Below are 57671 nucleotides of genomic sequence, written 5' to 3' on the forward strand. Positions count from 1 at the left end.
CAGACGAACATCGCCGCCCATACCGGAATGGCGGCGAGGTAAATGTAGAAAACGCCGTTCCACTGGATCGTGCTCGCCAGGCCCACGCTCAGCCCGACGATTCCGCCGAATAGCGGGCCGACGAGACTTTGCAGGAACAGCCAGTTCTTGCGCCCCTTGTCATCCCAATAGTCGGCGATCAGCGTGTTCGTGACCGTGAGGATGCCCGCTTCGGAGATACCCAGCAAAAGGCGCGATACGTAAATCTGATCGAGGCTATCGAGGAACAGCGGGGCCGCCCCGAACACGGCGTAGAAGGCTGTCGCCACCAGCAACAATCGCCTGCGACCGAACCGGTCCACCAGCAACCCGCTGAAGGGCGCCAGAATGGCCATGGTCAGGCCTGGCGCGCCGATCAACGCCGGCACCTGCGCGCGGGCGTCCGGATCGTTTGCGAAATGCGCGATCAGTGTCGGCACCGCGGGGCCCATGGCGACGATCGCGATCATCGGCAGGAACCCGGCGAGGATGACCACGATGCCCTGCGGCTTCAGCGAAAGTCCGCGCCAATAGGCCTTCAACGACGGCATTCCACGGCCTCTCCGGATTGAATTTGCCGAGGCTTAGAGAATTAGAACCGTCACTTCAATCCGTGATGCGCGCGGCGACGTCTCCCCTCCATTTTCCACCGGTCCAGGGCTGGGGTCACCCTGTGACACGCGCAAAGTTCGGTTGACAAAAATAAGAACGTTCATACTAATTTGGAGATGAAGGGCCTTGGTTACGGTTCGTCGAAGCCGGCCATCGTTGACCGGAGATGCTGGAGAGGAGGGGCAAACCGAGTTTCCGTGCGGCGGAAACAACGCCGAGCATCGATGCCCAGCGAGCAACTCAGCCGATGCGTCGATCTTCACTGCCTGAAGCGGTGACCGCCGCCGCAGGGCAGGAAGTTCGACCATGCCGGACCCGTTGCGCGCCGCCGCTTCAATCCCGGCGCGGGGCCGAAAGCTGAAGCGAAACGATATCAGTGGAGTGAGACGAGATGGCTGCCAGAGTGAAACGGGGCGTCAGCCTGTACAGCTTCCAGGAAGAGATGTTCCTCGGACAGATGAACATCGAGGATTGCGTCGCGTTCGCCGCGTCGATCGGTGCCAAGGGGATCGAAATCCTACCCGAGCAGAACATGCCCAGCTTCCCGAACATCGACGACCGCCAGGTCGCGTGGTGGAAGGACCTGATGGCCAAACACAGGACCGAACTCACCTGCTACGACATGTTCCTCGATACCAAGGTCCGCAAGGATCGGTTGATGACGGACGACGAGCAGGTCGCCTCGATCCGTCGCGATCTCGTGCTCTGCAATCGTCTGGGCATCCGCAACATGCGCGTGCTGGTGTTCGTGCGGCCCGACATCCTTGAGCGCTGCGTGCCCTACGCGGAGGAGCTCGACGTGCACATGGGCGTGGAAGTTCACGCGCCTTGGCACATGGAACACGCATGGATCCTGCGCACTGTCGAGGTCGCGGACCGGCTGGGCACGAAACATCTCGGGCTGCTTCCCGACATGGGCATCTTCATGAAGCACTATCCGCCGGTCTACCGCGACCGGTTCATTCGCCAGGGCGCGCGCCCGGAGGTCGCGCAGTTCATCGTCGACCAGCACGAGCAGAAGATCATGGCCGAGTACACGATCTATGAGGTAGCGGTGAAGATGAAGGGCAATCCGGCCGAAGTGCGCATGGCCGAGATCCTGCGCCACCAGCCCTATGCCAACCCGAAGCGGATTCGCGACTACATCCCCTATTTCCGGCACATCCAGGCCAAGTTCTACGAGATGACCGAAGACGACCGCGACCCCACCCACGCGTACGATGAAGTCATCCCCGAGCTGGTCGCGGGCGGATGGGATGGCTACCTCTCGAGCGAATATGAAGGCAATCGCTGGATTCAGGACGTCCAGGCGGTCGACAGCCGGGAGCAGGTGCGCCGGCAGCATCGCATGTTCGAAAAACTGATCGCGCGAGCCGAGGGAGCCCGCTGATGTTCGACAAGTATCTGATCGTGGATGGCAGCCTGCGCAATGTCGGCCCGGCGGACGCGCCGAGCGGCTTCGCGTTCGACGCGAAGCTTGGCTATTATCGCGGCCTTGGCCTTTCGATGGTGGAAGCATTGGACGTTACCGTCGACGGTGCGGCGGTACCGCGCGAAGCGATCCGCTTCGACGAGGGCAATGGACCACTCAGCCTGGACGAAATGGAAACGGCGTTTGACCGGCGCTGGCCGTTCGGCGCGTCGGCGACGATCACGATCGAGCGGAGTGGTGGACTGAAGCCCGGGGAGCACCAGCTGGAATTCTCGCAGCGGCTGCGGATTTCCTATATGCCGTTCCCGTCGATCAACTCGGACGCCAAAATCCTCACGATCGCATGATTGAAGGCGGCAGAGGGGTGCCGCCTTCATGTTCGTGCGCAGGGATGCGGCGGTCAGTCTGGCCCGATCCGGGTCAGCTGAGCTGGCTCGTGCCGGGGTAGCCGGCGCGAACACGGCCCTGCATCCGGGTGCACGCGCCGGCGCCGGCTGAAAGCGGTCGCTTTTACGACGGCGTGCGCGTGATTTCGATGAGTTCCACGCCGGGCGCCGCAAGGCTGCCTTGAAGGGTAAAGGATGCGCCTTCGCCCTGCTGCGAGGCGAGCACTTCTCCTTTGTGCTCCCCGTCTGCGCGATAGCGAACAACGGTGTAGCGATCTTCGCCCCAGGGCAAGTTGCTGAGTTCGAGCGCGTAGCCGGTATAGCCGGCGCTTCTGGCGCCGATGCGCCGAGGGGGGACGTTCAGGGACATGTTCACGCGCTCGGCGCCGATCGGCACCTGAAATTCGAACACATCGCGATCACGGGCGGTCAGGTAGGACTCCGGGATCGCATAGTTGGAAATCAAGATCCGAACGACGTCATCGTCCGGGGCGCGGCCGGCCAGCACTGCAAATCCGTTCTCGTCTCCCCCGGTGACCGCAAGGCGTTCGGACATGGCCAATGTCTGCCCGACGAGACGGAACGCGCTCGTTCTCGCATTCTCGCTCCCGTCCGGTTCAAAGATCCCGGCAGGATCCCTGAATTTATAGTGGAAATCAGTGCCGGTGTCGGCGCGGAAGAAAATTGCTTCGTCCACCGCCGAATCCTGCATGTAGACCGCCGCAGCCGCGATGAACGCGGCGTTGTCGGCGTCTTCGAACTGCGCCGTCGGAATGCCGGTCATGCTCCAGTAGGAGAGCAGAAGCCTGGTATCGCTGAAGCCATGCTTGTCGGCGACCGCGCGGACCTCTGCCGCGATCGTGCGAAAGTCCATCGGATCGCGTGAGTTGTCGCCGTACCACATCCAGGACAGGAAATCCAAAGGCAGCGACTGCTCCCTGATGAATTCCAGCAATCCCTCGCGGAACGGACCTTCATTCAACGGGAACGCGATACAGGGGCCGCCGAACTTCAGATCCGCGTCGACGCGCTTCACCGCGCGCGCGGCGGCCGCGTACATGCGATAGAATTGATCGGGCGTGCCGGAGAAGTGCAGGTTGCCGAAATCGGGCTGATCGCCGAATTCCCAATGGGTGACGGCACCTTCGAACCCGTCGGCCCAGCCACGGACATAATGGCGTACGATATGCTCTACGACCTGCTCGTACTTCGCCAGATCACGGACCGGCTGCTTGTTCGCCGGAATCTCGCTGGCCAGCGTGAACAGGATATCGGACCCTAGCGCCCGGGTTTGCCGGACCCACGCATCGGTTGCGGCAAAATTGTAACTCGCAGGATCACTGGGATCTGCCGACCAGTCGGGGAACAGGCTGGTCGGATTGTCGACCGTATCCAGCCTCGAAACCCAGTCGTAGGACCGCACAAGCGTCACATGCGCGGCCTTCCACACGCCCAGAATGTCGGGGACGCTGTCGGTGCCGGGGGCCGGTGCGGGTATGCCCGACGTACCGTGAAGCTTCCGCATGTCGCCGATCGAAGCGCCCGCATTGACGGACAGCTTCGCGATACGGTCTGTGGCCATCAGTAATCACTTTCCAGAACGCGGTTGATGTAATCAATTGCCGCCGGCTCTTCGTTGACGAGATAGTGGAGGCGCCGGTCGAGCGCTTCGGGCGTCGCGGAATCGAATTCCTCGTGCATCATCTTCAGCGACCAGTCCCACACGGTCTTCACCCGCGGGTAGCGCCTGGCCATGAACTTGGTTTGCACGTCATAGAGCGAGTCGTCGCTCTGGAGCAGCTTGGCAAAGACCACGCCGTCTTCGATGGCCATCGCCGCCCCCGAACCGAGATACGGTGTGGTGGCGTGCGCGGCGTCGCCCATGATCATGACCCGCCCCCGATGCCAGGGATAAGGAACCAGGACCGTATCGAGCGGCGTGTAGGCGACATTCGTGGCGGTACGCAGCGAGTCGATCTCCGCCGACATGAAATCGGAATCGCCCATCATCTCGCGCGCGACTCGATGCATGGTCTCTGCGAACGCCGCGGGATCGTGACGCGGCCGGCCCGGCTCGTGATGCGTGACAATCACGTACATCATGCCGCCAGCCAGCGGCACGAACCCCACCTTTCCGCCGAACCCGTGGCAGAATATCGCGCCCTTGAGCGTATCCGGGGCGCGAATCGGCGCACGCCAGGCCACGCCGCCACTGCGAACGGGGACGTACTTCTCGCCGAACAGGTATCGCCGGATACTCGAGTTGATGCCGTCAAAGCCGATGACGAGGTCATATCGGCGCGACGATCCGTCGCTCAGTTCTACCGTTGCGCCGTCGCTGTCCTGCTCGATGTCGACCGCCGTCGTCGACATCTGGATCGTGCATCCGGCCTCCAACGCGCGTGCGCTCGCCATCTCCAGGAACCCCAGGCGCGGAAGCTGGACGTTGTTGGGCATGCCATCGAACTGCCGCCCATAGGAAATATCGACGACGTGATGTCCGTTTCGATCGAAATAGGTAAGCGGCGGCGTCGGAAAGCCGATCGCGAGGGTCGGTTCGAGCAGCCCGATTTCGCGCAACGCGCGCAGTCCGTTGGTCCGTAGGCCCCATCCGACGCCAGGCACCGAATTGTCGGGCTTGATGTCGATGACGTCGACCTCGACCCCGATCCGGGCGAGTGCGGTCGCTGCGCACAGGCCACCGATGCCCGCTCCGACGATAAGAACCTTGTTCGGCCTCGGCATTTCGACCCCTCCGGAAGTTTGCAGGCGATGGACGACAAGACGCCTGCCGTTGCTCGTGATATATCACAGTTCGCATGGAAGCAATTTTCCGTCAAGGGTTGTAATTCCGCCTTCAGTCCTCGACGAAGGCATCGGTCGCCTAGGGACGGCGCTGAGCTGGAGTGAGCCGATGGCAGAGCGCGATGAGCAAAAGCAGACGCTGGCCGATCAGGTCTATGCGCTTCTGCGGCAGCGGATCGTAACGTTGAAAATGCCGCCTCGCATGCGCTTTACCGAGCGTGAAATATCAGCGGAGATCGGATTCGGGGCGATGCCGGTGCGTGAGGCGTTGGATCGCCTGAACCATGATGGCCTCGTCGAAACGATTCCGCGCCGCGGTTATCGCGTCGCCGGGCTGACATTGAAGTCGGTGGACGACTTCTTCACGGTCTGGAGCGCGGTGTCGCCGTTGATCATCGAGCTGGCCCGGGAGCGCATGACCCCCGAGCAAGCCGAAGCTCTGGAGGTCATCCAGCGAGAGCATTCGCGGGCGGTCAAAAGGACCAGGCTCAATCCGGAGGACTGGATACGACTGTCGCGGCAACGCTTCGATCTGCTTGCGGAGGCCACGCGCAATCCGCAGCTCCAATCAATCTATCGCAACCTGTCCGCGGAAATGGACCGGATTTTTCATTCCATCAGCTGTCACGGCGAAGACATCCGCACGATCTTCGAACTCGCAACGCGGTTCGATAGCGCGATCCCAACCGTCGAGGACGCGAAGGAGTTCATCAAGATCAGCCGAGAGAAAATTGCGGAGATCATAATCCAGAAGGGTTTCGACTATTCGCAAGCCAGTTGATCGCTTCGGTAATGCGATCGCAGCTCGCGACTGCGCCAGCGTGTCTTGCAGCTGCCGACCTTCCATCTGCCATCATTTCAGGCAAATTGGGGAGACGCACACGCTTTATCGGCGCTGGCGTTCGTCGAACATCGTTACGGATCGGGATCTGGCGGAGCGGGAGGAAGTTTAGATTATCAGGTAAAGCATTGAGATACTTCTAATAATCGTCGACATGGTAACTCCGACCTACCACTTTTCCTACCACTTTGTTCGCGATATTCTGGCCCGACGTGGCGCATCTTGCGACCGCTAAGCTCCCCGTATTCGCCGTTCACGTTGCTTCAGGCGGAGCTCGAAAGCTGCCCTTCGGTTGAGGGCCGCGAACGTGCTCAAACCCCCGCGCGATCTACGGTGTAGATGCGGAGCTGCGGCTCGCGCTAATCCTGCCTCTAGGTCAGTGCAGATCCGGGTGATTTCCGTCGCGGGGTATATCAAGGCGGAGTCGGTTTCGCTGGCGGGCACTCGAAGGAGGTTTATGTGGGGAAATCGATCTATCGCGTCTCGATCGTGAGGCGGGGCGATGAAGAAAAGTGGGACGACTTCTGGGCCACTTCACCGAGCAAAGGCGAGGATCCCGCTCGCCATATCCACAAGGAAGCTCGCAATCTCGAGGAAGCAATCCGCTTGGTGCAGGCTGAGAACCCTGGCTTCACCGTTATTCGCAAGGGTTCCGGGAAGATCGGCGGCTAACGGGGAGGGGGGTGGATGGCGGACGACGTGCCGTCGTGGCGTGAAATCGAGAAGGCTTCCCGTGCCCTGACTGCGCGGTTTCCGGGAGACCGGTTCCTGAAAACCGTCCTTCGTGGCTGTATCAAGGTCGGGAAGCAGAAGAGCAACCCGATCCGCGGCAACTTCGTGGCGGCGGGGCTCCGCGAAGCGGTGAACCATATCATTCACAAGCTCGCGCCCGACGACGAGGTCCGTGGGTGCGTTTGGTTCGTCCCGGCGGAAGATACGGACACCGTCACGCGAAAGCAGCGCGCGATCTACATCATCAAGGGCGGCCTTCCCGATGAGTTCGTGAAAGAGGAGCTGCAGATTGAAGTGGCTCCTGATGCGAAGGCGCTTTCGGACATGATCAACGGCCTGAACAGGTCGACCCACGTTAGGCCGAATACGATCTTGGCCGAGGGGGCACCGGTCAGGCGACTGTTCCACAACGTCCTCGACGCCGTCGACGCACTTCTTGATGCGGCGGAGGACAGCCGGAGTGCCGTTCGGGAGGCGGTGGCATCGGCGCTGCACAACAGGGTGTTCGAACGGCTGATTTCGGAGACGATCCAGGAGCTGGACGAGCTGTCGACGCACACCACCGTAGATCACCACTGGATCGATGCCATTGAGGTCGAGGACATCAATTCAGAGACAATCAGGTACGAGGTGGCTGGCACCGTAGCCGTCGAGCTGCAGTTCGGATCGAACTCTGACGTCAGGGCCGACATCGGCTTTCGAACGACAGACTCCTATCCCTACGAGGCGACGGTCACCTGCGCCGTCGCGGATCCCCTGGGCGTTGATCCCGGAGGCATCGAGCTCAAGATCGACAACAGCAGCTTCTTCGAGTGAGGTTCTCCCGATGGTGACGCTTGTGGACCGGCTCAGACACCTCTCGGAGGTTGGCACGGTTATCGCTTGCCCGGAGATGACGCTCCTCGCTGGTGATCACGACCCGCCTATCGTTGTCGGTGCGGGCGAAATCACGGTGCTGACGCCGATGTCTTTCGGTTACACGCTTCGTGGAACGCCTTCTGACTTCGGACACGCCCTTCGCTCCCTGCGGCGGATTGATCGCGACCCTTATGACGGAACCCAGCGCGAGCGGCTGACGGTGAAGACTTCCGATGGGGCGGACCTCATGGCCGGCTGGACGATCCCGAAGGTTCACGTGCCTGAGAGCGGAGCATGGATATTCACTGGTGAGGTCGAAGCCCTGTCGTTCCACGAGAATGGCGACTTCGATCCGGGAACCGAGGTCGCATATCTGCTGCCCCAGCAGCATCGCGCTCGCGTCATCCTGCGACGTTTCTTTCCTCCTGCTTTGGGCGACGGGATGCCAACCAAGTCGTTGCGCGTGCTCGGCAGCGAGGTGGTTCTGACCTTGGACGATGATGCAGATCTGCTCATCGTGCGGGCGCCCGCGTCCAATGTGCTGATACCGTGCTACGCGGAGAACTGGTTGGGAGAGCCGCTCCGTATTCTGTTTGGCCAGCTGATCTATCCCAGGTTTGTCCTTCGTCAGTCGGATAAGTGGGCCATGGGCTGGGTACGCCCGTCGCCCCGATGGATGCGTGACTCGGACGCGTGCTCGCTTTGGCAGGGTGACGACGAGCTAGTAGATGCCGATGGGTTCTGGGAGAGCTTCCGGCGACTGCTAGCCTACGTGGCTGGAGCACGGGACGAGCGCGGCGATCTCAACTTCGAGGCGAACAAGCTCACGGAACTGTACGTCGAGGTGATCCAGGCAGCGCGTGGGTCGCGGTGGGTGTGGGCTCTGACCTACGCGAGCGCTGTTGAGGCGCTCGTTAAGCTGCTTGGGCTGGAAGGGCGCGCTCGCACGGACATGGACGCGAAGGCCCTGAAGGAGCTCACGTTGGCCGTGGACTCCTTCCACGCTTACATCGATGCGTGGGAGGGAGATCCTCGTCCGAAGGAGCCGGCGAAGCGGGCGGCTGGCCGACTGCTTAGGACCTCGTCTGTACAGGCGCTCCGGCAGCTCGTAGCCGATGGATGGGTCGCCAAAGACGAGTTCGATGCTTGGGATCGGCTCCGCAATCGCGTCATGCACGGGAGCTTGGTATCGCTTTATTCCACCGCTGAGGAGGACAAGCTGCTGCTCGACCTTTCGAGGCTTTTCCACTCTCTCACTCGTCGTCTTCTCCAAAATGTCGATCCCGATCGGGAAGGCGGCGTCTCGAACAGTGAGGCGGAGTAGCTGGCTGCGCGGGTCGGTCCGCCGGAAATCCTCAATCGCTTGAGCTACGATCCGAGCAGAAGCGGGGAGAGGCAGTTGTCGATCTTTTCAACGCTACGCGTTTCACATTCCCAGATGACGACAACAGACCAACTAGCGCGTTGAAGCAACTCGATGGCAGCACTGTCTCGCGCCTTGTTTCTTTCGATCTTAGCGCTCCAGAACTCGCCGTTTGTTTGAGGCAGCCTGCCTCTGGGGCAATCGGAACGCCCATGCCAGAAACAACCATGCACGAAGACGACGGTTCGCCTGCGTGGGAAGACTAAGTCCGGCGTCCCTAGCAAGTCGCGGCGATGTAGTCGGAATCTAAGTCCGATTGCATGAGCCCGCTTTCGGACCAGCAATTCGGGTTTCGTGTTTCGCACCCGAACAGCCTGCATCGCTCGACGGCGGTCCACAGGAGACAGATTGTCCATCTCAGTTTGGCGGTAGGCTCACAAAATCCAAGCCCACACGCGACAAATGTTGGCCGGCAGATTGGAGGGCGCGAATGGCGTTGACGCCGCGCAATTGGCCCACAACCTCAAATTCTTGTTCGACTAACCCACGACTGCCATCTTCAAGCGGCATCAGCCTCGAAGCTGTAAATACCGTTCTATCGCCATCCAGCCTGACACGGCCTTCGTTGTGAGCGAAGAAGATCTCGTAGCTCGGCTGGGAAACTGCATTCACCAACTTCAGCGCGGTAGGAGTGCCGTCTAGCTCGAAGAAAACATGATTTCCCTTAGTAGCCTCGGTTAGAGCGCTGGGCAGTTCTCCCCCGCTGTGGAGTTTGATCGCAACTAGGGCGGTCATCGGATGGATCGCATGCGACCAAGCCTGATCCACGCCAGGCTGACGAGCCACAAGGTCGCACGCCGGTGACGTCGCAGCCCAGATCTCGTCGCCATGGCGGAAAACTGTTCCGGTGCTCAAATGAGCGCGACGAAATCGCTCGGTGGACAAAAAGCTGTTCAGCCGGAAGGCTACAGCCTTCGGGTCTACCTTGCCGGCCCTCGTTAGCTCCCCGGCCTTTTTGATGAGAGCGACCCGCTTTGAATCCGGCCAAGTATCAGGCTTCATCCCGGCGTCTCGCAACTCGCCTCGCATAGCGTTGCCAGCGAGTTCCAGCAGGGCCTGATCTGATGAGAGGCGATGCCGGATTCCATCGACAAGCTTGTCCACCAAGCTGGCTAGAGGGGGCCTAAGGTCATCGCCGTCATCCGGGTCGATTGCGCCAACATTCTGCAGCAAATAGTACCACAGTGCCGCCTGTGTCTCGCCGAGCGCGAGGTGCTCATCTTCCGTAGTAAGGGCTTCCAACTCCAGAATATTTTGGATCTCTGACATGATGACCTGAATGAGATTCGGTCTCCATGCCAGCAATGCGGTCCCAAGGTGCGCCATTATCCCGTAGGGGTCAGATGCGTCCTCATCGCTTGCGTCTGCTTTTTGTACGATTGCCACAAATGAATTGTGGGACTGAATCCAACGGACACCGTCGGCCGCTTTTCCAACTGCTCGCCGACGCGGTTCGCCCGCCCAACGACCAGCTCGAGAGGCGAGATCTCGATGTATCAGTGCTTCTAGGATTTTTGGCGTCGCAGCCTTCGGCACTCCGAGATCTTCCAGCTCCTTCTGCGCGGCAGCAAAAACCTTGCTGGGAATGTCGCGGATATCGCGGCGCTCAGCATACGATTTAATCGCTTCGATTGAAGGGTCAGGGAGCTGATCGGTGTCGCTCAGCTTCTCCCAATGCTCTTGCGCTTCTCCTTCGAGTGCACCGGGCAGACCGTTCCAATCTCCCGACAGACTGGCAACGATTGCCAGCCAAACATCATCAAGTTCTGGATCGGCAGTGTAAACTACAACAGTATTGAAATGCTTGGACCCGGCAAGCTCCCTCAATACCCGAATTGACTGCTCGTTGTCATTCTCGGTGGGCCCAAGATTGTAGTCCAATATGATCAAATCGCTCTTGCGAAAACGATCAGCATGAACATCGCCGACGTCGTTTTCTACGTCACAGATCATCTGTCGGCGACGAAAGCCCTCATACAGGACCAGAGCCCGATCACTCTGGCGGAATTTCTTTGAGTTATCAACGCCACGAATCACGTCCGACAAGCTCGGAAATTCATCGTCGATCATTAAAACGGTGCGAAGCGGTTTCGTCTCGAACGTTTCCTTGACCGCTGCGGCGTAACCGCCATCAACCATCAGAAGATACCCCCTTGAAATCGACGATGAAATTAGCTCCGTCCAAGATCTTTGGATCGTCAGCCATCGCATATCGAATTTTATGCCCTGCGACCCCCAGATTCACCCGACTCAAATACAGCCCAACGCCTCTGCCCGATCGACGCCTGGAGAAAAATAACTCGAACAGCCTAGATACATCCTCCGGATCGACGCCAGGGCCGCTGTCAGCAATGATGGCAAGTCCGTCTTGGAAGTCGAGTTCAATTTTGCGTTCTGTCGCCAGCGAAGTCCAGTAAACGGCGTTGTTGATCAAGTTGATAAATACAGGGAAAATCCTGGACGGAATGTCTCTGAATGAGATTTTCCGGAAATTTTCTGTTACGATAAACTCGATACGCTGACTCGTGAAAACAGACGAAAAAAACTCCGTGATATAATCCGCAACTTGGGCACCGGTTATTACCTCGCGAGCTCGGTAGCCTCCGATTTTCAACGGAGACAGAAATCTAAGGCGGTCGGCAAGTGCTAGATGGGCGCGAAGGGCGCCCTCATAGGCTTCCGTAGATTTCGCCGATGCAGGAAGCTTCTGGAGATTGCGCCGCACCTCCGCTTCTAACGTCTCAAATTCGTGTCCAATGATCTCAACCGTGATGCCAATCTGAGCCACGGCACGGATATCTCGTAGTTGTTCTTCCAACTCCGATCGGTCGTCTTCAGTTATCGCATAAGCGCCTTCAAGATCGATCCCCTCGATAAGTTGATCAAGGGTACTTAGAAAAGAACGATACTTTCCGGACAGATTCTCGGAAATCTCAGTCTCATTCGCGTCGACTAAATTGAGGAAGTTCAGGAGGTTCGCGGTGGTAACATTTGCTTCGAGCACATGCGCGGCGCGCCTACCTAGTTCCCCTTGATCGGATTCCTGATGATCTTTCCAGACCGTGCGCAATTTGGCGAAACGCTCGTCGATTCCAGCGCTGAAGGCGGTAAGCTGCTTGTTGATTGCCGCGCTTTGCTCCGCGAGGCGTCGAGCAAGTACTTCGCTTGGGGCTTCTTCCCCCAGGGTGCTCTCAACTTCCGCAGTAAGTTTGGCCAATTCCTGAAGCTTATCCAATAGATCTTGATACCGATCCCGATAGCTTCGCCACTGGTCTTCTAGATCTGCCAACCTGGCTGGCGGCGTGGGGGGGCGGAGGGTCTCCGTTATGGATCTAATGTCCCGCGCGCGCGCAGCGAGGACTGTGGCCTGCAGGCGATCACGCTTCTCAAGCGTATCACCAGCAAGGGCAACCAAGGATGACGCCTTTCGAAGCGCTTCATCCAGAGGACTCGTTTGCTCTTTCAAGAATTGGCGCAGTCCTTTGCGCCGGCGGGTCTTCGCTTGATCCGCAGCCTCCTTTTGAAGCGCTTTGCGCTCCATGATACCGGGAAGCACCTCATTTCTAATCGCGGAATCTGACCCGAAATATTTTCGCGCCGCGTCCTTGAGAAACTCAATGACGAGAATTCGCATCTCGCGAAAAGCGCGATTGTCGACAAGGCCTTCCCGTCCAGCCTTGTCGCGCAAAGCTGGGTTGCCTACTCTTGTGACAGCAATACGGCCGAAGCTTCTGCGATGGGCCCAGAACTCGCGCCCTGCATTCTTGCTTCGGCGCTCCTCCATGCCGAGAAAATCTGCATCGGGCCGCCCATAGGGCATCACGCGCAGGCCGTCGCGATACAGTGCGACACCGCCGAATTTTTCGGTCTGCGCGTCGATGTAAGCATGTTGCGTTTCGCCATGTGTCGACCGCCGTTCGTCGACCTCGTATGTGCCGATCGCGAACCTAAATCCGCCCAATCGATCTCTGCCGCGTTGGGGAGGGGGCCGTTTCGGCACGTAGGTCTTCACTCCGAGATCTTGCCCAAACGCTACAACCCGCCCCGTAAAAGTCCCTCGGTCGTCAAACGCACCTTCGACGTAGTGTTCGAGATCGTGTAGGCCGTCCAATCCGAAGACGTCGTCCGCACCAACAATCTTGTCATCACTGTCTCCTCGGTGGACGAACACCTCATACGCAAACTCGGGTCGATCCGAAGAATAGGGGTCAATGAAGCCTGTCAGCGTTTGGCGTAGCCGATCCTTGACCTCAGTCACCTCCTCGCCCGACTCGTCAGGTCGAACCCAGACACCAAGTTCGTGATTCAACTCGAGCATGAACATCGCCGTTCCATGCTTCGCTTGATCCAGGAAAACCGGCCACTCTTGCAGGTGCCGTTCGCTGAGCGGCATTTCGACCCACGAAGCTTTAATCATGTCGGCTGTCGTGGCCGATGCGCCCTGACGGCGCTCATAATCCGAAAAGCGTTCCCATCCTTCCGTGAGGCGACGCTGCCTTTCTTCGTCTTCAACATCATTGCTCGCACCAAGATTGGCACGGAGCGTTTCCAGAAGGCTCGGGAGACCTTTGAGCATCGCCTGCGGAGTCTCAAACTCCTGGACGGGCAAACGAATGTCGTCGAGGCCAATGAATGGATTCTCGAACAGCCTCCAATCCACGGCGACCGCGACGAAGTTGCACCCGCGCTTGCGAGAAACAAGAACGGTACACGGCGCGAGAAAGGCGACCGACAGGCGCCCGATGCCTTTTTCACCCTGGCGTTGGCGGCGGGGCAGACCGAGCGTGTCGGGGGGAGTCGCGTCAAACTCTTCGATCTTGCTCTCAGTGCCGATTACAAGCCAACGACGAACCAAATCGTCGTATGACATTCCAACGCCATCATCGACGATCGCGGCCACTTCCGGCGTGCCGTCGAACACGTGCAGCGCTACGTTTCGGGCGTATGCGTCGTAGGCGTTCTTCCAAAGCTCACTAACCGCCGTCGGCGCGTCGGCGATTTGGCCTCGACCAAGATGGTCGATGGTCCGGGCACGAGTCTGAAACGCAACTCCGGCGATCATGCGGCTTCGTCGGCTATTTCGCGAAGACGCTGGGCCGCTCGATGGTTCAAGACCGCATCTCTAAGCGGTGCAATGACCTCTTTCGCGAGATTGACCGGGACTGCGTTTCCGACTTGGACACCCCCCGCCATAATTCCACCTTCGAAGTTAAACCAGTCAGGGAACGATTGCAGACGAGCAGCCTGCCGCAAAGTGATCCCGTGATGCTCGGTAGGATGAACGAACCTTCCTTTTGAAGGATTAACGCAGGCAGTCGTCATAGTTGGTGCAGGGTGTGCGGGGTTGATCCGACCGTAAACGTCGTGATGGCCTATGTGGGCCTTGTGACACGGCAATACGCGTCCAGAATCTCGACGAGAGCCACCGTTCGGTGGAGTTTTCTCAAAGGTTTTAATCAACTCCGCTCCGTGGCGCATGTGAATATTATTCAGATCACCCTCAAGCGGCGGTGCAAACGCTACGGAGGCGGTAAGCCATTCCGGCAAACCCTCGGTGTTGCCTGGTTCACCATGCGTGGCCGTCGGCGGCCACGAGGGCGCGTTGCTCAACCGACGACGATCATAACCAAGGAGAAATACACGACGACGGTTCTGAGGTACGCCGAAGTCCTTTGCGTTAAGGATGACGGGCTTCAGAACACTATATTCAGCCGAATCCGCGAGCGAATAAAATGCGTCCACGAAGGAGGCGTGTCGCGGCCACAACAAGCCTGGCACATTCTCGACGAGGAAAAATAGTGGCCGCAACGCCCGGACATACTCAAAATATCGCAGCAGTAATGCGTTTCTAGGATCGTTAATGCCAGCACCGTTTATACGGTGAGCTGAGAAACCCTGGCACGGCGGGCCCCCGAGCAAAATATCGCAGCCCCGATCCTTCAAAGACGACTCGGCAAGGAGATCAAAGGGCGAAAACTTCGCGATATCTTTCTCGAAAAGGCTCGCCTTCAAAAGACCGGTGTCGATCAGATTAGCACGATAGGAAGCCGCAGCGTGCCTGTTAAACTCGACCGCAGCGGCAACCTGAACTTGAGCAAAATGTGCGCCTAACGAAAATCCGCCCGCGCCCGCGAATAAATCACACGCCGTAACTGCATCTTCGGGAAGATCTACAGCTGGCGCTGCTACTTTGTCTTGTTGATCTAGATGCGACACGTGTCCCCTTTCGCGCAACCGCACCAAAAACTTTTGTTTCTCTAACGCGGCTTCCGAGATTGCGCGAGACCCAAAGCGCATGCTGTCAAGAGAAAATTTGCCGCCGGTGGGGAATATCGCGACACAAGCTCTGATCCGGGCGCCGAGCCGATCAGCGGCTTGAATGCGCCGCCGCCTCCGCCTGGGCGAATTTCAGGGCATTCGCGAGCTCGTTGTGCAGCCATGCGGCCTTGGTATCGTTGGTCATGAACCCGTCATAGTAAGTCGCGCAGCTTGCAAGGCCGAGGTCCACGTAGTCGTTGCGCAATCGCTCGGTCTTGGAAATCGACTGACTCCCATTTCTGATCCACCAGATGCAATGCAACATCGCTCCGAGCGCGAACCGATAGTAGAACGTCTCCACAGCGTGACGGGGCGGAAGCAGCGGCACGCGTGGGTCGATCTCAACCAAATGCTCGTAGATTCCGAACGCAGTGCCAAAGACCTTTTCGGTCATGGCCGGAGTGTACTTTTCCTTTCGTCGGCAGCGTCCAAGCTCATCGGCGGTGAACATGCTCGCCAGCTCGGGGAGAGAAGGAAGAATGTCCTCTTCCGCACCCTGTAGCATGTCATCCATCGTCGCCGTGGCCGCGTCCCATTGCTCGCGAAGCTGAGCCAGCACGGCCGCCGCGCCAGCCGTGGCTTGATCGACAGCGGTCTCCATAGCTCGGAGATCCGTCGGTACATTCTCCAACTCAAACGCCTTCGGAAAACGCGTCGTGCGCGGATCAAAGCCCGCGATCTGCTTTCCCGACCGGAGGACGGCAATTTGATCCGGGAAATATCGAACGACGGAAAGGAATGATTGTACCGCGACGAGAGACTGCTGCTTGTAGCACTCAGCCCATACATAGTCTGGAAGAACGGCCACATTGGCGCCGTCCGACAGGTACTCGAAAAGCTCGGCGGACTGCATCATGTTGCTGTCAATTACGACCTGCATGACACCGTCCTCATAGAAGTGCTCTTCACTCATTCTAGTCCGACTGTTCGACGAAATCCCGCAAAACTTCGCGTTGCATGTGACGTAAACGCTATGAATCTTCCGGCACTGCTCTTGCTCGACCGAACTGCCAGCTGATGCCATCTGCGCGCATGACCCCAGAGGTCAGCCAAACCGTCCGTGGCCTCTATGTGCTCTTCCCTCTAAGCGGCTCGCCACTGGGCGCGGCGATCAGCCCGATACGTTTGCATCGAAGGAGCTTCATTATCGAACGGCTCCTTTCGGGGTCTGCAACAGCCAGACCGAATGGCAGCAATGAGGGGGGCAAAGCCGCTACTCTCCTTTGACTGGCAGTTGGCGCCGTTCGCGGGTGGCAATCTGTTCCCAGCGCTCTGGATCGGCCTTTGCCATCATCTGCTGGCCGGCCCGCCACATGTTGACACCCAGCATCCGCGAAGCGATCCGCTCGGGTACCGCCCAACTGACCGGCAGCGATCGCGCAACAGCACCGGGCAGGATCGCAAACGCCACCATACCAGCGACGGCAAAGGCGACGCGGTTGTGCAGCAACTCGCGGTTCTGCTCCGCAGCCGATCGCGCGCCTGCAAGTGCCGCGCTGAGAGTACCGGCGGCTCCGTTCATGTTCGCGGCGGCACAATGCAACATTTCCCGATCGCGTTCCCGACCTGCGGTCGACGCGGTCGCAATCTCCCGGGCCATGGCTTCAGGTGTCAGCTTCAGCGCCGGCTTTTCCGATACCCGCTGCACCGAGACGGAGACATCCTCCAGCCGCTTGGCAATCGCCTCAAGGCTGGGCGCATAATCGGGTTGCGATGTGCGCTCGTCTGTCAGCCGCTCGACGGCGCGACGCAACAGGCTGATCTCTGCACGCAGCTCGCCAAACGCATGGGCGGCGAGACTGGTATCGACTTCGCGGGTGCTTTCCTGATCCATTCGCAAAGGTCTATCGCCCAAGCCCGCGACCACGCGAGAGGCCGAGCCATTCCTGCACGTTGTGGGATATCGAAGCGCCTTCCCTAGCCCTCATCCCGAGTTCCGGCAGGCGCTTTTTGACCAGCGACTCGACCTGGGCATCGCGTTCAAGGCTCTTGCCCCAGGCACTCATCTGCTGGCCGATGGCACGGGCGCCCGATTCATCACCGGCATGGCGGAACGCACGATGCGCTTTCGCGAGCTTCTGCCAGTCCTCCACGAACCGGTCCGCGCGCTTCTCAGGATTGGCGTGCAACTCCGCTTCCAGCGCCATCGCGCGAAGCGCAGCGTTGGTGCGGCCCTGCGCGGCTTCACTGATCATGCCGGGATCGCGCGCAAAGGCTGCGCGGAGATCGCGCGACGCTTCCGGCCGCGCGACGTCCAGCGCCTCGCGGGCCTTGCCGTAGGCGATCCGCTGGTGGGGCAATTCGGCATAGCCATCGTTGCGCATCCGCAGGACGTCGGCCGCCGCCCGGGCGAAGCGCTGCACCGCGGTTTCCAGACCGATCGGCTGAGGCGCACGTGCTGGCCGGGGTACAGCAATCCGCACGCCATCGAACATGCCGCGTGTCGGCGGCGACGACATGGGCCGCAGGTCCAAGCCCGCGAACGGATCGCGCACCGGCGCGGGCTTCGCTTTCTCAATTGCAGGCTCGGGCAACCGGATGTGCCGACGATCTGCGAAGTCGCGCACGTAATCCGAGGCCATGTCCTTGGCACGGTCGCGTGAGAGTGCACGGACCAGCTTCGAGGGGTCGGCGAAATCGTCGCGACCATAATGCAGATCCACGGCGTCGCGATGTCGCGACAGCGCGACATAGGCGGCATGCCGGTCGAGGCCTGGCGTTGCGAGCACATGCGCGCGATCGACCGTCACGCCCTGCGCCTTGTGGATCGTCGCGGCATAGCCATGATCGACATGGGCATAGTCCTTGAGGTCGAACGCGACCATGCGACCATCATCGAGCATGACCGCCATGCGTGCAGCAGTTACGCTCTGGACGACGCCGAGCGAGCCGTTCTTCACGCCCATGCTGCGCTCGTTCTTGAGGAACATGATCCGGTCGCCCGAGGCGAAGGCGCGCTGCCCGCGCTCGACGCGCAGCGCGACATCCTCGCCAAGCTGCCCTGTAATGCGCAGCCGGTCGCGCGCGGCCTGATTGAGCGTCTGCACTTCGTCATTGGTGTGGGTGAGGATGATGCGTGTCGCAGCCGGCACTGCCTGACGATCACGATCCCAGCGATCGATCAGATCGGCACGCGCCTGCTCGCGGGTGTCGGCGGCATGGACACGGTCATGTTCGGTATAGGCTTGGAGCGCCTCGCCAGTTCGGCCGGTGGCAAGCTGCCGGGTGGCGTCACGCTGCCAGTCCTCGCGATGGCGGCGAATGTCGGTGATCTCGACGCTGCCATGGCGCTCGGCGATCGAGCGGAACGCCGCGCCAGCTTCGATCGCCTGGAGCTGTTCAGTATCGCCGACCAGCACCACCTTGGCGCCGCGCTTCTCGGCTTCGGCGATCACGCGCTCCATCTGCCGCGAGCCGATCATGCCGGCCTCATCAATCAGCAGCACATGATCACGGCTCAGCAACTCACGATCCTGCGACCATTGACGCTCGATGCTGGCGATCGTGCGGGACGCAATGCCCGAACCGCTTTCCAGATTTTCCGCAGCGATGCCGGATAGCGCCAGGCCCTGCACCTGATAGCCAGCGCGCTCCCAGGCTTCGCGCGCAACGCCGAGCATCGCGGATTTGCCGGTGCCGGCATAGCCGACCACGACGCTGATCCCCTTGGCGTCGGTGACGTGCTCGAACGCCGAACGCTGCTCGCTCGACAGCACAAGACCGCGCTTCGCGGCAGCGTCGAGCGCGGAGTCGCGATGCGGTTCGGCGACAAAGTGGCGCCGGCTAGCCTCGAGCCGAACGGTCGCGCGCTCCAGCCGTTGTTCGGTCTCGATCATCTCGCGACTGGTGAAGCGGTCCTCACCGCGTCCATCCTTGCCAAGCGCTACCAGGTCCGGCGAGCCGCGCACGGCGGCCATCACATGGTCGAACTGCTCCTTCCCCTCGCTCTGGCGGTGCACGAACATGGCAAGGTCGCGGGTGGTGAAGGTCGCCTGGTTATGCGTGATCGCATCGAGCGCGACACGCGGGTCCGCGATGATCTTCGCGCCGTTTGAACGCGCGATCTCGCGATGCTCGTCGACGCGTTCGAGATCGAGCCCCTGCGCCGCCATGCGTGACGCTGCCGGACCGATCTTGTTCTGCGGCTCCAGGTCGACGCCCTGCGCTTTCAGCGATCGGTGATCGACACGCGCACCGATATCGAGTTCGGCCATCCGCGTGTTGACATGCTCGGCCCAGCGCTCGCGCCATTTCTCCAGAAGGTCGGTCCGATTCCAGTCGCGGTTCTTCTTACCGAAGCCGTCCTCATCGACGTCGCGCAGCGCGAGCATGACATGGGCGTGCGGTTTGGCTTCGCCATCGGCACCGACATCCCAATGGACATTGAGATCGGCGACCATGCCGGAGTCGACAAACTCGCGTCGAACGAAGTCGCGCGCGAGCGCAATCCCCATTTCTGGGGATAGCTCGCGCGGAATTGCGAATTCGATCTCCCGGGCAAGCTGCGCGTCCTTGCGCAGCTCGACCGCCTCAATCTCATTCCACAGGGTTTCGCGGTCACCGAGGCGCTCGGGCGCACCCTCGGGCAGCATCACTTTGGAATGAACGACGCCCGCCTTGTTCGAGAAATCGTGGTGGCGATCGAGGCGCTGGTCATAGAGCCGAGAGGCGGAGCGATAGGCAGCGGCCGCCAGCGCCGACGAACCGTTGGCGCGGGAGATAATCTTTGCGGAGAAATGGTAGATCGCCATAGCGACCATACCAACTACACCTAACAAGCGACGTCGGCACGACGTATAAGCGCGCCCTCGAAAGAATTCATCTTTCTCGGGATTGCGTAATCCCATGAGATTTCAGGGCGTTGTCGCTGATCGAAGACAGCGATAACTGGTCCATCTTCATCACGCAAATGAGGATCGACCGATGCGCAAACCCCGTGACTATGACGCCGAGCTGAAGGCGCTGAACGACAAGGCCAGGCAACTGCGCGAGCAGAAGCTACGCCAGCTCGGCGAGCTGGTCGTCTCAATCGGAGCCGACACATTCCCGGTCGAGCAGCTGGCTGGCGCGCTGCTGAGCGCGATCGATACCAAGGATGCGGCGATCAAGGAAGACTGGCGCAAGCGCGGCGCGGCCTTCTTTCAGGCAGCGCCGCGCGGTGCTCGGGGCGCTGACAAGAACGATCATCGACCTGCGCAAAGCGCAAGCGGCGAAGCACCGCCGGCAAGCGAAGATCGCGCGTGATGACAAGCGGGTCTGGGTCTTGAAGCGCCGCGAACGCACGCGCCAGTTGATCGAGCTGGGTGGCTTGGTGGTGAAAGCCGGACTGATCGAGCTGACCGAGGATGACCGGGCGATAATCTTCGGATTGTTGGTGAGCGCTGCAGCTACATTACAAGGCGAGGGCCGCGATCAGGCACTGATCCTATGGCGCCGACGCGGCAGACGCGCATTCGAAAACAGCGCAAGTTCAACGGACTGATCGGCACTCTTGGGCGAATTCGTCGTTGAGCATCCTAACATATGTTGGGGAGCGGCCCGATGAAGGACAACAAGAGGATCGTCGCGATCGCCTTGCTGACCGAATTCGATCTCGAGCGATTGGGGGAAGGCTTTAGCCGAGCGTGGCCAGCCGATAGCTCGCCGTGCTTCGGGGAATTGCTCACGCAGATCGACGCGGCTGATCGCGAGATGTGGCAGGCCCGTGACCGTGAGCAGTTGATCGTGACGCAACGAACCGAGCCGCAACGGCGCGGCTAATTCATGCTGCGACGCTGCGTTCCAGCGACGCAATGCGCTCTTCGCATATCACCTGCACGGCTTGGCCAAGCGCTTCAACGCGCTCGCCAAGCCACGCCAGTTCCTCCTCGCTGATCCGATAGTGCTTCGAGTAGCGCGCCTTCACATAAGCTTCCTTGAGCTTCTCGAAGCGCGAACGATCGGACCGATTGTCGCGCGGCCACGCATCGACCAGGCGCGGGTCGATGCGCTCGGCCTGCGTGCGAAGGAAGCCGAGGTTGTGCACGTGCGGCGTGTAGAAGGTGCAGACCAGCAACACGCAGTGATAGAGGCGCTCGGTTGCTTGATGGAGCAGGAATGCCGCGAGCTTTAGGTCGCCATCCCGCCCGGCGTAGCCGGCGTTCCGTCTGAACCCGGCTGCGGTCGGAAACCAATCGCCGAAATACTCCCTCGCCATCGCCAGCGCTTGCTCAGGCGTCTTCGGCTTGGGCTCGTGAAACTCGGTATCCTCGCTCTGGTAGAGCGCGATCCCGTCCCGCGCGACGTCCATGAAGAAATAGCGCCCATGCGCCAAGCCGTCGTTCACTTCATGCATGGTGTGCACGATGAAGTTGACCGGCGTGCGCAGCGTCTTGGTGATCGCCAGTTCGCGGTTCAGCCGATCTTCGGCCTTCACCCAATATTCGACCCGGTCGGTGAGCTTCTCGTTGTTGACGATCACCAGCAGATCGAAGTCGGACTGATAGCCCTTGGCGGTGTGCGGTTCATCGACCCAGCCGCCGCGCGCATAGCTGCCGTAGAGAATGACCTTGAGGATGCGCGCGTTCTTCTTCCACTCCGAGTTCGCGATGGCGGTCGCGTCGCCAAACTCCTCGAAGAGAATCTGGACGACGCGTTCCAACTCGCGCTGCTTGGCCGGGGGCAGATGGTCGAGGTCGGTACGCATGGTGAAACGATCCTATCCGAGCGTGACAGAAAAGAACAACCGCGCGGGTCGCCCCGCGCGGTTGTTGTCAGTTACCAGAAGCGCCACCAGCGGCGGCGCGGTGTGCGATCCATGTCGCGCATGATCGCGAACAGCGCCTGTGCCAGCAGGTGTTCGACTTCGCGTATGGTGAGCCCGGTGCGCGCGGCGACCTGCTCGTAATCCAGGTCTTCGTATCGCACCGCACAGAACACGGCATGCTGGTCACGCGGCAGCCTGCGGATTGCTCGACGTAGCCGCTTGAGCGTGCGGGGATCGGGGGTGTCATTCATGACAAGTCTCCCTTCTGTGAGGAAGCTGGCGGCCTTGCGCCCGCCAGCATCGGTCACGCGGCTGCACGCAGCGGCTGCGGTTCGGGGGTGATGGCGAGGCTCGCCATCTTCTCGGCCCGGGCAACGGTCGGCACGCCACCGCGCACCGTGTAGGCGGCGGGCGGGAAGGCCATCCATCTCGGCACCCAGCGCTCGACCTTGGTCCGTCCGTTTTCGCCGGTCAGGCAATCGCGCATGATCCCGCGCTTCACCTTGCCCGTCGCGGCTTCGTTGGCGCTGGCGATGGCATCGCCCGCCACATCGGCCAGCACGCAGCCAATCACCTCGCGGTCACGGACCAGATCGAGAAGGGCATCGTCGGCATGCCAGACCTTACTCATGTCGGTCCCGAGCAACGGCCCCAGCACTTCGATCAGCGCGCTCCCGGCCTCCAGCGTCTCGCCCATGACGATTGCCGCCACGTCGAACAGCGCAGGATCAGGAAGCTGCAACAGCCGCACGAACAGCCCGGCAATGCCATGCTCGCCTTCATAGCCGCGCGTGACGGTCGGGGCGTCGGGATCGAAGCCGAGCAGCGCCAGCACCGCACGCCGCTTCTCGTCGAACCGTGCTTCCGAGGCGCAAGTCTCGACGCTCTCGGCAATCGCATCGCTCGATGCGCGCTGGTCCTCGATCCGGACATTCCAGAGCGAAGAACCTACAACGGCATGCGCCACCATCAGCCGCAGCGCGACCGAGGGCTGGTCGATCAGGACGGCACGCACGGCGGCGTGCCGGTGCAGATCGACATAGTTCTGGATCGGCGCGCTCACCTCGGGCCGTACCGGCTTCTCGTCCTGGCTGGCCTCGCCCCGCTCGCGCCGCCGCGCTTCCTTGGTCGAGACATAGCCCTCATGGACGGTCACCTCGCCGCGCGCGCTGACCGCGAGGAACACCTTGCCGCCCTTGCGCTTGGCGCAGCGCTCATGCTCCCAGCTGTGGAAGGTGTCGCCGGTGGGCAGGATCACCACCTCGGGCCAACCCGCCTCGCGATAGCCCTCGGCCTTGGCCTCGATGGCAGGCGTCTGCGCCGCCCAGAAGCTGGCCGTGTCGGCGAAGAAACGCTCCTCGCCGAACAGGTCGGACACCACCTCGCCGGAATAGTCGGCCAGATCGAACAGCGCCGCACCCACCGGCACCGATGCGCCACCGAACATCCATGCCTTGAGCTGATGCCCGGTCGGGCAATGCGTGTCGGGATCATCGAACAGGCCCAGCCAGTCACGTTGCCGTGCCTTAGAGGCGAGGGTCAGGTGCCGCACCGTCGCCGCGTCTATATCGCCCTTGCGGTACAGCCCCCGGATACGCGGCAGCAGATTGCCCAGCGCCAGCGTCCGCTTCACCTGCAACTCGGTAAGCCCGAAGGTGAGCGCGATATCCTCGGGCGAACGCCCCTCGCGGACCAGCCGCGTGAAGCTCTCCCACAAGGTCACCTCATCGGGGTCCAGCCGCGCGACATTCTCGATCAGCGAGGCTTCCAGCGCCGCGGCATCGTCCCCCGGCGCCATGATCGCACAGGGCAGGGGCTCGGCCTCGCCGCTCTCCTCCGCGACCGCCAGCGCCGCATGATAGCGCCGCTTGCCCGCCACGATCTCGAACCGGTCTTCGTCCGCAGGCCGCACGATCAGCGGCACCAGCACGCCCCGTGCCCGGATCGACGGCAGGATGTGCGACAGGTCGGCCTTGCCCTTGGCCCGCATGTTCACAGCGGAGATGCAGAGCTTGGCGGTTTCGATATGCTTGAGTTCCATTGGTCCTACTCCTCTTCAAACACCGCACCGGCCCCGGAAAAGGGGGGTGGGCGGCAAGGAGCAGACCGGCAGTCCCGCTTGAGCGGCGGGCAGCACCCGCAGGGCCGAAACGAAGTGGAGGACCCGCGCAGCGGGTTGCGGCACGCCGCGACGGGACTAGAGGGAGCGACGCCCACCCCCCTTGGCCGCGGCCGGCAGGCAACGCCGGCGCAACGTGCCGTCCGCAGATCTTCCGCGCGCAGCGCCCGGCGCCTAAGGCGCCCATCAAAGCAGCACTCTCGAATCCGGTCGGCCGTCGCGGCGGCGTGCGCGCGCAACTGTGCGCCAGCGGCCGCCATGCCTCCCGGCCGGATCGAGTGTGCCACGCGGAAAACAAGAGGCGCCGCGGACCCTGGCGGCTGCGCAGCAGACCGCCAGAGAACGCCCATCAAACATCGCGTTCCGCTGATCGGCATCGCCGTTTCACGTCATGCGATCGTCACCCGAATGGGCCGAGACGCGAAGACGACTCGGCGCCGCGATTCGCGGCGTAGAGCGCGTTCACGCGGAGCGTGAGACGCCCTGACATGATCGCCGCGATTCCAACGACCTACGCTAATCTACGTTTGTGCGCGCTGACGTACTCTGGTCCCTTCCTGACACTAGAGAGGCACTTGTGCCCGACCCTCACCACGCTCAGCTTTAGCCAAGGGAGCACCACTGAGCCGCACTAGATGCAAGGTGATAGCAATGCAGACCGATACCCCCGACAGCATTCTCCGGATCAAGACCGTCCTCCAGCGCACTGGTCTCAGCCGGTCGACGATGTACCGGAAGATGCAAGCCGGCACGTTCCCGAAGAACGTCCAGATCAGCACCCGCTGCGCTGGCTGGCGTGAATCAGCGATCGACGCCTGGCTAAAGAATCCGATGTTTTACTCGGCCGATGATAGTCCGCCGCCTAGATGACGGGGGAACGCCGCTCGACCGCGAGATCCGAGGCTAGGCGGCCTTTTGGAGCCTTCGCTTTTCCAAATTGAAATAGCGCAGTTCCTCGTCGGACATCTGTGCCACGACCTCGTCCCGTGCGATGCCCACATCCAATACGAAGGCGAACGCAAGCTGCCCATCCTTCGTTAGATCCCGGAGGCCTCCGTCGCGCTCCACGAAAAAGAGCGCGCTTCCGTCCGTTGCGAGCAGGCGAAGGTCCTTCTGGGCATCGCCAGTGGAGAGGTTCGGATCCCTCACCAAGCTCGCGATACCTTTCTTCAGCCGACTGATCTCCAGACCTGCGGCCAGCAGCCTGGCAATAATACGCGCAATGATCAAATCGCGGTACGAATAGTAGCGAACCGAGCCACGCCCCGCAGAGCCGTAAGCCGGCTTCAGATAGGTATGCCGTGCGAGATAGTTGAGCATGTGGACGGACAGGCCGGTTATCCGCGCCGCTTCGGTCGGTGAGAAGGCATTTAGCATTTTCTTGGGTGCCGGCACGTTCATCCTCCAAGCGGGCAACTATTGACTTTTGAGCAAAACTCAATCAATTTTGATGCGCGGTGGCTCTGGAACACCACGGCGCCACCGCGGGTTCTTGCATTAGGGCTTGGGAAAGCATTCAAGTGCAGGCTGCGATCCGTCGCATCGGGCTCGAATGTGAGTGACAGCAAGCCGGGGCCGCGTCAGAAAGAGCGAATTCCGGCAACCAGAGGTCAGACATGCAGATCGTCAGCGCCACGCAGTTCGTCGACGGGTTGATGGCGGCGATGTACAAGAACGGCCAGAAGGCATTGAATTTGGACGATCCTGCAATCGATCGGCAGTTCGCCAAGGCTTACGATGACTTGCTGGACAATGCCGAAAAACTGGGCCTCGTACCCGACTTCGTTATCTCTGCCGATTCGACGTACGGCGACAGCACGTGTCTCCGCGACGCGATCCTCGACATCCGGGACACCCGCTCGGTCGCGCTGAGCAATCCGCGGTTTGTTCGCATGGACATGAAGTTCAAGGGGCTGAACACCCCCGATTCTGTGCTCGATGACAACGCGGTTCCACGCGATGTGCTTGTTCAGCTCGCGGAAAAGCACCTGGCCTCGATCGAAGGCTGAGGGTGTCAAAGGTTCTCGGGCGCATCGCTGATGAAATCTGCGCCCGATACCTCGCTCCCTATGTAGCGCGCATGCGCTTGGTCGGCTCCAGTCATCTGGAAGCCAAGCAGGTGCACGACTCATTGTGGGGCACCATCCCAATCAAGGCGCTCGAGGTCGCGATCCTCGACAGCCCACTGCTTCAACGCCTCAGGCACCTTCGACAGCTGGGAGTCGCCCATTGGGTCTATCCCGGCGCCGACCACTCAAGGTTCGAGCACAGTCTCGGTGTCCTCTATCAGACACAGCAACTGATCGCCGCGGTGAACCGAGCGGGCGCCGCGAAATACGGGGTCACAGTCATCGACGCCGATGACGCCCAAGCCCTACGCGTCGCCGCACTGATGCACGACATCGGACATCCCGTTCTCTCGCACGTATCCGAGTATGCGCTGCGCATCGATGCTACGATGCTCTTGGAAGTGCAGCGCGAGCGGAAGGGGCTGGGCGAGAACGTGTCTGTCAGCGAGCTTGTCGCGGCCAACATCGTCCGATCCGAACCCTTCAAACAACTCCTGGAAGCTGTAGGCGCTTCGAATCCCCACGCTGGCGGAAACGCGAATGCATGGAAGAACAACCCGGCACAGTTCGCGGATAGGGTCGCCAAGATAATCCTCGGGCAGCACGTCTCCGAACGCATTCCACTCCTGCACGAGCTGGTCTCCGGACCCTATGACGCCGACAAGCTGGACTACATGGTCCGAGACCCGCGCGCAGCCGGCATTCCCGCGATCATCGACATGTCGCGGCTTGTCCAGAAACTAACCGTCCAACGGCGGGAAGAGTCTCAGTTACCGGAAGTTATCGGCAAGCATGTGCCCCAAGGGACGCGCGAGGTGTTCCTGTTCGGCTTTCCCTGGAGCGGAATCTCCGTCGTCGACGAACTCCTTCTCGGGCGGATGATGCTGTATTCGAAGCTCTACCGGCATCCGAAGGTCGCGGCACTGGAGGCGATGGTCAAATCACTCATCGACCAGCTCTACCTCCTTGTTGGATCCGAGAAGGTCGTCAGCTTCGTCTACGACGTGCTCGACGATCAGTTGGTGCTGGCGAGCCGTTCTACCCTGCTCGCCCAGCTCGGACTGGAAGAGCAAGATGTCCAGGACGCGGAGAGACAGCGCGCACTCGAAGTAGCCGTCGATCTGCTGCGTCGCCTGCGTGAACGCGAGCTCTTCGTTCGCGCTTTCGCCTTCTTTCCCGGCCAGCCCAACGGCGAAGAAGACCCGATCTCCGATAAGTTCGACCAAATCATCAAGTCGATCGACAACGCCGCAAAGGCGGCCACCCTCCATGCGAATATCATCGAGCGCACGCGCGAAATTCTGAAAGCTTGTGGCGAGCCGGAGGATTCGTTCCGGTACAGGAACGCCGACAAGCTCATCGTTTTGCGAAAGCTCGAGCCGCCTTCTCAAAAGGAGCTGCGCCACGCATGGATCTTCCCAACCGGCGGTGAACCGAAGACGTTCGAGAAGATTGGCATCCACAAGGAAGCTTGGAGCAGCTCGTTCGTGTCCGCCTCGGCGAAGGGATACGTTCTGGCGCCGAAGGACTTGGCGAAGGCGGCTCTCCTCGCAACCGAGACGGTCATCGCGGAGACATACGGAATCGCCGTCCCCGAATGGATGCTCGAGGAGACCAAGCATTCGCAAGATACGCTTCGGAAGACGAAACTCGAACTGCGTACGGCGGGCTTTTACGGCAACAAGCCCCCGCTCATCCGGCCTCGGCAAGAGCGGCTGCGGATGAATGACGTAGAAAAGGCGGTGACCGCATTCGTGGATCGGTTCGGCGCGGTCCAAGAGACTGTCGCCGAGGTAGGAAATCTTGCCGACAATGCGTTCGGAGCTTCCACGCTCAAGGATCGAACCTATGCATGGCTCGATCAGTTCGACCAAGACGAGCATATCGACTGCGCGCTTGAACTTCTTTCCAAGGCCAAACTCGTAGGTCGCAACGACGTCGTTAACGCAGTCCGGTCGTTCATCGAGGATCACAAGGAATTTGCAACGGCGTCGGTGATTTCGCTCGACAAGGGTAACGACAGCTCGCAAATTGTTCAGTATTTTACTGCGGACGCCGGTCCTGGGCTCAGATTTTACGGCTCGCCCGAAGAAGCTGCGCGTGAAGGTCGATCCGATCCAATAATTATCGTCGACGACTTCTGCGGGACAGGCAACCAGTGGTCCAACATCATCGGATCCGCATTTGGGTTGCCTGAAGCGCAGAAACCCGAGCTGAACGAGCAGCGCACATTGGTGCTCGAGCCCGTCCGCGAATATCTGCGTAACCGCGACATCGCGTTCGTCTTTACCGGTGGTTGGGAGGACGGGCGCAAGGCCGTGTTAGACGCAGCCGCGGCCGCAGGGCTCAATGTCAAGGTGCACATCCACGTCACGGAAGAGCATCTTCCCTTCGCAGAGCAGGTGTTGAAGGGCAGCCACGTTGCCGAACACACCGAGAGCTTCCTCGCAAAAGCAGCGGAAATCGGCGATGCCCTGCTCCGATCGCGGGAGACGGATTGGGACGAAAGCAAGTTCGAACAGCGGAAACTCGGCTACGGAAATAGGGGGATGCTCCTGTTCTTCCCTTACAACGCGCCAAGTCAGACGATGACGTTCATGTGGTCGGACGGCACCTTCGACGGCCGCACATGGCTGCCCCTTATTCGGCGACGCAAGAAGAGCACGGGATCGGACGCTGCGTCCGAGCCGCCTGCTGATCCCGGACGAGAGCCATCGTTTAGTGCGGCGTAGGCTCGGCGCTTGCCTCCTCTACTTGCCTTTCATTCGATGGAGCGGGCGTGCTTTGACAGAAGGCTGCCCATTCGCGCATAAGAAGTCGGCGCTTGTCCAGGAAGTCGGTCCGGCGGTAGGCCGCCTCGACCTTGTTCGAGACCGTATGCGCGAGTGCGGCCTCCGCCACTTCACCGGAATAGTCGGTCTGCTCCGCAACCCAATCACGGAACGCAGAGCGAAAGCCGTGCACCGTCACGGTTAGCTCTCCATCCCGGAGAATTTTGAGCAGGGTCATGTCCGAGAGCGGCTTCTTTACGTTCTGGCCAGGAAAAACAAGGTCTCCGACACCCGCCTTGTACTTCTTCGCCCGTTCGAACACGGCAACCGCTTCAGCCGACAGCGGAACGATGTGAGGCCGCCCCATCTTCATGCGCGCGGCGGGAATCGTCCATAGGCCGGCATGCAAATCCAGTTCCGACCAGAGCGCGCCGCGAATCTCACCCGATCGCGCAGCGGTGAGAATGAGCGCTTTCAACGCAAGCCGCCCAACCGACTCGCGTTCGCCAAGCTTTTCAAGGAAGTCCGGGACGTCCGCATAGGGCATGGCGGCGAAATGGCCATCTTTCTTGGGCTGACGAGGTAGCCCCTTGGACAGCGATCGCATCGGCGCTTCGGTGGTGCGAAAACCCTTAGCGCAAGCCCAATCGAGAACCGTGCCGATGCGCTGACGTACCCGCCTCGCCGTCTCCGGCTTGGAAAGCCAGATCGGAATCAGAACCTCCCGAATCGCGGGACCCTCGATCTTGTCCACCGGGAGATCGCCGATCTTGGGGAAAGCGTAGGTGGTCAGGGTCGCAAGCCACTGGTTCTGGTGCTTGCCATTCTTCCAAGCCTTTTCGTGCTCCTCGTGCACGAGTTTGGCCGCATCACGGAAGGTCGGGACAGTCTGCCGTTCTTGCTTTCGCTCTGCGACCGGGTCGATTCCCTGCGCGATCTTCTTGCGCATCACGAAGGCTGAATCGCGTGCGTCCGCCAACGAGACGTTCTTCAGCGACCCCAAGCCGATTTCTCTTCGTCGCCCATTTGACTGAACCCGAAGAACCCATCTGCCGGCCGCCTTGCCGGTCACATCGAGAAAAAGGCCATCGCCATCGGCATATCGCCCCGGCTCGGACAGTGAGCGAACCTTAAGCGCGGTGAGCTTTCCCATAACCCTCGCTCTCAAAATACCCACCATTTTACCCACCACATTGTGGTGGGAAGTGGTAGGATTGAGTGAAATCCGGTGAAACGGAGAGTGCCGGATTTCGTGTGCTTTTATAGCACTTTAGAGGGTTTTGGCGAGCCCCAAAAGGGGCGCAAGTGGCGGAGCGGGAGGGATTCGAACCCTCGATACGGTTTTGCCGTATACTCACTTTCCAGGCGAGCGCCTTCGACCACTCGGCCACCGCTCCGCAATCGCTGGAAGCGCGCTGCGTAGAGACTTGGCCGCCGCTTCGCAAGCGCGTTGCGCAAGCGGGCCATGCATGACAGCTTGGCGCACATGCTGACCTCGTTCCTCGCGCTCGCTTTGCAGGCTGCTGCGCCAGCCCCGCTTCCGTCCGATCCGATCGAGGCCGACTGGCGCGACATCCCTGCCGACGAATTGCTGGTGATGACGCTGGCGAACGACCGGGAGGTCGTGATCCGCCTCGCACCGCGTTATGCGCCCGTCCATGTCGCCAATATCCGCAGGCTTGCCGCGGCGGGATGGTGGGACGCGGCGAGCGTCTATCGTGTTCATGACAATTACGTCGTACAATGGGGCGATCCGACCGAGAAAAAGCCCTTGCCCGACGGGGTCACCCCGCAGCCGCCCGCAGAATATGACTGGCGGAGGTTCGACGCCGTCACCCGGCTGACGCGCACCGATCCCTATTCGATGGCGACCGGGCACAGCGCCGATGGCTGGCCGCTGGCGACCAACGGCAAGGTCGCGTGGATCCCGCATTGCTACGCCATGGTCGGGGTTGCGCGCGACGTTGCGCCGAGTACGGGGAGCGGCGGCGATCTGTACGCGGTGATCGGCCATGGGCCGCGCCACCTCGATCGCAACATCGCGATCGTCGGGCGCGTGCTGGAAGGGATCGAGCATTTCTCGTCGCTACCGCGCGGCACCGAAGGCGGGTTGGGTCTCTATAAGGAGAAGCGCCAGCACGTCCAGTTCGTCCGAGGCCGGCTGGCCAGCGAGCTGCCCGAGGGCGAGCGCCCGCGCTTCCAGTATCGCGCCGCCGACAATGTCCGCTTCGCCGCCTGGATCAAGGCACGCGAGAACCGCCAGCCGCCCTTCTTCAACCTCCCCGCGGGCGGGGCGGATATCTGCAACGTTATGCCGCCGGTGCGCCGCGCACCCTGATCGGGCTCAACGCCCGACCCAGTCGGACACCTCGCCCGCCACCTGGTTCGCCGCCTGATTGAGCGCGAGACCAGCCGCCGCGGGGGTGATTTGGCTCAACGGCACCCGCGCTTCGAACCGGCGCTTTTCAAGGGCCGTCGCCGGGCGCGCGCCTTCGGCGGAGTCGGTTCGGTCGCGGATCAGCGTCGCGTCATAGACGACGACCGCCGCGCTGGCATTGGCGTCGACCCCGAACTGGCGCAGGTCGCCGCCCAGCCGCGCACCGCGATCGACAAGCGAAGCGCGCGTCGCAAGCACGATGCGGCCCGTCCGCGCCGTGATCGTGTCGGACAGCATCCGGGCAAACATGCGGTTGGGCGTTTCGACCCATTGCGCATCCTTGAGATAGGCGACGCTGGTGTCGCCACTGCGCACGGGGATGCGGGTAACCGCCAGCTCCTGCGGCACGCCCGGGACTGCGATCGTGATCGAGCGGGCGCTGGCCGAACTGGTCGTTTCCCCCACCGCAACGGTCGCGTCCGACTCGAGCGTGAGCAGGGAAGGGGGCGGCTTCGACCCGAAGCTGATGCAGCCGGCGAGCGGCAGCGCGAGCAGCGCGGGGATGAGGAGGCGGGTTCGCATCATCGGGCTCACTTCTTCCTGGGTTCGTAATCGGGCAGCTTGGGCGATCCGATGATCGAGCCGGCCCCTTCGCGATCGATCTTCTCCGCAACAGACGCGAGTGCGGAGGTCATCTGGCGGAGATCCTGGATCAGCTGATTGATCTCGGGAATCGTCCGCGTCGAAACCGTATCGATACCCGAATCGGCCTTGCCGAGCGTCCGCTCGAGCGCCTTCATGCTGCGGTCGGCCGACGCGATGGCACCGCGCAGGTCCTTCATCGCTGGCGACACCTGATCGTTCAGCACGCGATCGGTCGAAGCGGACAGGTCGCCGATCTTCTCGGCGGCATAGCCGGCCTGCTTCACCGTGTTGCGCAGTTCGGCAATGGCTGCGCGCATGTCCGGCGCACCTTTGGCGAGTTCGCCGGTCAGCCGCTCCGTATTTGCGAGGATGCCGCTGATCGATGCCTGATTGCGGTCCGACAGCAATTCGGTGAGCCGCTCGGTGAGCGTCGACAGCCGCTCGAGCAGCCGCGGCGCCGAGTTGAGCAATGCGCCGAGGCCGCCCTGCTTCGTCGGGATCACCGGGACGCCGAGCGGACACACGGCGCGCGGATTGGTCTCCGGACAAGCGATCGGTGACGCGCCCTTAACCGCGCCGTCGAGCTGGATCTGGCTGACCCCGGTAAAGCCCACGCCCTGGATCGTCGCGGTGGTGCCTTGCAGGATCGGCACGTCGCTGTTCACCGCGATGCGCACGCGCACCAGGCTGGGGTCGGGCTTGAACAGGCCGATCTCCTTCACCTGCCCGGCGGGAACGCCGGAGAAAGCGACCTGCGAGCCCTTGTTCAGCCCGTCCACCGCCTGTTTGAAGAAGATGTCATACTCCTTCTCGTTCGTCGTGCTGACCCGCGCGAGCCACACGGTGAACAGCGCCAGCACGGCAAGCAGGATCAGCACGACCGCGCCGACCAGCACATGATTTGACCGGGTTTCCATGCCTTAAGCCCCTCTGGCAGCCGCTCGTTCCGCGCTGGACACCGCCGCGCGGCCGCGCGGGCCATTGAAATATTCCTGAATCCACGGGTGATCCAGCGCGAGAAGTTCGTCGATCGTCCCGACTGCGATCACCCGCTTGTCGGCGAGCACCGCGACCCGATCGCAGATCGCGTAGAGCGTATCGAGATCATGGGTGATGAGGAAGACCGTCAGCCCCAGCGTCTGCTGGAGCGAGCGGGTGAGTTCATCGAACGCCGCCGCGCCGATCGGGTCCAGCCCGGCGGTCGGCTCGTCGAGGAACAGCAGTTCGGGATCGAGCGCGAGGCTTCGCGCCAGGCCCGCGCGCTTCTTCATGCCGCCCGACAGTTCGGCGGGATATTTGGGCCCGGCCTCGGGCGGCAACCCGGTCATCACCACCTTGTAGGCCGCGATCTCGTCGAGCAGCCCCTGGTCGAGCTGGGGATAGAATTCCTTGAGCGGAACCTGGACATTCTCCGACACGGTAAGCGTCGAGAACAGCGCACCGCCTTGGAACAGCACGCCCCAGCGGCGACGAATCTCGAACGCCTGATCGTCGGTCGCACCGAGCACCGGCTCGCCAAAGACGTGTACTTCGCCCTGATCTGGCGGCTGAAGTCCGATGATCGAGCGCATCAGTACCGACTTGCCCGTGCCGGACCCGCCGACCACGCCCAGAATCTCGCCGCGGCGCACGTCGAGGTCGAGGTCGTCGTGGACCACCTGCTCGCCGAAACTGTTGCGCAGGTTGCGGACGCGGATCACCGCTTCGCCGTCGTCGAAGGTCGGAGCGGTCATCAGTTCCACCCCACTTCGGTGAAGAATACCGCGAAGAAGGCATCGAGCACGATGACGAGGAAGATCGCCTGCACGACCGCGGTGGTGGTGCGGGTGCCGACTTGCTCGGCGTCCGCCTCGACCTGCATTCCCTGATAGCAGCCGGCGATCGCGATGATCGCGCCGAACACCGGCGCCTTGACCAGGCCGACATAGAGGTCGGTGATCGGTACAACTTCGCGGATGCGCTGGACGAAGGTGATCGGCGGAATGTCGAGCGCGATCCAGCACAGCAACCCGCCGCCGATCATCGCGATCAGCGAGGCGTAGAAGCCGAGCAGGGGCAGCATCAGCACCGCGGCGACAACGCGCGGCAGCACCAGTGCCTCCATCGGGCTCACGCCGATGGTGCGCATCGCGTCGATTTCCTCGGTCAGCTTCATCGTGCCGAGCTGCGCGGCGAAGGCCGAGCCCGATCGGCCGGCGACCATGATCGCGGTCATCAGGATGCCGAGTTCGCGCAGCGTGATGCGACCGACCAGATTGATCGTGAACACCTCCGCACCGAACTGGCGCAGCTGCACCGCGCCCTGCTGAGCGATGACGATGCCGATCAGAAAGCTCATCAGGCCGACGATTCCGAGCGCGGAGACGCCCACCACTTCGAACCGGTGCACCGTCGCGTGATAGCGAAAGCGGCGCGGGTTGGCGATCATGCGCCCGGCCGCGACCGCCGTCGCGCCCATGAAGCCGAGCAGGCCGTACAGCGTTTGGAACGCCTGCACCACCGCCTCGCCGACTTCGGCGAGCAGCTGCGCGAACGCGCCAAGCGGGCGTGCTGGCGTGGCGATCGGGTGATCTGCCTCTGCGACATGGTCGAACAATATCTGCTGATTACGGTCAAGCCCGACGACCTGCGCATCATGGTCTCGCGCGAACCGGTGGACCAGCCAGGCACCGACCGTGTCGAGTCGCTCGATGCCATGCATGTCGAGCGTCCGCACCGGCCCGTCGACGGTCCGCAGCCGGTCGGCTAGGTCGCCGATCGCGCGCAGCGACAGATTGCCGCTGAAGCGCAGCGTTCCGCCATCGTCCGTGTCATGCTGGAAATCGGCTGGCGCGCTCATCGGCGTCATCCTTGGTTCATTCGGACTGGATCGGCAAGCGCCCGTGATTACAGGTACTTCCCATCCAACCCGATTCTGGACAGGAAACAAGGCGCTGATGCGGCAGCTCGCAATCTACGACATGGACAAGACGATCACGCGTCGGGCGACGTGGACGCCGTTCCTGATCCATGCCGCCCAGGCGCGGGCACCGTGGCGGCTGGCGCTGCTGCCGCTCGCGGGGTTCGCGAGCCTGGCCTATCTCGCCAAGGCGATCGACCGCGCCCGGCTCAAGGAAATTACCCAGCGACTGATGATCGGCCGCACGATTTCCGCGTCCGATCTGGCGGCCGTAGCGGAAACCTTTGCCGAGGATGTCGCCGCGACCAATGTGTTCGCCGACGCCCGCGCGCGGGTGGAGGCCGATCGTGCCGCCGGATGGGAGCCGGTGCTCGCCACCGCCAGCCAGGGCTATTATGCCGGCGCGATCGCGGCGCGGCTGAACATCGCCAGCGTCATCGCGACCGCCGCGCGGCGCGATGGCGACGGCAATATACTGGCGCGGCTGGAGGGCGAGAATTGCTATGGCCCCGCCAAGCTGCGGCTGATCGAAGCGTGGATGGCGCGCGAGGGGATCGCGCGGGATGACATCCGCGTACGCTTCTACAGCGACCATGTCTCCGACGCACCTGTGCTCGAATGGGCGGACGAGCCGTTCGCGGTCAATGCGCACGGCCCGCTTCGGCGTCTCGCGGCGATCAAGGGATGGCCGGTGCTCGACTGGGAGCGCTGATGCGCGGCAACGCTCAGAGGCAATTACCGCTCGCGCATACCGCGAGCAGCAAGCCGTAGAGGAGTGCGGGACCGAAGACGACCGGGGCGGTAAGCAGGAGCAACCATCCCCATCTCATCCGCCGGATGGCCAGTGCCGTGCATACCGTCCAGACCACGACCGACCCCCCGTACAGCCACGCCGCGCTTCCGACCACCAGTTCGAGCCCGCCCTCGTCGGACCACACCTGCATGATCAGCAGCACGAAGACGATCACGACCGGCGGAAGCGCGAGCGCATATCGCCTTTGGTTGGAAACGCCGAACATCGCCATCCTCAAAGCCTTCGGACGCTCAAGCGCTCATGCCAGCGCGGCGATCACAGAACGGTATGCAGCGTGTGCAGCGTCAGCCCGACCATGCCGCCGACCAAAGTCCCGTTGATGCGGATATATTGCAGGTCCTTGCCTACCGCATTCTCCAGCCGCCCGGTGATCGTCCGCGCATCCCAGCCGCGTACGGTGTCCGACACCAGCCGCACGATGCCGTCGCCATAATCGGCTGCCGTGCCGACTGCGGCACGACGGACGAAGCGGTTGATCATGTGGCTGAGGCGCGGATCGCTCTGCAGCGTCTGGCCGAGCTGGCGCAGCGCCTCCCCCAGCTTGCCGGTCAGCGCTGCATCGGGATCGCGCGCGACGCGCAGCAGCGCGGCGCGGGCCTGGTCCCACATCCCCTCGATCCAGCGGGCGAGCGCGGGATTGTCGAGCATCTCGGCCTTGAACTCCTCGACCTTGAGCCGCGTCGGAATGTCGAACTGCAGGTCGAAGGCGAGCTTTTCCAGCCCTTCCTCGACCTTGGCGCGCAGCGGATGGCCGGGATCCTCGGCGACGTCCGACACCAGCTTGTAAAGCCCGTCGATGATCGCATTGGCCAGCGTTTCGTCGAGCCCGGTCCAGCGCATGATGGCGCCGGCCCGCTCATGCACCATCTTGCGGATCAGCGCTTCGTTCTGGTCGATGATCTTGGCCAGCCAGCGCAGCATCGAGTCCATCAGCGGCAGATGCCGCCCCTCGGCGATCGCGGCACCCAGCGCCTGGCCGAGCAGCGGGGCGATATCGGTCTGGCGCAGCCGGTTGGCGACGGCACCCTTGATCAGCCCGCCCAGCTGATCCTTGTCGAGCGATTCGAGCAGGCTTGCCGCCATGCGCGACGCGCCGCGGCGCAGGCGGCCACTGCTCTCCGGCGGCTGCGCAAGCCATTTGCCCGCCGCACCCGCCACGTCGATGCCGCGCATGCGTCGTGCGACGACACGCGGGATGAGGAAATTGTCGCGCAGGAAATTGGCGAGCGAGGTTGCGATCCGCTCCTTGTTGCGCGGGATGATCGCGGTGTGCGGGATCGGCAGGCCGAGCGGGTGGCGGAACAGCGCGGTGACCGCGAACCAGTCAGCCAGGCCGCCGACCATCGCGGCCTCGGCAAAGGCGCGGACGAAACCGGCGACGGTGTAATCGGGCTCGTAGCCGCGCGCGACGAAATAGACGATCGCCATGAACACCAGCAGGCCGGTGGCGACGATGCGCATCCGCCTGAGCGCAGGCGGAACGGGTTCACGGTCACGAATCACTGGACGCGAAAGCACGCGGATCGACGGGTTCATACCCGTAACAATCCGCGTGCCTCCTTTTGGTTCACTCGGCAGGTTCCGGACCCTCGCTTCCGCGATGGCCGATGCGCCCGCCCGGCTGATGTTCGATCACCTGGCCCTGCGGCCCGTGTTCGTCGCCGGGAGTGTAGGTCAGCAGACGCCGGCGCAGTCGCGGCCCGAGCCATTGCTCGACCCCGATCGCCAGGCTGAAGCTCGCCGGAACGATCACCAGCGTCAGGATCGTCGACAGGATCAGGCCGCCGATCACCGTGATGCCCATCGGCGCGCGCCACGAGGAGTCGCCTGACAGGGACAGGGCGGTCGGTACCATGCCCGCAACCATCGCGACCGTGGTCATGACGATCGGCTGGGCGCGCTTGTGCCCGGCATCGGCGATGGCGGTGAGCTTGTCGACGCCCTTCTCCATTTCCTCGAGTGCAAAGTCGATCAGCAGGATCGAGTTCTTCGCGACGATGCCGAGCAGCATCAGCAGGCCGATGAACACCGGCATCGAGATCGGCTGGCCCGCGACCATCAGTGCGAGCAGACCGCCCAGCGGTGCGAGCAGCAACGACCCCATGTTCACCAGCGGCGACATGAAGCGGCGGTACAGCAGCACCAGCACCGCGAAGACGAGGAAGATGCCCGCGACCACCGCGACGATGAAGTTCTGGATCATCTCCGCCTGCCACTTTGCCTGGCCGACGGTCAGCTTGCCGACGCCGAGCGGCAGATTCTTCATCGCGGGAAGCGCATCGATCTGCTTCATCGCGTCGCCGCTGACCACGCCGGGCGACAGGTCCGCGCCGATCATGATGCGACGCTGCTTGTTGATCCGGTCGATCCGGGTCGGACCTGCACCGAAGCCGATCTCGGCGACGAGGCTCAGCGGCACCGAGCCGCCGGTCTGCGTCTGGACCGGAAGGTTCTGGATCGTCGACAGGCGCGCGCGCGCATCCTGGTCCAGCGCCACGCGGATCGGGATCTGGCGATCCGAGAGCGAGAAGCGGGCGCTGTTCTGGTCGATGTCGCCGAGCGTGGCGATGCGGATCGCGTTCGACAGTGCGGCGGTGGTGACCCCCATGTCGGCGGCAAGATCCATGCGCGGGCGAATGACGATCTCGGGACGCTGCAGGTCGCCGGTGATGCGCGGGGCGACGAGCGTCTTCAGCCCCTCCATCTCCTCCACGATCTTCTGCGCGGTCCGCTGCAGCAGCGCGGGATCCTCGCCGCCCAGCGTGATCGTCAGCGCACGGCCCGAACCGCCCCAACCCTGTTGGTTGCGGAAGGATACGCGCGCGTCGGGAATCTTGGACAGCTCCGGCGTCAGCCGCCGCTCGAACTCGTTGCTCTTGAACGGACGCTCCTCTGCCAGCATCGCGGTCACGCGGCCGTTGCCGACGAAGGCTCGGGAATAGGTGTTTTCGACGCCCTCTTGCTTGGCGAGCAGATTGCGGACGCGATCGACCACAGCCTTGGTTTGTTCGAGCGTCGTTCCGGGGACCATCTCGATCGTCGCGGTGACCGAATCCTGGTCCTGGTCGGGCTGGAAGGTCATCGGCAGTGCGGTGAAGCACCAGATCGTCAGCCCGAACGAGGCGAGGCCGCCGACCACCGCCGACCAGCGATGGCGCAGCGTCCAGTTCAGCACCTTCATATACTGGTCCATCATCCACCCCTCGCCATGGGTGGCGTGGCCCTTCGCCTTGAGGAAATAGGCGGCGATCATCGGGGTGAGCAGACGCGCGACGGCAAGGCTCATCAGCACCGCGGCGACGACGGTGAGGCCGAAATTCTTGAAGAACTGCCCCGAAATGCCCGGCATCATGCCGACGGGCAGGAACACCGCGACGATCGACATGGTGGTCGCGACCACCGCCACGCCGATTTCGTCGGCCGCGTCGATCGACGCCTGATAGGCGCTCTTGCCCATGCGCATGTGCCGGACGATATTCTCGATCTCCACGATCGCGTCGTCGACCAGCACGCCCGCGACCAGGCTGAGCGCGAGCAGCGTCATCTGGTTGAGGTTGAAGCCGAGCAATTCCATGAAGAAGAAGGTCGGGATCGCCGACAGCGGGATCGCCAGCGCCGAGATCAGCGTGGCGCGCCAGTCGCGCAGGAACAGGAACACGACCACGACGGCGAGCGCCGCACCCTCGATCAGCGCCCACAGTGCCGATTCATACTGGTCCTTCGCGTATTTGGTGTTGTTGAACAACACCTCGAACTTGACCTTGGGATTGCGCTCCTGAAGCGACTTCAGCTTCTCCTGCGCCTCGGCGAACACCGCGACGTCGGACGCGCCCTTGCCGCGCTTGATGTCGAAGGCGAGCACCTGCTGGCCGTTCCATTCGGCCGAGTTGCGGATTTCCGCATATTCGTCGCGGACCTCGGCAAGGTCGGCGAGGCGCACGGTGCGTCCGCCGCCGATCGCGATCTGCGTCTGGCCGAGCTGATAGGCATTGGCGGCGTTGCCAAGCACGCGCACCGACTGTTCGGTGCCCGAGATTTCGGCGCGGCCGCCCGCTGCATTCAGGTTCACCTGACGCAGCTGCTGGTTCACCTGCGTCGCGGTGATGCCGTAGGACTGGACCTTGGCGGGGTCTAGGATCACGCGAATCTCGCGGCTGACGCCACCGATCCGCTCCACCGCGGTGAGGCCGGACACCGAAAGCAGTTCCTTCGACACCGCATTGTCGACATACCAGGACAGGTCCTCGATCGTCATGTCGGTGGCGATCGCGGTGAAGCTGGCGATATCGTTGTCGGTGGTGTTGGCGCGATAGACCTGTGGCTCGAGGATGCCGTCGGGCAGGTCGCTGCGGATCTGGTTCACCGCTTCGCGCACGTCCTGCACCGCGCGGTCGATCGGCGTGCCGATGTCGAGCTGGACGACGGTGACCGAGCTGCCCTCGGTCACGTTCGATTCGATCTGGTCGATGCCCTGCAATGCGCGCACCGCCGATTCGACGCGCTGGGTAATCTGCGTCTCGAGCTCGGTCGGCGCGGCGCCCGGCTGGTTGATGACGACGATCGCGATCGGGAAATCGATGTCGGGATCGTTGTTCACATCCATCCGCGCGAAGCTGACGAAGCCCGCGATGGTCAGCGCGATGAACAGGACGATGGGCGGAACCGGATTCCGGATCGACCATGCGGAGATATTACGGAAACCCATGTCCGTCGTTCCTTCAGCGCTTGAGCGTCGTGAGGTTCGGAATCACCTTCTGCCCCGGGTTCAGGAATGCACCCGCAGTCAGCACGACCCGCTCGGTTCCGGTCAGGCCGCTGGTGATCGCCACGCCGGCATCGGAGACCTGCCCGGTCTTGATCGCGCGGCGCTCCGCCTCATCCTTCGCGTTGAGGATATAGACGTAATTGCCCTTGGTGTCGCTCTGGATCGCCGACTGCGGCAGCATCGGCGCGACTGCGCCGCCCGCAACGATCCGTGCGGTCGCGAACCCGCCGGGACGCAGCGCCTTGTCGAAGCTCAGCGCGACGCGGGCGACGCCCTGACGCGTCTGGGGATCGATCACGGGCGACACCTGCCACACCTCGCCGGTGAAGGTCTGGTCCATGCCGACCGGGGTCACTTCCGCGCGCGCGCCGACGGGAATGCGGTGAAGATCGGCTTCGCTCAGCTGGGTGCGCAATTCCATCTGTCCGCCCTGCGCGACGCGGAACAGCGTGCCCGACCCCGCGCTGACGATCTGGCCCGGCTCGACCGCGCGGGTGAGCACGAGGCCGGCGGCCGGCGCGCGAATGTCGAGGCGACGGTTGCGCGCGGCGGTTTCCGAGGCCTGCGCCTGGGCGACGCGGACGCGTGCCGCCGCGGCGTCGCGGGTCGCGGTCTTGCGATCGATATCCGCCTTGGAGATGAAGCCGCGGTCGACCAGCTGCTTGGCGCGATCGAGTTCGGACTGGGCGATGCCGAGATCGGCCTGCGCCACGCGGACCTGCGCAGCCAGTGACTGCGCGGTCTGGCTCTGCACGCTGCGGTCGACGGTGGCGAGCACCTGGCCGGCATTGACCCAGTCGCCCGGTTCGACCAGCACGCGCGTCACCATGCCGCCTTCGCCCGCGACGCCGACCGGCATTTCGCGCCGCGCGGCGAGCGATCCCGTGCCGCTCACGACGCTCTGTACGGTCGACCGCCCCGGGACGGCAACGGTCACGGTGGGCAGCTGACGGCCCTCACCCTGGGCGGCCTTGCCCGCGCCGGCACCGGCAGCAGCCCCGGCCTTGTCGCCGGACCCGCCCGAAGCAAAGGCGAACCACGCACCCACGATCACGAGGATCGCGACCAGCGCGCCGATGATCCACCAGCGCCGACGCGACCGCGTACCCTCGTCGCCGGTCAATGCGAGCCGTTCTTCCCCACCCAACATCCGTGCCTCGTAATTCATGCGTGACCTCTTTCCACCGCGGCCATTCGGGCCGGCGCGGGTCTTTCCCGTCACGCTGTATTATCTGAATAAGTCACTCGCCTCAAGGGCTCTTTGCAACCCCGTCGCGCAATGCCTGTTTTCGTCTTGTTCGGCAAGGGTCGGCAGCGCGCCGCACCCCCCTAGAATCGGGGTTTGCAGCGGCTTCGTCATCAGGCAAGCTGCGCGCCTGCGCCGGCATGAGGGGGCGTAGGCGACAACAGGAGGAAAGCATGCCCGAAGGAATTCTCGGCTGGATTCTGATCGGCCTTGTGGCCGGCATCCTTGGCAAGCTCATCATGCCCGGCAAGGACCCGGGCGGGATCATCGTCACGATCCTGATCGGCATCGCCGGCGCGCTGCTGGCGGGCTTTATCGCGCCCTCGATCGGGGTCGATCTGTCGACGACGCTGTCGAGCTATGTCGCGGCGACGATCGGCGCGGTGGTGCTGCTCGCGCTCTACCGGCTGGTGATGGCGCGTCGCGTGCGCTGACCGCCTACTAATTTTTCGGGCCGTTCAGCCCCGGTTGTCCCGTCCTGTGCCACACAGCGGCGGGACAATTTGTTGAAGGGACCCCGAATGTTTCGATTGATGACCGCCATGAGCCTCGCCGCGATGCTGCCGATGACGGCCGCAGCGCAGGTGGCGACGCCCGGCTCTGCCCCCGCGACGGCCGCAGGGACGCTGCTCGACGTGGTGGCCGAGGGGCAGGTCAACCGCGTTCCCGACATCGCGACGATCCGTGCGGGCGTGGTCACCCAGGGCGGCACCGCCGCGGAGGCGCTGGCCGCCAATGCGCGCGAGATGGCGTCGGTGCTCGCCGCGCTGAAGGCCGCGGGTATCGCCGCGCGCGATATCCAGACCGCCACCATCTCGCTCAACCCGCAATATCGCTACGGCGACAACCAGCCGCCGGTGATCACCGGCTATCAGGCGTCGAACAGCGTTTCGGTGAAATTCCGCGACATCGCGCGCAGCGGGGCGATCCTCGACGCGCTGGTGAAGCAGGGGGCGAATCAGATCGACGGACCGAACCTGTCGATCGAGGCGATCGATGCCGCGACCGATGCGGCGCGCGTCGACGCGATCAAGCGCGCCCGCGCGCGCGCCGAGCTCTATGCCGGCGCGCTCGGCATGCGCGTCGTGCGGATCGTGTCGGTGAGCGAGGCGATGGACGGCGGGGCACCCGGTCCGGTGCCGCAGATGATGGTACGCGCCGAGGCCAAGGATGCGACGCAGCTGGTGCCCGGCGAGCAGCAGGTCGGCGCCAGCGTGCGGGTGCGGTTCCTGTTGAACTAGCCGCGGGGAAAAGAAGATGGGGCCGCCCTGCGTGGGGCGGCCCCTGTCCTCTCCGAGACGATCCTCTCCGAACTCTCGCCGCGCATCTACCGGATCGCGGCGCATCCAGCCAGACCGTACATTCGAAACCCCGGACATGGTTCCGCCCGCGTTTTCAGGCGCGGGCGGATGGGAGAGATCGGTCTGATCGGGTCGATCAGTATTTCTGCTGGCGCTCGTAAAGCGACTTGTAATGCTGGATGCGGGTGACGCGCAGGCCCGGCATGCCCGACCGGTCGATCGCGCGCTGCCATCCGGCGAATTCCTCCACCGTCAGACCATAGCGATCGCACACTTCGTCGATCGTCAGCAGACCGCCATTGACCGCGGCGACCACCTCGGCCTTGCGGCGCACGACCCAGCGGGTCGTTTCGGGCGGCGGCAGCGAATCGATGGTCAGCGGCTCGCCAAGCGGGCCGATCACCTTTGCCGGTCGGATCTTCTGGTTCTCAATCATTACCACCTCGATCAGGGCGGGGGGCCCCCGTCTTCTTGTTCGCTCGACCGTAATCGCCCCGGCTTGAGCATCGGCTAAGCGGCACGGTAAACAACGTGTTCATCGGCCTTTCCACCGGGTTAGCGCGCCTTCCATCGCCAGGTTGAACGCGCCATGCGCAGGTGCGAGCAGCGTGCCGACCGGCGCGGCATGGTCGAGCCGTGCCTGCAGCCGTGCCGTCGGCCCGGCGGACTGGCGCACCGCCGCGCCCGCCAGCAGCACTGCCAGCGGCACGGGGATCGCGGTGACCGCCACGTCCCGGTCGAATCGGAAGCTCAGATCCATCTACGCATACAGTCTTCGGTCGACTCCATCCGATCCTGTGTAGCGACGAAGGTTGAAGGCCCGGTAAATGCGCGAATTTTGCATCGCGACGCATGCGCCCCTATGTGCGCGGACGATGTTTTCGGGAGATTTCCAGCTGAACGGGCCGCTGTCGCAGCGGCGGATCGTCGTCGCCATGTCGGGCGGGGTCGACAGTTCGGTCGTGGCCGCGCTCGCCGCGCGCACCGGTGCCGAGACGATCGGCGTGACGCTTCAGCTCTACGACCATGGCGAGGCGGTGGGCCGCGCCGGGAGCTGTTGCGCGGGGCGCGACATCCGCGACGCGCGCGCGGTGTGCGATCGCCTGGGCATCGCGCATTATGTGTTCGATCACGAAAGCAGCTTTCGCGGACAGGTGATCGACGATTTCGCCGACAGCTATCTTGCCGGGCGCACCCCCATACCGTGCGTCAAATGCAATATGGGGCCGAAGTTCACCGACCTGTTCGCGCTCGCCCGCGATCTGGGTGCCGACTGCCTTGCCACCGGCCATTATGTGCAGCGGGTGGAGGGGCCGGATGGGCCCGAACTGCACAAGGGCGCCGATCCGGCGCGCGACCAGAGCTATTTCCTGTTCGCGACCACCACGGCGCAGCTCGATTTCCTGCGCTTTCCGCTCGGCGGCCTGCCCAAGGCGCGGGTGCGCGAGATCGCGGCCGAGATCGGCCTGGGCGTGGCGGGCAAGCCCGACAGCCAGGACATCTGTTTCGTGCCCGACGGCGACTATGCATCGCTGGTCAAGAAGCTGCGGCCGGAGGCGGAGACGGCGGGCGACATCGTCGACGAGCGCGGCGCGAAGCTGGGCGAGCATCGCGGGCTGATCCACTTCACCGTCGGCCAGCGGCGCGGGCTCGAGATCGGCGGCAGCCCCGAGCCGCTCTATGTCATCCGGCTCGATCCCGCGACGAAGCAGGTCGTGGTCGGTCCCAAGTCCGCGCTGGCGGTGCGCGCGGCGCGGATCGAGGGGCTGAACTGGATCGGCGGGGGGCATGCCGGGCCGGTGACCGCGAAGGTGCGCTCGATGGCGCGGCCCGCGCCCGCGCGGCTGGAGGGCGACACGGTGGTGTTCGACGCGCCCGAATATGGCGTCGCGCCGGGGCAGGCGGCGGTGCTCTATGCCGGCGAGCGCGTGCTGGGCGGCGGCTGGATCGCCGAGACCGAACGCGCGGAACTGGCTCCCGCCTAAGGCTCCAGCGCTTCCGCGACGAGCGGCGTCACCTTCTCGACGATCGCGTTGATCCCCTTGGGGTTGGGATGCACGCGGTCGGGGAGCATCAGCGCGCGATCGGTGACGACGCCGTCGAGGAAGAAGGGGTAGAGCGCGGCATCGTAGCGCTTCGCGAGGTCGCCATAGATGGCGTTGAACGCCTCGGCATAGTCGCGGCCCATGTTCGGCGCGGCGATCATCCCGGTGAGCAGGATCGGGATGCCGCGCCGCTGCAGCTCCGCGCAGATCGCGGTGAGGTTGGCGCGCGTCTCGGCCGGGTCGATCCCGCGCAGCATGTCGTTGCCGCCGAGATTGACCATCACCAGGTCGGGCTTGCGATCGAGCCCGTCGAGCGTGAAGGCGAGCCGCCGCAGCCCGGCCGCGGTGGTGTCGCCCGAGACGCCGGCGTTGCGGACGCTCGCCGCCACGCCGCGCGCGGCCAGCGCCTGTTCCAGGCGGGCGGGGAAGCTCTGCTGCGGCAGCACGCCATAGCCGGCGTAGAGGCTGTCGCCGAACGCGACGACCAGCTTGCGATCGGCGATCTCCGCCGCGTTCTCGGCGGGCTGGGACGGCGTCGCGGTGGGCGCGGTCGTTTCGTTTCCGGCCTTTTTCGCGTCGGAACAGGCGGCCAGCCCTTGGAGGAGCAGCGCCGCGCCCGCATATGCGATGAACCTGTTGGTCAAGGAACCCGTCTCCACCCATGTCGATCGAACCAGCGGCGGATATCGCAATCCGCGCACGCAATGTCACCCTGACGCTCGGCACGCGCGAGGCCCCGACCGAGATTCTCAAGGGAATCGACGTCGATATCGCGCGCGGGAGCAGCGTCGCGATCCTGGGGCCATCGGGGTCGGGCAAGTCGTCGCTGATGGCGATACTGTCGGGGCTGGAGCGCGCGAGCGGGGGGACGGTGAGCGTCGCGGGGGTGGCCTATGACAGCCTCGACGAGGATGGGCTGGCGCTGGCGCGGCGCGGGCGGGTCGGGATCGTGCTGCAGGCGTTTCACCTGCTGCCGACGATGACCGCGCTCGAAAATGTCGCGGTGCCGCTCGAGCTCGCCGGCGCCCCGGACGCCTTTGCGCGCGCGCAGGCGGAGCTGGAGGCGGTGGGCCTTGGCCATCGGCTGACGCATTATCCGGTGCAATTGTCGGGCGGGGAGCAACAGCGCGTCGCCATCGCCCGCGCGGTTGCCGGGCGACCCGATATCCTGTTCGCCGACGAGCCCACCGGCAATCTCGACGGCACCACCAGCGGCGCGATCGTCGAGCTGTTGTTCGATCGCCAGCGCGCGGCGGGCGCGACCCTGCTCATCATCACCCATGATCCCGCGCTGGCGCAGCGCTGCGACCGCGTGCTGACGATGCGCGACGGGCTGATCGTGTCGGACGACGCGGCTTGAGCGCGGGCGCTGCGCTAGGCTGGCGAGCGAGCTGGAGCATCGCGCGCCGCGACCTCAATGCCGGGTTTCGCGGGCTGCGGCTGCTGCTCGTCTGCCTGTTCCTCGGCGTTGCGACGCTCGCGACGATCGGCAGCCTGACCGCGTCGATCACCTCGGAAATCTCCGCGCGCGGCCAGGTGCTGCTCGGCGGCGATGTCGAGGTGGCGATGACGCAGCGCCAGGCCTCGCCAACGGAACGTGCGGCGATCGGCGCCCTCGGAACGGTCAGCGATACGATCCGCACCCGCGCGATGGCGCGCCGCACGACGCCGGTTGCCGGCGCCCCCGAGGCGGTGCTGACCGAGCTCAAGGGCGTCGACGCGACCTACCCGCTCTACGGCAGCCTGACGCTCGCACGCGGCGCCTATCGCCCGCTGGGGCCGCAGGACGCGATCATCGGCCGTGCGCTGTCCGAGCGGCTGCTGCTCCAGCCCGGCGACACGCTGCGCTATGGCGAGGCGAACTTCCGGGTCGCCGCGATCATCGCCGACGAGCCCGATCGGGTGGGGGAGGGCTTCACCCTCGGCCCGGTCGCGATCGTCTCACGCGCGGGTTTCGCGCGCACCGGGCTGATCCAGCCGGGCGCGCTGTACGAGACCAAATACCGCATCCGCCTCAACCCCGGCATCGCTCCGCAGGCGGCGGTCGACGGGCTCAAGGCGAAGTTCCCCAATGCCGGCTGGGAATATAAGGACCGCGACCGTGCGGCCCCCGGCGCGGTGCGCTTCTTCGAGCGGATGGGCCAGTTCCTCTCGCTGATCGGGCTCGCCGCGCTGGTGATCGCCGGGATCGGCGTCAGCAACGGCGTCGCCTCCTATCTCGGGCAAAAGCGCGGCGGCATCGCCACGCTCAAGATCCTCGGCGCCACCGCGCAGGATATCGCGCGCATCTACCTGCTGCAGATCGCCGCGGCGACCGTGATGGCGGTGGGCGTGGGGCTGGTCGCGGGCGCGATCCTGCCGGTCGCGTTCGTCGCGCTGGCGGGCGACCTGCTCCCGGTCGCGCCGGGCCTGGGCATCTATCCGCTGCCGCTGGCGACCAGCGCCGCCTATGGCGTGCTGATCGCCTTCGCCTTCGCGCTCCCGCCGCTCGCGCGGGCACGCACCCATCCCGCCGCGGCCCAGCTGCGCAGCGGGGTCGAGGACGGGCGCGGGGTCGATCGCCGGACCGGCGTGCAGGTCGCGATCGCCGGCGCGCTGGTCGTCGGGCTGGCGCTCGTCACCGCGCGCGAACCGATCTTCGCCGCCGCGGTGCTCGGCGCGGTCGCCGTGGTCCTGCTCGTTCTGCTCGGCATCGGCGCGCTGGTCCGGCGGATCGCCGCGCGCCTGCCGCGCCCGCGCCGCCCGCTGCTGCGGCTCGCGCTCGCCAACCTGCACCGCCCCGGCGCGCAGACCGTCGCGCTGGTCATCGCGCTCGGCCTTGCGCTCACATTGTTCGTCACGCTCGCGGCGATCCAGACCAGCCTGAATGCCGAGATCGACCGCGCGGTGCCGCAGCGTGCGCCGAACCAGTTCGTGCTCGATATCCCGTCCGACGCGCGCGACCGCTTCGTCGCGACGGTGAAGCGCGAAGCGCCCGAGGCGAAGCTCAACATCGTCCCCTCGCTGCGCGGCACGATCACCGCGTTCGGCGGCCAGCGCGTCGCCGATCTCGCGGAACTTCCCGAGGGTGCCTGGTTCCTGCGCGGCGAGCGCGGTGTCACCTATTCCGACGTTCTGCCGCAAGGCAGCGATCTGGTCGCGGGCCAGTGGTGGCCGCGCGACTATGCCGGTCCCCCGCTGGTCTCGCTCGACCGCGAGGCGGCGGCGATCCTCAAGGTCGGCGTCGGCGACACGCTCACCGTCAGCATCCTCGGCCGCGAGATCGAGGCGAAGATCGCCTCGCTGCGCCAGGTCAACTGGGACACGATGGGGTTCAACTATGTCCTGGTCTTCTCGCCCAGCACGCTCGCCGCCGCGCCGCACAGCCTGACCGCGACGATCGAGATGGAGGATGCCAACGAGGGCAAGGTGTCGCGCGCGCTGCTCGGCGCCTTCCCCTCGGCGTCGATCATCGCGATCAGCGAGGTGGTGGGGCAGGTGCGCACGATCCTCGACCAGATGGCGACCGCGATCCTGATTTCGGCATCGGTCGCGATCCTTGCCGGCATCGCAGTGCTGGTCGGCGCGATCGCGGCGTCGCGCCAGGCGCGCACCTATGACAGCGTGATCCTCAAGACGCTGGGTGCCACACGCTGGCAGATCCTCGGCGCGCAGGCGCTGGAATATGCGCTGCTCGCCGCGACGCTGGCGCTGCTCGCGCTGGGCCTTGGCGGGCTCGCGGGCTGGTATGTCATCACCGGCGTGTTCGAGTTCGGCTGGGCGCCCGACTGGGGAATCGTGCTCGCGACGCTGGGGGCGGGGACGCTGCTAACGCTCGGCATCGGCCTGCTCGGATCGCTGCCGTTGCTCTCGGTCCGCGCGGCACAGGCGCTGCGGCGGTTGTAGGTAACGTTGCGGTACGCTGTTCGACCGAAAGACCGTTCAAAAACCAACGTTTTCCCGGAACAACCCGATCACGGCAGCCAGAACCGATCCACCAAGCACGAAAGCGACAGCTCCGGGAACCCAAATTGGGCCATCCGTCAACGCTTGCAGTCCCACTACAATCGGCAAGACGACGAGTCCGCACACGAAATAATCTCGCCCACGCTTCGTGTTGCGTCCCTTGGAATAAGGATCACCTGCCGCTTTTTGCTTTTTTCGCCGACTGCGAGTCATTTGCGCTCTGATATCACACCGTGAACGTCCCCTCGATCACGGTGACGCAGCGGCCGCGCAGCACCACCTGATCGCCCGCCGCCTCGCACTCGACATGCCCGCCGCGCGCGCTCGCCTGGAATGCGGTGAAGCGCGTACGGCCCAGCCGTGCCGCCCAATAGGGGGTGAGCACGCAATGCGCCGACCCGGTCACCGGATCCTCGTCGATCCCCGCCGCCGGGGCGAACACGCGGCTGACGACATCGGTCTCCTCCCCCGGCGCGGTGACGATGTTGAGCGTGCCGCCGAGCGCCGCCAGTGCACCGAAATCGGGTGTCAGCGCGCGCACCGCCGCCTCGCTCTCGAGCGCGATCAGGTCATAGCCATCGGGGTGGCGCAGCGTCTCGCCTTCGTTTTCGCCCAGCCCCAAGGCCGCGCGCAGCCCCGGAATATCGGCGGGCGCGGGCAAATAGGCGGGCAGCGCCATCGCATAGCCCGCACCGTCGCGCGCGACCGACAGGATGCCGGCGCGGCGCGTGCGGAAGCGTACTTCGCGCAACGCGGCATCGCGCGTCAGCAGGAGATGCCCGCTCGCCAGCGTCGCATGGCCGCACAGCGCGACTTCGACCGCGGGGGTGAACCAGCGCAGCTCATAGTCCGCCGCGCCGCTCGCGTCGGGCACGAGGAAGGCGGTTTCGGACAGGTTGTTCTCCGTGGCGATCGCCTGCAGCACCGCATCGTCGAGCCACGCGTCGAGCGGCATCACCGCGGCCGGATTGCCGGTGAAGGGGCGGTCGGCAAAGGCATCGATCTGGGCAAAAGGCAGCTGCATCATGGTTCCTTGATTTGCCCGAGCTCGTCCGTCTCGCGCAGCGGATCGTCGGGGCGGTCGACCTGTCCGACCGGGTCGACATGGATGAGGATTTCGGTCCCCGGAAATTCGGCGGCAAGGCGGTGTTCGAGCGCCTCGACCACGTCATGCGCCTGCGCGACGCTCATCGTTCCGGGGATGTGGACATGGAATTGCGCGAAGTCGTGCGATCCGCTGGTGCGCGTGCGCAGATCGTGCAGGCTGTCGAACCCCGGCATCTGCGCCGCCACCGCGACGAATGCGCGGCGCTTTTCCTCGGGCCATTCGCGGTCCATCAGCTGCGCCATCGCGTCGCTCGCGGCGTGCCAGGCGCCCCATAGCAGCCACAGCGCGATGCCGATGCCGAACACCGGATCGGCCCCGCGCAGCCCGACGATCGATTCGAGCACCAGCGCGGCGATCACCCCGCTGTTGAGCAGCAGATCCGACTGGTAATGGAGCCGGTCGGTGCGGATCGCGATCGATCCGCTCGCGGCGATGGCGCGCGACTGATAGGCGGTGAGCGCGAGCGTGACGCCGATCGCGATGAGCGAGACGATGATGCCCGCTTCGGGCGCGGCGGCCAGTTCGCCGCTGGCGAAGCGCTCGACCGCGCGCACCGCGATGAAGGTGGCCGAGACCGAGATGAGCATGACCTGGAACAGCGCCGCCAGCGCCTCCGCCTTGCCATGGCCGAAGCGGTGATTGGCGTCCGCCGGCTGCGCGGCGATGCGCACGCCCGCGAGGGTGACCAGCGACGCGACGAGATCGAGCAGGCTGTCGGCGAGGCTGGCGAGCATCGCCACCGATCCGGTCGTCCACGCGGCATAGCCCTTGAGCGCGCCGAGCAGCATCGCCGCGGCGACGCTGGCGATCGCGGCGCGGGTCGGCGTCGCGCTCACGGGTACAGCAGCCCCTCGTCCCAGCCCGTGCCGGTGCGGGTGAAGACGCGCCGTTCGTGCAGCCGGTGTTCGCGGTCCATCCAGAATTCGATGCGCTCGGGCGTCACGCGATAGCCGCCCCAATGCGGCGGGCGCGGCACGTCGCCGCCTTCGAACCGCGCGCGCACGTCTTCGTAGCGCGCTTCGAAGGTCGCGCGGTCGGGCAGCGGGCGCGACTGGTCGCTCGCCCAGGCGCCGAGCTGCGAATCGCGGCTGCGCGAGGCGAAATAGGCGTCGGACTCGGCCGCGGAGACGGGGGTCACCGGCCCCTCGATCCGGATCTGGCGGCGCAGCGATTTCCAGTGGAACAGCAATGCGGCCCGCGGCGTCACCGCCAGCTCCCCCGCCTTGCGGCTCTCGCCATTGGTGTAGAAGACGAATCCGTCGGGCCCATGGCCCTTGAGCAGCACCATCCGCACCGAAGGCTGGCCATCGGGCGCGACCGTGGCCAGCGCCATCGCATTGGAATCGTTGAGCTCGCTCGCGCGGGCTTCGGTGTACCAGAGGTCGAACAGAGCGAAGGGATCGTCGGGCATGGCGGGTGCCATAGCTGCTGATCGGTGCGAGGGGGAGGGGGGTGGTGCCAGAAGAGAACCGGTGTTGGTCATTTAATGGGCTGAATTTTATAGTATTTTTATGGGTCCCAGCTCACGCAGCCCCAGATTCAGCCCCAAGCATTTGATTTCGTGCGCTCTAAGGGCGTCGTTCATACCGCCCATAGGACTTCACCGAGAGCTCGATTCAAAGCTCGTTGGTGAGAGAGCGACGCGCGAGCTGAGTGGCGGTCGGATACCCCGGCAGCTCCTCGTCACGAAGCATGCGCGCTTCCGCTCTGCACGCCCGAGTGTCTGATCTCGCCTATGGAACTTCAAGTAATAATTTGTGCCCGGCAGTATTCGAAGCGTCCGATTATCAGTCGGTATGTAACTTCCGTTTGAGCGAAAAGGTGCTGCCGAATCGTATCGCGAAAATCGCGGCGCAGCAGTGCGCCACAGCCGCACCAATTCTTGCTAGTCCGATCATGCCCGGACAGCGCGCGCTTCGTGCGAGCGGGCGTGCCTCCATAACTGCTTGGGATCGCGCAAACTGCTTGCTTCGCAAAGGGTTTTGCCTTCCAAGTCCAGTTGATGGCGCGCAGCGATGTGAGACAATCACCGGAGGAGGGGGCGATGAACATCGAGGCTTTCTGGTGCCCATCGACACATGGGAGCGGCCGCGGGCGGAACCAGGACGTCGAATAACCACGGTTGGGCCACGTGTGGCCCGCTGAACTGCGACGCGCAATGCGCACGCGATCGCTAAAATACCGCTTCAAACGATACGCCATTCAAAGGGTCAGATTCGGTGAAACGCCCGTTGTTCAACAAGTCACTCGAAGATCTCACGGATATGGTCACCCGCAATTTCGGCGATGCGGCCGAACTTGATCTGGTGCGTCGTGAACTGGCCCATCGCAACACCGACGGCGCGCGGCGCCTGATGGACGGTATCGCGCAGCGGATTGCGGCGCTCAAGCAAGCGGAGCCGACGCCGACCCAGCCCAAGATTGCAGACACTGCACCAACCACGCCGCACCATCCGCAGATGCGGCAATGGACCGAGCAGGCGGTCGCCAAGCTGCGTGCCAGATTGATCGATCTGTCGCGCCGGTCGCCGCTGATCGCGTTCAAGCATACGTCGCGCAGTGCCAGCCAGTTGCGGTTCGTCGACGAAAGGCCGGATCTGCTTTTTGCGCAGCTGAGCGCAGGCAGCGTCGGGTTTGAGCCCCTTCCCGGTGAGGAGCAGACGCCTGCGGACGAACGAACGCCGACGTTCGGGCTGGCCTATGAACGGGCCCGACTGACCGATGCAGAGTTTCTGGCGGCGACCGAACAGCTTGGCGATGCCGAGGGCGATGTGCGGGCGTGGCAGGACGCGGAGCGCGGCCTGCGTGCCCGGGTCCGCCAACAGCTGGGACTGCCGAAACTGGACTTTGGAAAGGGCCTCGACGTTGTCGCCCTGGCCCGCGCGCATGGCTTCGATCCTTCCTACGACCTGAGGATGAGCGACGAGGGCGATGTTGCCGCGCATCAGGAAGACGACCGGATCCGCGTGCTGCTGACCCGAAAGGAACTCGACCGACGTCTGAAGTCGATCGATGACCGGGCGACCAGCCACTTGCGTGAAACCGGTCATCATACCCTGCATCTCGCCTTCGGCTTCGTCCAATGGTTTGAGGACGAGGAATCCGATGTCGCCTCACACGCGCCACTGCTGCTCCTGCCGGTCAAGCTGGCCAAGGACGACGGCAGGGCAAAGCGGGACTATCGGCTTAGCCACTGGGAGGGCGGACTCGAGGTGAACGTCGCGCTGATCGAAAAGGCGCGCGAGCATTGGAACCTTCAGCTCCCCGCGCTGCGTGAGAATGAAACGCCCGAATCCTATTTTATTCGCGTGAAGGCGGTGCTTGAGCAGGGGCGGCGACTCACGCTGCGACCCTTCATCACGCTCTCGGTTCTGCCGCCGATGATACTGTGGCGCGATCTCGATCCGGAAAAATGGGACGACGGGGCTTTTGCCACCCACCGCCTCCTGCCCGGACTTCTCGGGGCGGCAGAGATCGCCGGTGTCGAGGGTGACGACACCATCATCGATATCGACGATCCGGCCCACGCGGCGCGCGTTCCGGCGCTCATCACTGACGCCGACGCGTCGCAGCACAAGGCGATCATGGACATGGCCGCCGGTCGCGACATGGCGATCGAGGGGCCGCCCGGAACCGGTAAATCCCAGACCATCACCAATATGATCGCTACCGCACTGTCCCAAGGCAAGCGCGTGCTGTTCGTCGCTGAAAAACAGGCCGCGCTGCGCGTCGTCTCTGACAGGCTCAGGGCTGCCGGTTTCGGTCCGCTTCTCCTTGAGTTGCACGGCGATAAGGCAAGCCGCGCCGACGTGTATGCAGGTGTGCGCGAGCGCATAGGTGCAGCGTCGCGGCTCGACGTTCGCGCGCTGGAAGACAAGCGGACCGAGCTTCGTCGACACCGTGATGTGCTTCGGCGCTACCTCTCGCTTGTCCGCACATCGTTAGGAAAAACGGGTCTTACGGCACATGCCTTGGCCTGGCGAGAAATCCGCCTGCGCAAACAGTTCAACCGTGATCAGGTCAGGGCGGTTGAGACACGCTGGAACTCCACCGGTGTGGCCGAACTCGAACCCGCTACGCTCCAGGAAAATCGCGAAATCCTCGCGCAGTTCGGCAAGGCGCTTCTCGCGACGCAAACCGGCAATGCCGGCGCGGCTACGCGCTGGACGCTAGCAGGCAGGCTCGATCCGTTCGACCAGAGCAGCGCGCTTGCCGCAGCAGCAGCGACGGGCGAGGCTGCTGGCGCCGTTGCCGGGGTTGCTGGCCGGCTCGCCGAGATTGGGGTCGTCCTGCCCCCGCCCGACGATGCTGAGATATCCGAGGTGAGCGCGCAGCTATCCGCGCTCACTTTGTTCACCTGTGCGGACGAACTGATTGTTGGGGCGGCGCTTCACCACGGTGAGGCGTGCGGGGAAATCCTGGCGGCGCAGGATGCGTGGCAGAAGCAGCGGTCGGCAATCGCGAACAACCTAGAGCAACCGGAAACCGTTTCCGTGGCGACTGCGCAAGCTCTGGCCGACGCGCTGCGGGTCGATCGCTGCCCGGAAACCCCCGGTGACGCGCGAGCAGCGTTTGCGCAGTATGAGCGGCTTGGTGCGTCGCTGGCTGGCGCCGTGCGCGACCTGGATCGTCTGGCAGTTAAGCTTTCAGCCGCCATGGGCACCTCTTCGGGCAAGGCACAGATGGTCGCCCTCACTCTGGCGCAGCTTGGCCAGGCCAGTCCCGCGATCAGCGCGCTGCTGTCGGGCAGCCTTATTGATCCTGCGTCAGATAGCGTGATCGCCGCCGGCGCAGGCGAGGCCGCGGCGCTGCTCGCAGAGCGCGAAGTGGTGGTGGCCGCGATGCAGGGTGATGCGCTCACCACTGATCCGGTCGAACTCGACGCACTTGCCGACGTCATCGAATCCACCGGAGCGTTGGCGCGACTGTTCGGCGGGAGCTATAAAGCCGCGTGGCGGCGCGCCGGTCGGCTGTGCAGGGACACGTCGGACCGTGCGCGAGTGGCAGACGATTTGCGGCGAGCTGCCAGCCACCTTCGGGCGCGACGGCAATTCAACAATGAATGCAAGGCACGAGCCCTGTTCCCTACTTTGCTCTGGGACGGACTTGATAGCGATTTCCGCTCGCTTACCGCGGCGCGGGAGCTCGTCATGGCAGCGGCGGCCCAGCTTGCGACGCTGGACGAGACGGGGGCGCTGCAAAGCTGGTTGGCCGCGGATGCAACGGAGCGAAAGACGCTTTCCGCCGGTTGCGATCGACTTGCCGGCTTGCTTGCCGAAATGGCCGATGCTGGTTTTTCCGATGTAGCGCTTTGCGATCTGGCTAACCGCTGTTCGGACGCGGCATCGAACATGCGGAACATTGTCGACGCCAGCAGCGCGATGGGAATGGGGGATGCGGTCCATTATCGCCGCGAGGTGGGCGGGACGATCGCCGACGCTGTGCTGAACCTTCATGAGGAAAAGGAGCGCTTCAACGCGCTGCGCGAACAGCCGATGTTCCGCCGGGTGGGGGATGTGACATTCCCGCTGGATAATCTGCGAATTAGCTTGGCCGAGCTTGACGCGCTACGTGCTGTCGGCGGTCCTGTGGACATGGCAGCGTTGGTCAAAGCGACCGCTACGCCCGTCGCCTTGCTTGGGGCAGTGTGTGCTTGCGCGGCTGACCTGCACCGGGCGGTCGCGCGCTGGGATGCGGCGTCGGACCAGCTATGGGACGAATCCGAGCTCGATACGGCAGACCTCTGCGATGAGTTGGATTGGCCGGCTGCCGCAGCGCTGCTCAACGCGCTAGGGACCGACCGCGACGGCATCGGTCTGGCCGCAGACCTCCTCAAATACCGGGCTGCCGTCACCGCGCGCAACCTTGCGCCATTTGCGGAGGCGGCCGCTTCAAACGACGTGCCTGCCCAACAGATCGACGATCTCTACGAACTAACCGCGATTGCCGCGCTCCTGCGCGCGTATCTCGGGGGCGATGGGCAAGAGCTGGGGCGCCTCGGTAGTCTCTCGCTCGACGCCGCACGACAGGCGTTCAAAAAGGTCGATAAGGAGCTTCACAAGCTCGAGGCTGCGGAAATCGTTGCCCGGCGCCTTGTCGACCAGCCGCCGATCGGCGTGGGCTATGGCAGAAAGGCAGACTTTACCGAGCTGCGCCTGCTGGAAAGTGAGGTTGGGCTCACTCGCCCCAGAACGCCGCTCCGCGATGTGGTGCATCGGGCCGGCCAGGCGCTCCAGGTGCTCAAGCCCGTATGGATGATGTCACCCACGTCCATCGCGCAGTTTATCCGCCCCGGTTCACTCGACTTCGACCTCCTAATCATCGACGAAGCCTCGCAGATGCGACCGGAATTTTCGGTGAGTTGCATCATGCGCGCTGACCAGTTCGTTGTCGTGGGTGACGCCAATCAGCTGCCTCCCAGTGACCATTTCCAAGTCGCCAATAACGATGATGGCGATGACGATGGCGACGGGGTGGGTGTCGACGAGGGGACCGAATCCATCCTCGATCTGGCGAACCAGCGGTTCCGAACGAAGCCGCGTCTCAAGTGGCACTATCGCTCCCAGCATGAAAGCCTCATCCAGTTCTCGAACCGCGAATTCTATCATCGCGATCTGGTCGTGTTCCCCAGTCCGATGGCGAACGATGACGCCCTGCTCGGGGTCAAGTGTTTTTATACCCCGGCTTATTACCCCGACACCGTCTATCAATCGTCAATCAACCAGCGTGAAGCGGAGTTGGTGATCGAACAGGCTTTCGGGCTAATGCAGACTCATCCCGAACGGTCGATCGGGATCGTCGCGATGAATGCCAAACAGACCGAGCTGCTTCAAAACGAGTTCGACCGGCTGGTCGTGGAAGAGGAGCGGGTGCGCAAATATGTCGAGGTTTTTGCTGGCACGATCGACGAGTTCTTCATCAAAAATCTCGAGAACGTCCAGGGCGACGAGCGCGACATCATCCTGATCTCGACCGTCTATGGTCCCGACAAGAACGGTGCCGTGCGGCAAAATTTCGGCCTGATGAACCGCGAGGTGGGCTGGCGACGGCTGAACGTGCTGGTGACCCGCGCCAAAATGTCCTGCCGCCTGATCACGTCGCTGCGCCCCGATGACGTCAAAGTGACCGAGAAGTCGTCCAAGGGCGTCATCGCATTCAAGAACTATCTCACCTATGCCCATGGCGGCGCACAGTATGAAGATGCGTCTGGCGGCGAGACGGACAGCGATTTCGAACTGTTCGTCGCCGATGCGTTACGCGGGGCCGGCTATGACGTTGTGTATCAGGTCGGGGTTGAGAAGTTCCGCATCGATCTCGGTGTGCGGCACGCCAATTGCCCGGTCGGCTTCATCGCAGGCATTGAATGCGACGGCGCACCTTATCATTCGGGTTTGAGC

The 57671-nt window shown here is 63.5% G+C and carries 49 protein-coding genes and 1 tRNA gene (2 of these 50 cut by a window edge); 20 read left to right on the forward strand and 30 right to left on the reverse strand.

Features of this window, described 5'->3' with window-relative positions; translation table 11 throughout:
• Nucleotides 1-569, reverse strand: the 5' end (the start) of a protein-coding gene (locus tag ABS767_RS05690) for an MFS transporter (protein ID WP_408077387.1). The gene continues 643 nt to the left of window position 1, outside the view; the window shows 569 of its 1212 coding nt (coding positions 1-569); it begins with the start codon at nt 567-569; the stop codon falls past the left edge of the window.
• A 464-nt stretch (nt 570-1033) separates the two neighbouring features.
• Here ABS767_RS05690 and ABS767_RS05695 point away from each other — a divergent pair, with 464 nt between their 5' ends.
• A complete protein-coding gene (locus ABS767_RS05695) occupies nt 1034-2020 on the forward strand; it encodes a sugar phosphate isomerase/epimerase family protein (protein ID WP_408077388.1) in 987 nt (328 codons plus the stop codon).
• Nucleotides 2020-2409 carry a C-glycoside deglycosidase beta subunit domain-containing protein gene (locus ABS767_RS05700; RefSeq protein ID WP_408077389.1) on the forward strand — a complete coding sequence of 130 codons (390 nt, stop codon included), beginning with the start codon at nt 2020-2022 and terminating at the stop codon, nt 2407-2409. The genes ABS767_RS05695 and ABS767_RS05700 overlap by 1 nt, the downstream gene beginning before the upstream one ends.
• A 163-nt stretch (nt 2410-2572) precedes the next feature.
• Here the strand turns inward: ABS767_RS05700 and ABS767_RS05705 are convergent, their stop codons facing one another.
• Both ABS767_RS05705 and ABS767_RS05710 read right to left on the reverse strand, forming a co-directional pair.
• On the reverse strand, nt 2573-4030 hold the full coding sequence (locus tag ABS767_RS05705) for a GH39 family glycosyl hydrolase (RefSeq protein ID WP_408077390.1): 1458 nt from the start codon (nt 4028-4030) through the stop codon (nt 2573-2575).
• Nucleotides 4030-5253, reverse strand: coding sequence for an FAD-dependent monooxygenase (locus tag ABS767_RS05710; RefSeq protein ID WP_408078658.1), 1224 nt, complete (start codon nt 5251-5253; stop codon nt 4030-4032). Before ABS767_RS05710 ends, ABS767_RS05705 begins: the two co-directional genes overlap by 1 nt.
• 109 nt (nt 5254-5362) lie before the next feature.
• On the opposite strand from ABS767_RS05710, the gene ABS767_RS05715 reads away from it, so the two are divergent.
• The 4 genes from ABS767_RS05715 to ABS767_RS05730 all read left to right on the forward strand — a co-directional run bounded on the left by ABS767_RS05715 (nt 5363) and on the right by ABS767_RS05730 (nt 9008).
• Nucleotides 5363-6034: a GntR family transcriptional regulator gene (locus ABS767_RS05715; protein WP_408077391.1), complete on the forward strand. Its 672-nt coding sequence runs from the start codon at nt 5363-5365 to the stop codon at nt 6032-6034.
• A 519-nt stretch (nt 6035-6553) separates the two neighbouring features.
• A complete protein-coding gene (locus tag ABS767_RS05720; RefSeq protein ID WP_408077392.1) occupies nt 6554-6766 on the forward strand; it encodes a hypothetical protein in 213 nt (70 codons plus the stop codon).
• 15 nt (nt 6767-6781) lie between these two features.
• Complete coding sequence (locus ABS767_RS05725) at nt 6782-7642, forward strand: pPIWI-associating nuclease domain-containing protein (protein ID WP_408077393.1); 861 nt, start codon at nt 6782-6784, stop codon at nt 7640-7642.
• 10 nt (nt 7643-7652) lie between these two features.
• The gene (locus ABS767_RS05730; protein WP_408077394.1) at nt 7653-9008 is read left to right on the forward strand and encodes a hypothetical protein; all 1356 of its coding nucleotides are present in this window, start codon (nt 7653-7655) and stop codon (nt 9006-9008) included.
• A gap of 44 nt (nt 9009-9052) precedes the next feature.
• Here ABS767_RS05730 and ABS767_RS05735 read toward each other — a convergent pair whose 3' ends face one another.
• The 7 genes from ABS767_RS05735 to traA all read right to left on the reverse strand — a co-directional run bounded on the left by ABS767_RS05735 (nt 9053) and on the right by traA (nt 20176).
• Complete coding sequence (locus tag ABS767_RS05735) at nt 9053-9463, reverse strand: very short patch repair endonuclease (protein WP_408077395.1); 411 nt, start codon at nt 9461-9463, stop codon at nt 9053-9055.
• A 1-nt stretch (nt 9464) separates the two neighbouring features.
• Nucleotides 9465-11246: a response regulator receiver domain gene (locus ABS767_RS05740; protein WP_408077396.1), complete on the reverse strand. Its 1782-nt coding sequence runs from the start codon at nt 11244-11246 to the stop codon at nt 9465-9467.
• Entirely contained in the window at nt 11239-14169 is a 2931-nt protein-coding gene (locus ABS767_RS05745) for an ATP-binding protein (protein ID WP_408077397.1), read from the reverse strand. The genes ABS767_RS05740 and ABS767_RS05745 overlap by 8 nt, the downstream gene beginning before the upstream one ends.
• The gene (locus ABS767_RS05750; protein ID WP_408077398.1) at nt 14166-15323 is read right to left on the reverse strand and encodes a DNA cytosine methyltransferase; all 1158 of its coding nucleotides are present in this window, start codon (nt 15321-15323) and stop codon (nt 14166-14168) included. Before ABS767_RS05750 ends, ABS767_RS05745 begins: the two co-directional genes overlap by 4 nt.
• A 151-nt stretch (nt 15324-15474) precedes the next feature.
• On the reverse strand, nt 15475-16338 hold the full coding sequence (locus ABS767_RS05755) for a hypothetical protein (RefSeq protein ID WP_408077399.1): 864 nt from the start codon (nt 16336-16338) through the stop codon (nt 15475-15477).
• Nucleotides 16339-16638: 300 nt separating this feature from the next.
• A complete protein-coding gene (locus tag ABS767_RS05760) occupies nt 16639-17259 on the reverse strand; it encodes a DUF6118 family protein (RefSeq protein WP_408077400.1) in 621 nt (206 codons plus the stop codon).
• 10 nt (nt 17260-17269) lie between these two features.
• Entirely contained in the window at nt 17270-20176 is a 2907-nt protein-coding gene (traA, locus tag ABS767_RS05765) for a Ti-type conjugative transfer relaxase TraA (RefSeq protein ID WP_408077401.1), read from the reverse strand.
• Nucleotides 20177-20348: 172 nt separating this feature from the next.
• Between traA and ABS767_RS05770 the strand changes: the two genes are divergently transcribed.
• Genes ABS767_RS05770 through ABS767_RS05780 form a run of 3 tightly spaced genes read left to right on the forward strand, consistent with a single transcriptional unit; the run spans nt 20349 to nt 21185 of the window.
• Nucleotides 20349-20669: a conjugal transfer protein TraD gene (locus ABS767_RS05770; protein ID WP_408077402.1), complete on the forward strand. Its 321-nt coding sequence runs from the start codon at nt 20349-20351 to the stop codon at nt 20667-20669.
• 19 nt (nt 20670-20688) lie between these two features.
• On the forward strand, nt 20689-20907 hold the full coding sequence (locus tag ABS767_RS05775) for a conjugal transfer protein TraD (RefSeq protein WP_408077403.1): 219 nt from the start codon (nt 20689-20691) through the stop codon (nt 20905-20907).
• Nucleotides 20908-20966: 59 nt separating this feature from the next.
• Nucleotides 20967-21185 (forward strand): SH3 domain-containing protein, encoded by a 219-nt coding sequence (locus ABS767_RS05780; RefSeq protein WP_408077404.1) that lies wholly within the window; start codon nt 20967-20969, stop codon nt 21183-21185.
• Nucleotide 21186: 1 nt separating this feature from the next.
• On the opposite strand, the gene ABS767_RS05785 is transcribed toward ABS767_RS05780, so the two are convergent.
• The 3 genes from ABS767_RS05785 to ABS767_RS05795 form a co-directional block, all read right to left on the reverse strand.
• A complete protein-coding gene (locus ABS767_RS05785) occupies nt 21187-22110 on the reverse strand; it encodes a nucleotidyltransferase domain-containing protein (protein ID WP_408077405.1) in 924 nt (307 codons plus the stop codon).
• 71 nt (nt 22111-22181) lie between these two features.
• On the reverse strand, nt 22182-22421 hold the full coding sequence (locus ABS767_RS05790; protein ID WP_408077406.1) for a sigma factor-like helix-turn-helix DNA-binding protein: 240 nt from the start codon (nt 22419-22421) through the stop codon (nt 22182-22184).
• Between the two features lie 53 nt (nt 22422-22474).
• Nucleotides 22475-24211: a ParB/RepB/Spo0J family partition protein gene (locus ABS767_RS05795; protein ID WP_408077407.1), complete on the reverse strand. Its 1737-nt coding sequence runs from the start codon at nt 24209-24211 to the stop codon at nt 22475-22477.
• Nucleotides 24212-24940: 729 nt separating this feature from the next.
• On the opposite strand from ABS767_RS05795, the gene ABS767_RS05800 reads away from it, so the two are divergent.
• Nucleotides 24941-25159: a helix-turn-helix transcriptional regulator gene (locus ABS767_RS05800; RefSeq protein ID WP_408077408.1), complete on the forward strand. Its 219-nt coding sequence runs from the start codon at nt 24941-24943 to the stop codon at nt 25157-25159.
• A gap of 33 nt (nt 25160-25192) precedes the next feature.
• On the opposite strand, the gene ABS767_RS05805 is transcribed toward ABS767_RS05800, so the two are convergent.
• The gene (locus tag ABS767_RS05805) at nt 25193-25690 is read right to left on the reverse strand and encodes a helix-turn-helix domain-containing protein (protein WP_408077409.1); all 498 of its coding nucleotides are present in this window, start codon (nt 25688-25690) and stop codon (nt 25193-25195) included.
• A gap of 215 nt (nt 25691-25905) precedes the next feature.
• On the opposite strand from ABS767_RS05805, the gene ABS767_RS05810 reads away from it, so the two are divergent.
• Both ABS767_RS05810 and ABS767_RS05815 read left to right on the forward strand, forming a co-directional pair.
• A complete protein-coding gene (locus ABS767_RS05810) occupies nt 25906-26298 on the forward strand; it encodes a P-loop NTPase family protein (protein ID WP_408077410.1) in 393 nt (130 codons plus the stop codon).
• Nucleotides 26299-26300: 2 nt separating this feature from the next.
• The gene (locus tag ABS767_RS05815) at nt 26301-29090 is read left to right on the forward strand and encodes a phosphoribosyltransferase-like protein (RefSeq protein ID WP_408077411.1); all 2790 of its coding nucleotides are present in this window, start codon (nt 26301-26303) and stop codon (nt 29088-29090) included.
• On the opposite strand, the gene ABS767_RS05820 is transcribed toward ABS767_RS05815, so the two are convergent.
• Entirely contained in the window at nt 29077-30309 is a 1233-nt protein-coding gene (locus ABS767_RS05820) for a tyrosine-type recombinase/integrase (RefSeq protein WP_408078659.1), read from the reverse strand. The genes ABS767_RS05815 and ABS767_RS05820 overlap by 14 nt on opposite strands.
• Before the next feature lie 126 nt (nt 30310-30435).
• Nucleotides 30436-30526, reverse strand: a tRNA-Ser gene (locus tag ABS767_RS05825).
• A gap of 68 nt (nt 30527-30594) precedes the next feature.
• On the opposite strand from ABS767_RS05825, the gene ABS767_RS05830 reads away from it, so the two are divergent.
• Nucleotides 30595-31467: a peptidylprolyl isomerase gene (locus ABS767_RS05830; protein ID WP_408077412.1), complete on the forward strand. Its 873-nt coding sequence runs from the start codon at nt 30595-30597 to the stop codon at nt 31465-31467.
• Nucleotides 31468-31473: 6 nt separating this feature from the next.
• Here the strand turns inward: ABS767_RS05830 and ABS767_RS05835 are convergent, their stop codons facing one another.
• Genes ABS767_RS05835 through ABS767_RS05850 form a run of 4 tightly spaced genes read right to left on the reverse strand, consistent with a single transcriptional unit; the run spans nt 31474 to nt 34990 of the window.
• The gene (locus ABS767_RS05835; protein WP_408077413.1) at nt 31474-32088 is read right to left on the reverse strand and encodes an ABC-type transport auxiliary lipoprotein family protein; all 615 of its coding nucleotides are present in this window, start codon (nt 32086-32088) and stop codon (nt 31474-31476) included.
• A gap of 8 nt (nt 32089-32096) precedes the next feature.
• The gene (locus tag ABS767_RS05840) at nt 32097-33068 is read right to left on the reverse strand and encodes an MlaD family protein (protein ID WP_408077414.1); all 972 of its coding nucleotides are present in this window, start codon (nt 33066-33068) and stop codon (nt 32097-32099) included.
• A 3-nt stretch (nt 33069-33071) separates the two neighbouring features.
• A complete protein-coding gene (locus tag ABS767_RS05845) occupies nt 33072-33884 on the reverse strand; it encodes an ABC transporter ATP-binding protein (RefSeq protein WP_408077415.1) in 813 nt (270 codons plus the stop codon).
• Nucleotides 33884-34990 carry an ABC transporter permease gene (locus ABS767_RS05850; protein WP_408077416.1) on the reverse strand — a complete coding sequence of 369 codons (1107 nt, stop codon included), beginning with the start codon at nt 34988-34990 and terminating at the stop codon, nt 33884-33886. Before ABS767_RS05850 ends, ABS767_RS05845 begins: the two co-directional genes overlap by 1 nt.
• A 97-nt stretch (nt 34991-35087) precedes the next feature.
• Between ABS767_RS05850 and ABS767_RS05855 the strand changes: the two genes are divergently transcribed.
• Nucleotides 35088-35762, forward strand: coding sequence for an HAD family hydrolase (locus ABS767_RS05855; RefSeq protein ID WP_408077417.1), 675 nt, complete (start codon nt 35088-35090; stop codon nt 35760-35762).
• Between the two features lie 13 nt (nt 35763-35775).
• Here ABS767_RS05855 and ABS767_RS05860 read toward each other — a convergent pair whose 3' ends face one another.
• The 4 genes from ABS767_RS05860 to ABS767_RS05875 form a co-directional block, all read right to left on the reverse strand.
• The gene (locus ABS767_RS05860; RefSeq protein WP_408077418.1) at nt 35776-36075 is read right to left on the reverse strand and encodes a hypothetical protein; all 300 of its coding nucleotides are present in this window, start codon (nt 36073-36075) and stop codon (nt 35776-35778) included.
• Between the two features lie 44 nt (nt 36076-36119).
• Nucleotides 36120-37325 carry a DUF445 domain-containing protein gene (locus ABS767_RS05865; protein WP_408077419.1) on the reverse strand — a complete coding sequence of 402 codons (1206 nt, stop codon included), beginning with the start codon at nt 37323-37325 and terminating at the stop codon, nt 36120-36122.
• A 106-nt stretch (nt 37326-37431) separates the two neighbouring features.
• Complete coding sequence (locus tag ABS767_RS05870) at nt 37432-40569, reverse strand: efflux RND transporter permease subunit (protein ID WP_408077420.1); 3138 nt, start codon at nt 40567-40569, stop codon at nt 37432-37434.
• Between the two features lie 13 nt (nt 40570-40582).
• On the reverse strand, nt 40583-41797 hold the full coding sequence (locus ABS767_RS05875) for an efflux RND transporter periplasmic adaptor subunit (RefSeq protein ID WP_408077421.1): 1215 nt from the start codon (nt 41795-41797) through the stop codon (nt 40583-40585).
• Between the two features lie 251 nt (nt 41798-42048).
• On the opposite strand from ABS767_RS05875, the gene ABS767_RS05880 reads away from it, so the two are divergent.
• Nucleotides 42049-42309 (forward strand): GlsB/YeaQ/YmgE family stress response membrane protein, encoded by a 261-nt coding sequence (locus tag ABS767_RS05880; RefSeq protein ID WP_408077422.1) that lies wholly within the window; start codon nt 42049-42051, stop codon nt 42307-42309.
• A gap of 87 nt (nt 42310-42396) precedes the next feature.
• Entirely contained in the window at nt 42397-43116 is a 720-nt protein-coding gene (locus ABS767_RS05885; RefSeq protein ID WP_408077423.1) for an SIMPL domain-containing protein, read from the forward strand.
• A gap of 196 nt (nt 43117-43312) precedes the next feature.
• On the opposite strand, the gene sciP is transcribed toward ABS767_RS05885, so the two are convergent.
• A complete protein-coding gene (sciP, locus tag ABS767_RS05890) occupies nt 43313-43612 on the reverse strand; it encodes a CtrA inhibitor SciP (RefSeq protein ID WP_408077424.1) in 300 nt (99 codons plus the stop codon).
• 99 nt (nt 43613-43711) lie between these two features.
• The gene (locus ABS767_RS05895; protein WP_408077425.1) at nt 43712-43936 is read right to left on the reverse strand and encodes a hypothetical protein; all 225 of its coding nucleotides are present in this window, start codon (nt 43934-43936) and stop codon (nt 43712-43714) included.
• A gap of 115 nt (nt 43937-44051) precedes the next feature.
• Between ABS767_RS05895 and mnmA the strand changes: the two genes are divergently transcribed.
• Nucleotides 44052-45161 carry a tRNA 2-thiouridine(34) synthase MnmA gene (gene mnmA / locus ABS767_RS05900; protein ID WP_408077426.1) on the forward strand — a complete coding sequence of 370 codons (1110 nt, stop codon included), beginning with the start codon at nt 44052-44054 and terminating at the stop codon, nt 45159-45161.
• On the opposite strand, the gene ABS767_RS05905 is transcribed toward mnmA, so the two are convergent.
• Nucleotides 45158-45865: an arylesterase gene (locus ABS767_RS05905; protein WP_408077427.1), complete on the reverse strand. Its 708-nt coding sequence runs from the start codon at nt 45863-45865 to the stop codon at nt 45158-45160. The genes mnmA and ABS767_RS05905 overlap by 4 nt on opposite strands.
• A gap of 17 nt (nt 45866-45882) precedes the next feature.
• On the opposite strand from ABS767_RS05905, the gene ABS767_RS05910 reads away from it, so the two are divergent.
• A complete protein-coding gene (locus tag ABS767_RS05910) occupies nt 45883-46581 on the forward strand; it encodes an ABC transporter ATP-binding protein (protein ID WP_408077428.1) in 699 nt (232 codons plus the stop codon).
• Nucleotides 46578-49106 (forward strand): ABC transporter permease, encoded by a 2529-nt coding sequence (locus ABS767_RS05915; protein WP_408077429.1) that lies wholly within the window; start codon nt 46578-46580, stop codon nt 49104-49106. Before ABS767_RS05910 ends, ABS767_RS05915 begins: the two co-directional genes overlap by 4 nt.
• Before the next feature lie 286 nt (nt 49107-49392).
• On the opposite strand, the gene ABS767_RS05920 is transcribed toward ABS767_RS05915, so the two are convergent.
• From ABS767_RS05920 to pdxH, 3 genes are read right to left on the reverse strand one after another with little or no spacing between them, the layout of a single operon-like run.
• Entirely contained in the window at nt 49393-50190 is a 798-nt protein-coding gene (locus ABS767_RS05920; RefSeq protein WP_408077430.1) for a PhzF family phenazine biosynthesis protein, read from the reverse strand.
• Complete coding sequence (locus ABS767_RS05925; RefSeq protein ID WP_408077431.1) at nt 50190-51110, reverse strand: cation diffusion facilitator family transporter; 921 nt, start codon at nt 51108-51110, stop codon at nt 50190-50192. The genes ABS767_RS05920 and ABS767_RS05925 overlap by 1 nt, the downstream gene beginning before the upstream one ends.
• Nucleotides 51107-51685, reverse strand: a complete 579-nt coding sequence (gene pdxH, locus ABS767_RS05930) for a pyridoxamine 5'-phosphate oxidase (RefSeq protein WP_408077432.1) — start codon at nt 51683-51685, stop codon at nt 51107-51109. Before pdxH ends, ABS767_RS05925 begins: the two co-directional genes overlap by 4 nt.
• Nucleotides 51686-52493: 808 nt before the next feature.
• Here pdxH and ABS767_RS05935 point away from each other — a divergent pair.
• Nucleotides 52494-57671 carry the 5' portion of a DUF4011 domain-containing protein gene (locus tag ABS767_RS05935; protein WP_408077433.1) on the forward strand. It continues 579 nt past the right edge of the window, so the window shows 5178 of its 5757 coding nt (coding positions 1-5178); it begins with the start codon at nt 52494-52496; the stop codon falls past the right edge of the window.

This window comes from Sphingomonas plantiphila, assembly GCF_046000505.1.
GTDB lineage: Bacteria > Pseudomonadota > Alphaproteobacteria > Sphingomonadales > Sphingomonadaceae > Sphingomonas > Sphingomonas plantiphila.

Coding starts and splice junctions, on each gene's coding strand:
- ABS767_RS05700 (WP_408077389.1), top strand. CDS start 2,020: ATGTTCGACAAGTATCTGATCGTGGATGGCAGCCTGCGCAATGTCGGC.
- ABS767_RS05705 (WP_408077390.1), bottom strand. CDS start 4,030: ATGGCCACAGACCGTATCGCGAAGCTGTCCGTCAATGCGGGCGCTTCG.
- ABS767_RS05715 (WP_408077391.1), top strand. CDS start 5,363: ATGGCAGAGCGCGATGAGCAAAAGCAGACGCTGGCCGATCAGGTCTAT.
- ABS767_RS05725 (WP_408077393.1), top strand. CDS start 6,782: ATGGCGGACGACGTGCCGTCGTGGCGTGAAATCGAGAAGGCTTCCCGT.
- ABS767_RS05730 (WP_408077394.1), top strand. CDS start 7,653: ATGGTGACGCTTGTGGACCGGCTCAGACACCTCTCGGAGGTTGGCACG.
- ABS767_RS05735 (WP_408077395.1), bottom strand. CDS start 9,463: ATGGACAATCTGTCTCCTGTGGACCGCCGTCGAGCGATGCAGGCTGTT.
- ABS767_RS05740 (WP_408077396.1), bottom strand. CDS start 11,246: ATGGTTGATGGCGGTTACGCCGCAGCGGTCAAGGAAACGTTCGAGACG.
- ABS767_RS05745 (WP_408077397.1), bottom strand. CDS start 14,169: ATGATCGCCGGAGTTGCGTTTCAGACTCGTGCCCGGACCATCGACCAT.
- ABS767_RS05755 (WP_408077399.1), bottom strand. CDS start 16,338: ATGAGTGAAGAGCACTTCTATGAGGACGGTGTCATGCAGGTCGTAATT.
- ABS767_RS05760 (WP_408077400.1), bottom strand. CDS start 17,259: ATGGATCAGGAAAGCACCCGCGAAGTCGATACCAGTCTCGCCGCCCAT.
- traA (WP_408077401.1), bottom strand. CDS start 20,176: ATGGCGATCTACCATTTCTCCGCAAAGATTATCTCCCGCGCCAACGGT.
- ABS767_RS05770 (WP_408077402.1), top strand. CDS start 20,349: ATGCGCAAACCCCGTGACTATGACGCCGAGCTGAAGGCGCTGAACGAC.
- ABS767_RS05780 (WP_408077404.1), top strand. CDS start 20,967: ATGAAGGACAACAAGAGGATCGTCGCGATCGCCTTGCTGACCGAATTC.
- ABS767_RS05785 (WP_408077405.1), bottom strand. CDS start 22,110: ATGCGTACCGACCTCGACCATCTGCCCCCGGCCAAGCAGCGCGAGTTG.
- ABS767_RS05790 (WP_408077406.1), bottom strand. CDS start 22,421: ATGAATGACACCCCCGATCCCCGCACGCTCAAGCGGCTACGTCGAGCA.
- ABS767_RS05795 (WP_408077407.1), bottom strand. CDS start 24,211: ATGGAACTCAAGCATATCGAAACCGCCAAGCTCTGCATCTCCGCTGTG.
- ABS767_RS05800 (WP_408077408.1), top strand. CDS start 24,941: ATGCAGACCGATACCCCCGACAGCATTCTCCGGATCAAGACCGTCCTC.
- ABS767_RS05805 (WP_408077409.1), bottom strand. CDS start 25,690: ATGAACGTGCCGGCACCCAAGAAAATGCTAAATGCCTTCTCACCGACC.
- ABS767_RS05810 (WP_408077410.1), top strand. CDS start 25,906: ATGCAGATCGTCAGCGCCACGCAGTTCGTCGACGGGTTGATGGCGGCG.
- ABS767_RS05820 (WP_408078659.1), bottom strand. CDS start 30,309: ATGGTGGGTATTTTGAGAGCGAGGGTTATGGGAAAGCTCACCGCGCTT.
- ABS767_RS05830 (WP_408077412.1), top strand. CDS start 30,595: ATGCATGACAGCTTGGCGCACATGCTGACCTCGTTCCTCGCGCTCGCT.
- ABS767_RS05835 (WP_408077413.1), bottom strand. CDS start 32,088: ATGCGAACCCGCCTCCTCATCCCCGCGCTGCTCGCGCTGCCGCTCGCC.
- ABS767_RS05840 (WP_408077414.1), bottom strand. CDS start 33,068: ATGGAAACCCGGTCAAATCATGTGCTGGTCGGCGCGGTCGTGCTGATC.
- ABS767_RS05845 (WP_408077415.1), bottom strand. CDS start 33,884: ATGACCGCTCCGACCTTCGACGACGGCGAAGCGGTGATCCGCGTCCGC.
- ABS767_RS05850 (WP_408077416.1), bottom strand. CDS start 34,990: ATGAGCGCGCCAGCCGATTTCCAGCATGACACGGACGATGGCGGAACG.
- ABS767_RS05855 (WP_408077417.1), top strand. CDS start 35,088: ATGCGGCAGCTCGCAATCTACGACATGGACAAGACGATCACGCGTCGG.
- ABS767_RS05860 (WP_408077418.1), bottom strand. CDS start 36,075: ATGGCGATGTTCGGCGTTTCCAACCAAAGGCGATATGCGCTCGCGCTT.
- ABS767_RS05865 (WP_408077419.1), bottom strand. CDS start 37,325: ATGCGCATCGTCGCCACCGGCCTGCTGGTGTTCATGGCGATCGTCTAT.
- ABS767_RS05870 (WP_408077420.1), bottom strand. CDS start 40,569: ATGGGTTTCCGTAATATCTCCGCATGGTCGATCCGGAATCCGGTTCCG.
- ABS767_RS05875 (WP_408077421.1), bottom strand. CDS start 41,797: ATGAATTACGAGGCACGGATGTTGGGTGGGGAAGAACGGCTCGCATTG.
- ABS767_RS05880 (WP_408077422.1), top strand. CDS start 42,049: ATGCCCGAAGGAATTCTCGGCTGGATTCTGATCGGCCTTGTGGCCGGC.
- ABS767_RS05885 (WP_408077423.1), top strand. CDS start 42,397: ATGTTTCGATTGATGACCGCCATGAGCCTCGCCGCGATGCTGCCGATG.
- sciP (WP_408077424.1), bottom strand. CDS start 43,612: ATGATTGAGAACCAGAAGATCCGACCGGCAAAGGTGATCGGCCCGCTT.
- ABS767_RS05895 (WP_408077425.1), bottom strand. CDS start 43,936: ATGGATCTGAGCTTCCGATTCGACCGGGACGTGGCGGTCACCGCGATC.
- mnmA (WP_408077426.1), top strand. CDS start 44,052: ATGTTTTCGGGAGATTTCCAGCTGAACGGGCCGCTGTCGCAGCGGCGG.
- ABS767_RS05910 (WP_408077428.1), top strand. CDS start 45,883: ATGTCGATCGAACCAGCGGCGGATATCGCAATCCGCGCACGCAATGTC.
- ABS767_RS05920 (WP_408077430.1), bottom strand. CDS start 50,190: ATGCAGCTGCCTTTTGCCCAGATCGATGCCTTTGCCGACCGCCCCTTC.
- pdxH (WP_408077432.1), bottom strand. CDS start 51,685: ATGCCCGACGATCCCTTCGCTCTGTTCGACCTCTGGTACACCGAAGCC.